This window comes from Rhodococcus aetherivorans (genome assembly GCF_011058165.1).
Taxonomy (GTDB): Bacteria; Actinomycetota; Actinomycetes; order Mycobacteriales; family Mycobacteriaceae; genus Rhodococcus; species Rhodococcus aetherivorans.
Genome location: NZ_JAALEG010000012.1, coordinates 1 through 57,671, shown reverse-complemented (window position 1 = coordinate 57,671; position 57,671 = coordinate 1). Strand labels below are relative to the sequence as shown.

The following is a 57,671-nucleotide window of genomic DNA, read 5'->3' as shown; positions in this document are numbered from 1 at the left end:
GTCGACTCGATCGTCGACAAGGTGCACCGCTTCTTCCCGGGTATGTCGATCACCTCGACGTACCGCGACACCAACGACCTGCACGGCCAGGGCAAGGCGGTCGACTTCTCGAACGGCACCGACACCACCCCGCAGATGCAGGCCGCGGCCCGGTTCTTCCACGACAACTACGGGCCGATGCTCGCCGAGCTGATCCACTACCCGCTCAACGGGTGGCAGAACATCGACGAGGGCCGGCCGTTCGACTTCGGGGCCGCCACCAACGCGCAGCACCGCAACCATGTGCACGTCGCCGCGCACGCGCCGCTCCCGGAGCCGGGCACCCCGATCACCCCGATCAGCTCCGGCGGTGGCGGGGGCCTGTTCGGGTGGCTGCGCAACCGCGTCGCCGACGCCTTCGAGGGCGTGATGAACCCGATCGGCAACGCCATCCCCGACTTCGGTGGTGGCGACATCGGCAAGCTGCCGAAGCTTGCGTTCGACAAGTTCAAGACCGGGGTCGGGGACTTCCTGCGCGGCAAGGCCGACGAGGTCGAACCCAGCACCGGGTACGCCGACCCGGGCGGCGGCGATGTGCAGCGGTGGCGTCCGCTGGTCGAGGAACTCCTGGGCCTGTACGGGCATCCGCTGACGTGGGCGGACCTGACGCTGCGGCGCATGAACCAGGAGTCCGGCGGCAACCCGCGGGCGATCAACAACTGGGATGTCAACGCCGCCAACGGCACTCCGTCGAAGGGCCTGATGCAGGTGATCGACCCGACGTTCCAGGCGTACCGGGACCCGGCGTTCGTCAACGACATCTGGGATCCGCGCGCGAACATCGCCGCCTCGATGCGGTACGCCACCGCCCGATACGGGTCGCTGCCCGCGGCGTACAACCGCGCCGGCGGCTACGACGACGGCGGTATCGCCAGCGGCCGCGGCATCATGCTCAAGGACATCATCCGCCCCGAGCGGGTCCTGGATCCGGAGATGACCCGCAGCTTCGACGAGAAGCTGATCCCGATCCTCGATCGGCTCACGAGCCTGTCGGTCGACGACGTGCTCACCGCGTCCGACCGCAACGCGCTGGTGAGCGTGGACCTGTCGGGCGCGCAGATCTATGGCCAGTACATCGAGCAGCAGCACGTCGTCGACGACAAGGCGACCGCCCGCTCTGTGCGCCGGGAGACGAAGCGGGCCATGGTCGAGGCAGGTCTGGGATGAGCGCCCTGCACAGCCGCGTCCAGGTGCGGTGGGCCTCGCACCTGGGCACCGAGTGGAACCTGATGTCCGGCACCGAGGGCGCGATCCTGCCGAAAGGACTGAAGTCGATCCTGCTGCCGAAGTTCACCCAGCTCACCCACAAGACCGCCCGCCGGCACGGAGTGCGGTTCGAGGGAATCGACTGGGACGCGGGGGACTGCACGATGACGGTGGTCGTCGGCGACACCTGGGTGTCCCGGCCGGCCGGGAACTTCCGCCGCGGCGACGAGTTCCTGTACCTGGACCGGTCGTTCCGGGACTCGTTCTCCCCGCTGTACCCGGGCACCCTGGAGGTGGAGGCGCTGGGGGAGTCCCGCAGCTTCTCCGGCCGCCTCGTCGAGCTCGACGACGGGGACGTCGACACGATGCCCGACGTCCGCGGCACGGCCGAGTACGAGATCACCCTCGCCGCCGAATCCCCGTTCTGGCGCGGAAAGGACGTGGTGTTCGACTTCCCGTTCACCGGCTCGGCGACGCCGGACAACTACTACGGACCCACCAACGCGGCCCCGGACTTCTACATCACCGGCGGCAACGCGATCGGCAACGCGGTCCTCACCAACCCCGGGCAGGTGGAGGTGTGGCCGACGTGGACAATCGACGGGCCCGGGCAGGCCGTCGTCGGCGTCGGCGAGCACATCACCTACGTCTCCGGCCTCGCCGCCGGTGAGCGCCTGGTGATCGTCACCGACCCCTCGCACTCCGAGGTGGTCGACGGCGGCGGCAACCGCGCGTGGGACCGAATCGGCGGCCTGTACGACTTCGCGCCGGTCAAACCGGGAGACGACGTCGTGGCCACCGCGCAGATCATCGGCGGCGGCCCGGGCGCGAACATCCGGCTCGAACTCCCCACGTTCTACCTGGCGGCCTACTGATGGCCGGCCGGGACGCGCGGTACCTGGTCTACAACCGGCACCGCGAGCTGCTCACGTCCATCACCGAGCACGAGTCGGCGACGGTGAGCTGGAAGTGGGAGGACATCGGCTCGGGCACCATCGCCATCCCCGGCACCCCGGACCCCGAGCTGCTCACCGCGGCCCTGAAGGTGCATGAGGAGCCGCTGTTCATCTCCGTCTACACCCCGGCGCCGGAGCCGTGGACGGGACGGATCTCCGGCGAGTACGTCGACGACGGGGACGGCCCGGTCCTCGAGCTCACCCTCGTCAACGACCGGATCTGGCTCGACTCGATGCTCGCGGTCGCCAACGCCGACGTCGGGCCCAGCCTGCAGGACCGCGAGTCCGATGTCCGCGAGGGACCGCTCGAGTCGGTGATCAAGGGCTACATCGCCGACGCCGCCGGGCGCCTGCAGGTCCCGGTGATGGTGGTGCCGTCCACGGTGGAGGACCAGTCCCCGATCATCAAACTGTCCGCGCGGATGGTCACCGTCAAGTCGCTTACCGACGACGTGCTGCGCAAGTACGGGTACACGATCACCGCCCGCACCTACCGCACCGGCGACCCGCTGCCCGCCGCGGTGCACGTCGCCCCGGAGCCCGGCACGGTGATGATCGACGTCGTCGCCAGCCGTGACACCGGCCGGCTGCTGTGGCAGCAGGAGCACCTCGAGCAGTTCTCGGTGGCCTCCACCGAACGCAAGGCGTACCGCGCGTACATCGGCGGCAAAGGCGAAGGAACCGCCCGCCCGTTCTACGAGGTGATCGACACCGACGCCCGCGCGGACTCGGCGAACTTCGGGCTGCCGGAGATCTTCGTCGAAGCCAACGACGAGAACGTCGATCCGCTCGAGGCTGGACGCGCCGAGCTCGCCGCGGCCGCCGGCGGACTGTCGGTGAACTTCACCGTCGTCGACGGCAACCCGTGGTGGATGGGGCAGGACTGGGTGCTCGGCGACTTCTCCTACGCCCGCATCGCCGGGCAGCTGTTCCGCGCACAGATCACCGAGGTGGAGATGCGCGACGAGGCCGGATCGCCGGTGACCTACACCCCGAAGTGCGGCGTCGCCGCCCCGGGCCGGCCCACCGCGGTCGTCGACGCCATCGCCCGCCTGGCCGCCGAGATCCGCAACCAGAACGCCAGGAGGTAACCGTTGTGGCCCAGACACTGACCGGGTTCAAGGGGATCGTGGACGAAGCGGGCGAGGCCCGCCGGTTCACGATGCTCGCCCCGCCGGTGGTCGCCGGCCCGTCGGACCTCGCACCGTCGTCGACCGGCACCCGCACCATCCGCCTCGCCGCCGGCGCCGCGATGGCCGCCGGGGTGCGCTACTCGGAGACCGTCACCCAGGACGTCGTGCTGCCGGCCAACACCTCCGGCCAGCCACGGTTCGACATCGTCGGGCTGCGCTTCACCTGGGGAACCACCCCGTCGGTGACGACATTCTCCAAGCAGGGCACCGCTGCGGCGTCCCCGTCGTCCCCGGCCCCGACCCGCACCCCGGGCGTGGTGTACGAGATGGTCCTCGCCCTGATCTACGTGCGCTCCGGCGTCACCACGATCGCGACCGGGGACGTGTACGACACCCGCGTATGGGGCGGCGTCGGCGGACCGTACCGGGCGAACCAGGCCACCAACCTCGCCCGCGTCGACATCCCGCTCGGCGCCGAGATCCTCGTCGGCACCTCGCTGTACCAGGTGGTCACGCAGAACACCGCCGCGGCCACCATCGGCTACACCGTCGTCGACCCGCAGACCACCGCGTGGAAGGCGTTCGTGCCGAACCTGCGCAACAGCAGCGGCCAGCTGATCACCGCGACGACGTTCTGGAAGGACGGCCGCTACCGCATCGCCAACGGGATGTGCCGATTCAAGGTGCGGCTCGGGCTGTACGGCACGATCGGCGGCTGGACCAACCCGGACGGCGTGCCCTACACCATGGACCTGCCCGTCAAGGTCGGCGCCCAACTGACAGACCAGTGGGCCGACGCCACCGTCATGTACCCGTCCTGGCCGTGGGTCCACGGAAAGATGCTGCTGCGCAGCGGATCCGACCGCGGGCAAATACACGTGGTCGCCAACACGAACGACGTGCGCATCCGGGTGATGAACGGCCGCCCGGAACTCGTCACCGTCGACGGCTCATATCTCATCTGAGGGAGACACACTCGTGGTAGCCAGCATCGCCGGGTTCAAGGGCACCGTCACCGAAGTGCAGGAAGCCACCCGCTTCGCGCTCGCCGGAGCGAAGGCACTGGTCGACACCGCCTCCGCATTCAAACCGACCTCCACGGGAGTGCGGTCGGTACAGCTCGCCGCCGGCACCGCCATGGTCTGCGGCGTCCTCGTCGTCGAATCCGCCGCGCAGATCGTGCAGGTCGCCGCGAACTCCGGGGCCTCGGCCCGACTCGACGTCGTCGGGCTGCGCTTCACCTGGGCCGGCGACAACTCCTCGGTGCAGGTGTTCGTCAAACAGGGCGTCGTCGGCTCGACCACCCCACCGGCACTGACCCGCGTGGCCGGCGGCACCTACGAGATGCCGATCGCGGTCGTACGGGTACGGCCCTCGGCGTCGACGATCGCCGCAGCCGACGTCCTCGACGTGCGGGTGTGGGGCGGCTTCGGCGGCCCGTTCCAGGCCGCGCAGACCGAACAGATCGGCATCGTCGACCTGCCCCTCGGTGCGGTGCTGCAGTCCGGAACCACCGAATACAACGTCACCGCCAACGACGGCCAGGGCAACGCCACCCTCTCGCTGACCTCGGCGGCCGCGCTGCCGTGGACCGCGTACGACCCGGTGCTCGCGACGTTCCTCGACGGGGTGTGCAACCTCGGCGCCGGCGGGGTGCGCCGCGGCTGGTACCAACTCGACCCCGCTACCCAGACCTGCCGCGTGAAGTTCGAGATCCGCACCGGCACCGGCACCCGGAACTTCGGCCGCGGCGGGATGCGCATCGATCTGCCGTCCGGGATCCGGCCGTCGGCGGTGTTCACCGACCAGTGGGGCGAAGGACTGATGTACACCAACGTCGGCGACGGCTGGATGAACTGGATCGTGAAGTACCTGATCCGCAACGACTACAACAACTTCATCGTCCCGTACGTCACCTCGGCCGGCCACGACACGCGCCTGCTGCCGATGAAGTCCGCCGCCGACGACGGGGGCATCGGCAATCTCGACCAGGTCGGAACGGGCGGCGTCCCGTACATCGAGCAGCAGAACCCCCGGGCGCGCGTGTACTCCGAGCCCGAAGTCATCACCGGAGATCTCAGCTTCATCGTCGCGTGAAAGGAACACCACATGTACGTCAACAGCAACCTCGTTTCCGTTCCTGCCGACGGGAAGTGGCACGCCGTCATGGCGGCCGGGCGGGGCTTCGGCTACATCCCCGACGCGAGCGACCTCACCGTCGCCAAGTTCCGCCAGGTCAACATGAGCGATTCCTCGGGCGGACAGAGCGTTCCCAACATCCGATTCGTCAAGATCGGCAGTTACTCGGGCACCACTGTCATGGACGACACCCCGTTCAATGTCGAGATCCTCGGCTACACCCCGGATTCCAAGGTCGTGATGGCGACCCCCGCGTACGCAATCCCGATCCTGTCCGGGATGGACCAGTACGGACAGTGGCGAGACCTGCCCCGGCTCATCGGATACCGCCAGGAAAACGAGCCCCCGCAGCAGTAAGGAGCGTGACCGTGGCGATCGCAGACCCGCACAACGCGGCCCCGATCTGGTCCCCGAACCGATACCCCGGCGCGGCAACGGACTGCCGCTACCTCGTCATCCACACCCAGCAGGGCAACGGCACCGCCCGCTCCCTCGCCGGCTACTGCGCACAGGCCTCCTCGCAGGTGTCCTACCACGACGCGGTCGACGAGCGGGAGCTCATCCAGATGGTGCGGTACGTCGACGCTCCCTGGGCTGCGGCGAACGCGAACACCGTGGCCGAGCACCTGTGCTTCGGCGGCAGCTTCGCCGAGTGGACCACAGCGCAGTGGCTCGATCCGGACAAAGATGCCGACGGCCGCAACCAGGACCTGATGCTCTGGCGCGGCGCCCTGTGGGTGGCGTGGCGCGCCGAGATCAACGAGCTGCCGATCCGCCGCGTCACCGACGGCACCCCGCCCCGCTCGCGGGGGGTGTGCGGGCACGGTGACCTCGGCATGTGGGGCGGCGGGCACACCGACCCCGGACCCGAGTTCCCGTGGCCGATCTTCCTCGACCGCGTCGTGCACCTGTCCCAGGGCGGCGCCGTCGGCGCCGCGGTCACCGGCGAGGACTGGGACACGGTCCTGGCCGAATTCGTCGGAAGGGGAATGTGATGCCCGCACGAGTCGTCCACCCGATCAAGACCACCCGCGGCACCGGCTACGGGGAGCGGATCAACCCGGTCACCGGACAGCGAGAGTTCCACCGCGGCAACGACTACAGCGTTCCGCGCAAGACCCCGATCTACGCGCCCACCGACGGCACCGTCGTCGAAGGCAAGGACCGCGCCCCGAATACCGTGCAGGGCTACGGAAATTGGCTCTGGATCGATGCCCAGCGCACCGTCGGCAAGGACTTCATCTTCGGGCATATGGAGCACGGCGACATCCTCGTCCGCCGCGGCGACCAGGTGAAGGCCGGCGACCTGATCGGCTACGTCGGATCCGCCGGCCAATCCACCGGACCGCACCTGCATTTCGAGGTGTGGGGCTCGCCCGGCTTCATCGGCGGCGAGCACATGGACCCCGCGGCCTGGCTGAACCGAGCCGGCGCCGTCGACCCCGGCGCCGCCCCGGCGCCGGGCACCACCAAGACCCCGGCGGCGTCGGTGCCGTCGGCAACGAAGGGAGCCACCGTGGCTACAGCAGCAGACGTCCAGAACGAGCTCGTCAACACGGCGGACGCGTTGACGCTGTACGAGAACATGCCGAACCAGTTCTCCGACCCGAAGATGCGGTACTGGCTGCGCTCGGTCGCCGCCGAGATGACCTACGGCGAGGTCGCCGACAAGACCAAGGACGGCGGCACCGGCCCGACGACCATGCGCGGGCACGTGCTGCGCACCGCGGCGCTCGCCCGGGAGAACAACCTGCTGCTGCGCGCCATCGCGACGCACCTGCAGCTCGACGTCAACCAGATCCTCGGCAGCTGACCATGGCCAAGGTCAAGGACCTCACCCCGACGATCGGGGACGTCGGCGGCACCGACCTCGGTATCCCGTTCGTGATGCCGAACGGCAAGGTCGGGTTCGTCCTCGGCGATACGTTCGGCGGCACCCAGCCGTGGGGACCGCCCATCACCGGACTGACGAACTGGCGCTCCCCGGTAATCCTGAAGTCCCCGACCCGGGACATGGCCCAGCCCATCGCATTCGACGGGGCGTGCAAGGGCGGCGCCCAGCTGTGGCCCTACCAGCACAACAACGGCACCTTCTCCACCGTGCTGCCGTGCGACGCCATCACCATCGGCAACCGCATCTACCTGTGGGTCATGATCACGCAGGGCCTGGTCAACGAGCTGTGGTGCGAGATCTGGTACTCCGACGACCTCGGCGAAACCTGGGTCAACGGCACCAACTCCACCACGAAGTGGTCCACCACGGCCTACCGCGGCCAGCGCGTGATGATGACCTGGGACCGCGGCCGCGACGGCTGGGTCTACGCCATCTCCACCGGCGGCCTCGCCCGCAACAAGAACGCTCTGCTCTGGCGCGTCCGCGAGGAGGACATCCTCGACCCAACGAAGTGGGAGGGCCGCTGCTGGATCAACAACGCGTGGGTGTGGAAGACCAACCCCGCCGACCACGAACCCGGCGACCTGCTCGCCTCCGGTGCCCGCCTCGGCGAGCTCGGGCTGCGCTGGATCCAGGGGCACTGGGTGTGGAGCGGATTCGACGACGGAGCGTACAGCAGCTTCATCCGCGTCGGCCACGGCCCGATCGAGAACATCAACTGGCGCACCGCGCCGATCACCCGCCCGGTGCGCGGCTCCGGCTTCCCGCTCGGCTTCGACGTCGTCGACCGCCTGTACGGCTGCTACGTCCACCCGGACAGCCGCTTCCAGAAGCCGGACGGCACCAAGGGCACGTTCGTGATGATCGTGTCCCAGTGGGCCGCCGACGGCGACCCGTACCGCGCGATGCAGTACCGCGTCGCCACCCCGAACCCCACCGGCCCGATCCTCACCGACCCGGCCCCGCCGGACGCGCAGCCGGTCTCCGAGTGGGACGCCATTCTCGCCGAGTTCGTCGGACACCCGTAGGAGGCAACCGTGCCCGGAGACCACAACCCCGACGCCGACAACGCCGTCCCGTTCTGGGACCTCGTCCGCCGCGAAGCCGCCGACGCGGCCCAGAAGGCGTGGGTGCAGAACGAGCAAGCACTTCGAGACCGCGCCGGCGCCTACGCCCGCCAGGTCGGCACCGGCGTGCTGACCGGGCGGGGGATGCCCGAACCGGTCCCCAACGTCACCGCAGTCACCAGCCGCGGCGAGGAGCTCACCATCGTCGACGCCCGCAGCCGATCATGGCGCACCTTCGTCCAGGGCCTGGCCATCGACATCGGGTTCGCGCTGCTGTCGGTCCTCGCCCTCGCGCTGGGAGACTTCGACTTCCTCGACGGCGCTGCCTGGGCCACCCTGGGCGTGCTCGTGCTCAAGACCATCATCCAGACCGCGATCTCGTATGTGGCACGGCTGAAGATCGCGCCCCGGTACGCCACCCCTGCCGCCCCACCCGGGGCTCCTGGGGCGCAGTCATGACCACACGAGCCTGCGGGCCGGGACTGAAAGAAGGTTCCCCACGTGTCACAACCGAACGGACCGTCGCCTCGGACACGCTCCCTCGTCGTCGGCATCGTCGTAGCCCTGTGGGGAACATCGGTCAGCGCCCAGATCATCTCTCAGTTCTTCCGATTCGAATGGGTCGCCCCGACCGGACTGAACGAAATCATGACTGCGGTGGTGATGTGGTTGCTCGCACGTAACCACCAGGCCGCCAAGGCCGACCAGCCACCGCCTCCACCGCCCGCGCAACAGCAACGGCCACAGGCCGACAGGGAGGCCGAGTCCAGTGACTGAAGTGTGGGAGACGATCATCCGGTACGTGCTGATCGCCGCGATCAGCTACGCCGCCGGCACGATCGTCCAATACCGGCAGTACCGGCTGCGGGGCATGTCGCTGCTGGTGCCATTTGTTCCGAAATCCTCACGCAACTTCACCATCGTCGTGATCACCCTCTCGATGCTCACGACCTTCTCCGTGGTGACCTCGCAGATCCAGCAGCAACACCAGGCCCAGTGCAACGCCGACTTCCAGCGATCGCTGAAGGCCAACGCGCAGATCAACACCGAAGACCGCGAGCTCGAACGCCGCGACGATGCGCTGCGAGAGCGACGCGACGACGCGATGGACGACCTGGTGAAGGGGCTCATGTCCGTACCAGGCGGGGCGCAAACGGTGCTGGACCTGCTCACCCGGTACGACGCGACCGTGTCCGCCATCGCGCTCGAACGGGCCGAGCTCGACTACGCGCGCAGTGATCTCGAGCAGCAGCGCCGCAACAACCCGTACCCCGAGCCCCGGTGCGACTGACGAGAGGAATGTGCGATGCCGTCGAGAGTCGCCCAGCTGGAGCTGGCCCGCCACCAGCGTGAGCTCATCCTCAAACCCTCCGAGGCGCACGTGTTCGGCGCGGGCCCGAACGCGCCGATGATGTCGTCGATCACCACCGGAGACGTCGCCACCCTCGCCGAACTGCCGCCCGGCTGGTTCGACTACGGCCTGATCGACAAGGAAGACGCGATCGTCTGGGCCCGCGAGATGGAGAAGTCCGACATCGGTGCGATCGGTTACTCCAACCCGGTGCGCTCGGACATCACCTCGGACGTGTTCTCCCTGGCCTTCAAGGGCCTCGAGACCAACCGGCACAACATCGAGACGGGCCTGCAGGTCGACCTGTCCGGCGTCCAGCCGGAGCAGGGCACCGGCGAGGTCTCGTTCGACCAGCCTGCCGTCGCGCAGGTCCGCCGCGGCCGGTTCCTCACCCTCGCCCGCTCCGGGTACGGCGCCGACGCGATCTACATCGGCCGGCTGATCGCCGCCGGCGAGGTCGCCGAGACGGGGGAGCAGACCATCACCGACGGCGAGGGTGCCCTCGCGTGGCCGGCCACCGTCAACGCCATGATCGACACCGCCGCCGGGTTTTCAGTGCGGCACTTCTTCGGCGGCCCCGGCTGGAAGCGGCTCCTCGTCGAGCTCGGCTTCCCGCCGGTCGGCCCGGAGACCTACACCCTCACCGAGTCGCCGGCCGGATCCGGGCTGTACGGGTTCACCGGCATGACCGAAGACCCGCCCGGATCGGGGCTGTACGCGATCCCGGCCGGTATGACCGAATCCCCGGCCGGATCCGGCCTGTACACGATTGGAGCCTGACCGATGGCCAGAAAGCTCGTCTCGTTCGACGAGGCAACCGGGAAGCTCTCACCCGACGTCGAGACCGCGCTCGGCAACGGGTTCGCCACCAAGGGCGAGGTCGGGTCGAAGCTCGACCAGACCGCCGTCGACGCCCGGGTGCGTGCGGTCGGAGATGCCACTTACGTGCGGTCGGTCAACGGGTCCGCCCCCGACGCTGCGGGCAACGTCTCCGTAGCCGCCGGCGGTGCGCTCTCCATCTCGCCGCGCAGCCCGGCCCCGCCGGTGTCGAACTTCATCGCCCCAGCGAACCAGGCCGGCCACGGCTGGACCGCAACCGGAACAGGCGTCACCGCCGAACCGAACGACACCACAGACGCCGTGATCGGCTCCCAGTCCTTCCGCTACACCACCGACGGCACCGGATCGACCAGCTTCGGAATCGACAAGACCATCGCCGCCCCGGTTGACGTGACCGGCAAGTACCTACGCATGTGGCTGAAGATCGACAACTACGCCCGACTGGGGCAGGTCTCGATCTGGCTTGGCTCCGGTGGGCTGACCAACCGTCGCTCTGGGGAGCCGTTCGTGGGTTCCCTCGGGGAAAAGGCGTCGGCGCTCAAGGGCGGCGAGTGGGTGATCATCGACATGGCGATATCCGACTTCGCCGCGTCGGCCGGCACCCCCGACCTGACGCAGATCAACACGTTCCGGCTGCGCGCCTACGACAACGGCACCGGCCCGATCACCGTGCGATTCGGCGGCTTCGCCCTGGTCGACCCGCCCGCAGCAGCGACCGGCGGCGTCGTCACCCTGACGTTCGACGATTCGTCCGCGTCCGCGTACAGCATCGCTCGGCCGTACATGGACAAGTACGGCTACGCCGGGGTGCTGTTCCCCATCCTCGAGCAGGTCGGCAACCCAGACCGGATCACCGTCGACCAAATGCGGGCGTTGCAGAACTACAACGGCTGGGAGATCGGCGCCCACGCGCACACCAGCGCGCAGCACGCCCTCGGCATGGCCGGTCGCACAGAGGCTGACATGCGCGCCGAACTGACCACAATCAAGGATTGGTACACCGCCCGCGGATTCGCGCCGACGTCGTACGCCTACCCGATCGGTGAGTACGACGCCATCGGGGAGCGGATCGTCGCCGAGTACTTCCGGGCGGCCCGGGGCAACGCGACGAAGTTCGTCGAGACACTGCCGCCGTCGATGCCGTACCGCGTCCGGGCGGTGAGTGTCGGCCCAGCCACCCCTGTTGCGACCGTTTCGGCGCTGATCGACAAGGCAGTCGCCGGTAAGGGGTGGGTGGTCGTGGTGTTCCACGGAATCCAGGCGTCGGCGCCGTCGAGTCCGAACACACTCACGTCCACGTTCCAGGGGATCGTGGACTACATCGCTACGTCGGGCGCGAAGGTCCGCACCATGCAGCAAGTCCTGTCGATGGTCTGACCCCGCCCGTAACGGCTCAAACCGACTGTGCTGAGGCCGGCCCTCAGCACAGTCGGTACGTCAGGTTTGTCGGACTCCCCCGGTAGCCTCAGGCGGTCAAACGAAAGGACCCCGGCGGGTGCTGTAACACCCCCGGGGCATGGCCGAACTGCAAGGAGTTCGACGATGTCTGATGATAGCTGGCGCACCTGCCGGATCTGCGGCGAGACCAAGCACATCTCCCTCTTCTACCGGGACCAACGGCGTAACGGAGAAGCCCGCATGCGGCGCCGGTTCGACTGCCGAGACTGCGCCCGCCGCATCATGCGGCAGAAGTACCAGTCCAACCTCGACTTCATCCGCAACTACAAGCTCGAGCAAGGCTGCGTCGACTGCGGGTACCGCGAGCACGCCGAGGCGCTCGAGTTCGATCACCTCCCGGGCGTGAACAAACTCGCTCACGTCGGGGAGATGATGATGCACTCACGGACCGCGATCGAAGCCGAGATCGCCAAGTGCGAGGTCGTCTGCGCGAACTGCCACCGGGTCCGCACCAAGGGACGCGGCGCTGCGAATGCCTGGCACGACCTCCGACGCCGCGGCGAGCTGCCGCCCACGGACATCGCGCCGCCGTTCCAGCAGATGCAACTGGACCTCGGCGCATAACACTCACTACCGGCGCGCGAGTGCCAGATAGGGGCGGCACGCGGGCGTCGATGTCCGGTTGCGCCGATAGTCTGCCGCGGTGACCAACTCGCTGCCTTCGAAGACGAAGGTCAATGCCGCCGGCCGTCTTCTTCGCGGGGTGTTCGGACCCAACGCAGACCCGATCAGTGATTGGGGAGACATCAGTGATGCGCTGGACATCGTGGAGGCGTGGCGCGCCGCTCACGCGGGGCCACTGCAGGCGGCGTCGATGGGGCTGCGATCGAGGGTGAACACAGTTGGGTGCTGGGGGCAGGTCTCGCAACGGTTGAAGCGGGTGCGGACGATTCTGGACAAGCTGCAGCGCGAACCGAGAATGGAACTCGCCCGCATGTCGGACATCGGTGGTTGCCGCGCCGTCGTGACCACCATCGACGATGTGCGGCGGATCCAGGACCGCTACCAATCCCGGGCAAAGGTCCGCTATGTCCGTGATTACATCGCCGACCCGAAGCCGTCCGGGTATCGCGCGGTCCACCTCGTCGTCGAGCACCGCGACCGGCTGATTGAACTTCAGCTCCGAACCAAGGTCATGCACGAGTGGGCCGTCATGGTCGAAAGGATCACGGTCACCACGGGCACCGACGTGAAGTCCGGATACGGAGCAGAAGAAGTGAACGACTGGTTCCGGGCGGTATCCGAGGCGATGGCCATAGAAGAACAGGGCTTGACAGTAGATGCCATACTTGCGCAGAGAATCGACGCCCTCAGGACTCGGGCGTGGCCGCATCTACACGGAGGTCAGCATTGGAGGAAAGGATGAACCACTTCCTGCTGGTCTTCGACCATGCCCGCGCTGAGCTCCTGAAGGTGAACGAGTTCGGAACCGACGTATCTGAGGCCATGAGCGAGTACGCGCGGATGGAGCGCGAGCATCTCGACCGAATGGACTCAATCGAGATCGTGCTCATCGGTTCGGACTCCCTCGACACGATCCGGGTCACCCACGCCAACTACTTCGACGGGACCGTTGCTGTCTCGAAGTACTTCGCCGGACTCTGACCACTTCATCCTCGCGAACGGCTCTGATCTACTGCCGAGAGCGGGGCGCTTTGTCTATACCGGCAGACAGGTCACTTCATCCATACCGGACTCACGAGAAACCCCGCCGGAGAGAGCTTGGGGCAACTCCGGCGGGGCTTCGGCCGCCGGGCAGGGGGGTGCCGACGACTGTGCGAAAGCTTACGGTATCCATGATCGAGTTGTGAGGTATTGTCCGGCACCCTGCAACCAACTACAGGCCGGCGCTGCGGGGTGGGTGCCGCACCAGTCGGTCAGCGCCGATGCTGACTATGGCCTGGCAGGGCTGACTATCGCAATAAAGCGCCCCGCGACGATTTGGATCGTCGCGGGGCGCTTCTCGTTGTCTCAGGGGGAGACGGTGACGAACTCGTCAGGCCGATAATCCCGGTTCACCAGCAGCGCACCGTCCTCGGATACGTACGCCCGCACGTACGGGGACGGGGTGTTCTCGGTGATCAGCTCGGCTCGGTCGAACTTCAGCGCAATGAGCCTTCCGTCACGATCCTCGTGGAGCTCGTGGTCGAGTCCGGGCGGGAGGGCGAGAAGTTCCTCAGCGCGGATGGTGCGTGTATTGGTCGACATGCGCGAAACCGTAGCGTGATCTTGAGTTGCGCGCCGACCGCCGGTGGCGGAGCCGGTGCTTCCCAGGCTGGCGCCTCACCGGCCCCGCGCGGTGCACGCTACCAATCTTCGAACGCATGTGCGAGTCCCGCTGTGGCGGATGAGACGGAAGCGAGTCGTGATGGAGTCGATACCGTAACGGCCGGTTTGTACGTTTCGATCTTGAGGTACGGGACACGAGTCCGCACCCACGACCGGAGGTACGCAGTCCAATGATCAAACGTGCACTCGCCACAGCCGCCCTCGCGGCCACCGCCACGCTAGCGTTCGTCCCCACCGCCGCCGCCCAGGACGAGGTCGATCCCTCGGGCCCGTTCGTCGCCACCGCCTCGTTCGTCGCCCCCTGGGATCCGGGCGCCTTCGGCGAGCACTCGGAGAAGGGCCTGATCATCAGCCCGTACGGCAATACCGGCCTGCAGTGCCACGGCTTCCGCGACCGGATCTGGGACTGCACGCAGACCACCTCGGACGGCACCGTCCACGCGCTGATCCCGATCGTGAACGACGTCCGCGGAATGCGCGAGGTCTGGGCGTACAACCCGTTCGCCTCCGGCAGCGCCGAGTAGCGCACGCAGAACTGGGACGGCCCCCGACCACTGAGGTCGGGGGCCGTTCTGTCGTTCGCTGGTCAGTACCCGTACTGCTGGCACGTCGCGGGGTCGATGTAACCCTGCTGGCAGCCCCACTGCATCTGGGACTCGCCGCTGGACTGGCCGCCGCCGTAGTCGGGCGTCACGGGAACCTGCGGCTGTGTGTACGGCTGCCAGGTGGACCCGCACAGGCGATCGCCCTCGGCGCCCATCGACTCGCGCCACGCCGCGTCGCTGCAGTTGTACTCGAGCGACGACGTCGTCTCGGCCGGCGCCGGCGCGGTGTATGCCGGCTGCTCCGGGGTGTAGGTCGTCTCGGCCTCGTACGTCGGGGTCGCTGCCGGCGCCTCAGTGGCCGGCGGGGGAGCGGCGGGCTGTACCTGGGTGATGTCCCACTCGAAGGCCTGCCGGGTCTCCGGGTCGCGGTAGCCGAGCTGCTGCGCGCTGAGCGGCACGAGGAACGTCTCCGTGCGGACGAAGCGGGAGTTGGGCAGGGGCTGGTTCAGCGCGGGCCGGCCCTCTGCGCCGCCCTCGCACTGGTACTCGCCGCCGATGTTCGGTGTCGGCTTCACCGTGCCGTCGGTGACGCTGTAGAAGTCCATCGGCATCAGATACGAGCGTGTCAGCGGAACGTCGTGGGACTCGAAGGTGAAGGTGGCGAGGACCAGGCGCTCACCGGTGTCGGCCGGCGACTTGTCCTCCCCGTACGTGTCGCAGCCGGTCGGCTCGACGAAGCTGTCGGCGGTGATCGTGTAGGCGCCGTCCGCGCGCTGCACGGGCTGACCGACGGACGCCTGTGTGGCGCCGCGTTCGTTGCCGCCCTGCGTGGAGGTGATGGTCTCGGTGGTGCCGGGTGTGGTGTCCTCGCCCGAGGAGCATCCTGCGAGGAGCAGCAGGACGGCCGGGGCGGCAAACAGACCGCGGAGTCTCATGGTCGGATCCTCTCATCGCCCGATCGGCGGCGCAGGCAGTCCGGATCGGACAGTTTTCGGACAGTCGAGCCGTCCGATCGAGTCGGATGAGCTCGGATGAAGTCGGAAGAATTGGCAGCTCAGGGGCCACATTTGACGCGAGGGCTGCGCCTATGCCTGGCCTGAATTTGGGTTCAAATCCCTCCGCCACCGCCAAGAACGGCCCCGATCCGGTTGACCGGATCGGGGCCGTTTTCGTTCGTCGAATGCGCAGTTCCGGTCGCTTCACCCGGCGTGTCGTGACGACAACTGCGCACTCGCGACGGTGGTCGGTCGCTGCGGCGCCCAGCCGGGCGGGCCGAACGCGTAGCCGAGCTTGTCGCGCCACCTCGTGGCGGCCCGCCAGTCGCGGGCGATGGCCTGGTACTCGTGCGTCTGCAGCCGCCAGATGTTGTAGGTGCCGACGGGCTTGGTGAGTCCGTACGTGGGGCGGTGGGTCTCGCGGCGGAAGGTACCGAACAGGCGGTCCCACAGGATCAGGATGCCGCCGTAGTTGCGGTCGAGGTATTCGGGGTCGCACCCGTGGTGCACACGATGGTGTGACGGGGTGTTGAACACGAACTCGACGGGCCGGGGCAGCGTGCCCACCCGCTCGGTGTGCACGAAGAACTGGTACACGAGCGAGACGGAGAATCCGACGAACACCATCCACGGCGGGATGCCGAGGAAGGGCAGCGGCAGCCACATGAGGATCTCGCCGCTGTTGTTCCATTTCTGGCGCAGGGCCGTGGCGAAGTTGAAGTACTCGCTCGAGTGGTGTGCCTGGTGGGTGGCCCACACGAGCCGCACCCGGTGCGCTGTCCGGTGGTACCAGTAGTAGAGCAGGTCGATGCCGAGGATCAGGATCGCCCACGTGTACCAGGCGTCCGCCGGCAGGTGCCACGGTGCGAGGTACACCCAGATCGCCGAGTAGCCGACGAGGGCCAGCACCTTCCAGGCGGCGCTGGTGCCGATGGAGACCAATCCCATGGAGATGCTCGTGCGCGCGTCGATGGCCTCGTAGCCGCCGCGCGGCGGACGGGTGTGCCCGTCGTCGCCGGGTTCGACGTGCTCGAGCGTGCGGGCGGCGGCCCATTCGAGGGCGAGGAAGAGCAGGAACGCCGGGATGGCCAGCGCGACGGGGTCGTGCAGAGGCTCGAGCAGCGACGCCCAGGACGCCGTCAGGGTCTCCCACATTCGGTCCTCCGGGAGTGATGTGAACAGGCGTCCAATCTACCGGAATGTGGTGACGGTCACTACGGCGGGCGAGGGGCCGCCGGGCGGTCACTGCGGGAGCGGCCGCCCGTCCGGACGCAGGCCGGCGAGGTAGATCGCGATCATCCGGGGCACGAGGGCGGGCACGACGTCGTCGACGAACCGCACGTGGGGGCGGGTCAGCCGGGCCACCGCCATGATCACCTCGATCGGCTGGACGTCGTCGCGGACGAGGCCGGCCTGCTGTGCGGCGTGGACGAGCTCGGTGACGCGCGCCTTGGTGCCCTCCCGGATCTCGAGGACGTCGTCGGGCAGTTCCCGGTAGCTCTCGACGATGAGAGCCGGGATCAGGGCGCCGAGCCGCAGCCGGACGGCGGTGTCGACGAATTCGGCCCAGGCACGTTCGGGGTCCGACGTCATCGCGGCGAGGGCGCGATCCGCCGCCGCGCCCGCCTCGTCGAGGGTGCGACGGGCCACGGCGTGCGCGAGATCGTCGCGGGTGGGGAAGTTGCGGTAGAGGGTGGCGATGCCGACGCCGGCGCGCTCGGCGATGGCATCGAGGGGTGCGTCGTGCCCGCGTTCGGCGAGCACGTCGCGGGCCGCGAGGATCAGGGCCTCGCGGCGGCGGGCGGCATCGGCGCGCATGGGATCTCCTGTGTTCGGCGGGTTGACACCCCGCTCCTACCGGAGGAATATACTCCACATAAACGGAGAACAATCCTCCACTTCAAGGAGCCGTCATGGTTGCCCCGACCTCCTCCCCGGACACCTCCACGGCGCGGCACGCCCCGCCGGACGCGGTACGCGTCGCCGGCGTCGTGCTCGCGCTCACCGCCGTCATCGCCCTGATGCTGTTCGCATTCGCCGCGCCCGCCGTGAACAGCGGCCCGCACGCGCTGAAGATCGGCATCGCCGGGCCGGACCAGGCCGTCGCCCAGATCGAGGCCGGCCTCTCCGGTGCCCGGCCCGGTGCGTTCGCGCCGCAGCGGTACGCCGACGCGGAGGCGCTGCGCAGCGCCATCGAGCACCGCGAGGTCGTCGGTGGCCTCGCCGTCGGGCCGGACGGGCCCGCGATGTATGTCGCCGGGGCCGGCGGCGCCCCCGTCGCTCAGGTTCTCACCGCCACGGCCACCGGCCTGTCGGAGGCCGTCGGCCGACCCGTTCCCGTGCGCGACGTCGTGCCGCTGCCGGCCGACGACCCGGCGGGGGCCGGCCTGAACTCGCTGGCCCTGCCGCTGGTCCTGGGCGGTCTGGTGCCCGCGATCGCCCTCGTCCGGCTGTTCCCCCGGCGGGTCGGCCTGCGCGTGTTCGGCGCGGTCGGCTTCGCGGTGCTCGCGGGGCTGACCCTCACTGCCGTCCTGCAGTTCGGGTTCGGCAGCCTGACCGGGAACTACTGGGCCACCGCCGGAGCGCTCACGCTGGGCCTGGCCGCCGTCTCGCTGCCACTGCTCGGCCTCGAGTCGCTCTTCGGGCTGCCCGGTTTCGGTGCCGGGGCGGTCCTGATGATGTTCGTCGGCAACCCGTTGTCGGGCTTCGCGACCACCGCAGCGTGGCTGCCGCAGGGGTGGGGCACCTTCGGTCAGCTGCTGCCACCCGGCGCCGCCGGCACGCTGGTCCGTTCGGTGGCCTTCTTCGACGGGCACGGCGGCGGGACGGCGGTGCTGGTGCTGAGCGCATGGGTCGTCGCCGGGCTCGCACTGTGCGCGGCGTCGGCACGTCGTCGCACCGTCGTCGCATGACCGCAGTCGCACCGTCGTCGCATGACCGCAGTTGCACCGTCGTCGCATGACCGCAGTCGCACCGCCGCATGACCGCGGCCGCGTCGCGCGCTTTCCCTCCGGTTTGGTAGGAATCGTGTGTCCGCCGGCGCCCGGCGGCCAGGCGCGAACCGAGGAGTGCGACGTGCATATCACCGCCCGGGTGGACTATGCCGTGCGCACCCTGCTCGAACTCGCGGCGGCCGGCGAGGCGCCCGCCAAGGCGGAGGGCCTGGCCCGGGCGCAGCGCATCCCGCACAAGTTCCTCGAGGCGGTCCTCGGGGATCTGCGCCGCGGCGGACTGGTGCACAGCCGTCGCGGCCCCGAAGGGGGGTACTGGCTGGCCCGCCCGGCCGACGAGATCTCCATCGCGGACATCATTCGCACCGTGGAAGGCCCGCTCGCGTCGGTGCGCGGCGAGCGGCCCGAGGATGTGGTCTACACCGGCCCGGCCGAACGCCTGCGCGACGTATGGATCGCGGTGCGGGTGAATCTGCGGGCCGTCCTCGAGGAGGTCACCCTCGCCGACGTCGTCGCGGACGATCTTCCGCGGTTCGTGGCCGACCTGACCGCCGATCCGGGCGCCTGGGAACGCCGGCGCACGTGAGCGCTGCCACAACGCCCGGGGCGGTGTGGGCAACCGCATATTCTTGCAGTTCTCTGCAAATTTGCAGGGCTCTGCAAGATGCGTACCGTGGAAGACGTGACCAATCCGCCCGGACTGCGTGACCGCAAGAAGGCCGCCACGCGGGCAGCGCTCGTTGCCGCCGCGGCCGACCTTGCCCGCGCCAAGGGCATCGACGGCGTCACCGCCGACGCCATCGCCGCGAAGGCGGGCGTGTCCACCCGCACCTTCCACAACTACTTCGCGAGCAAGGAGGAGGCCGTCCTCGCGCATCTCGAGGGGTTGGTGCACTCCTGGGTCGGGCGCCTGCACTCACGGCCCGCCGGGGAACCCGTATGGGACTCCATGGAAGCCGTCGCCCGGCAGATCGTTTCGGAGCCGGACGGCGACTTCGTCGAGATGTGTTCGACCATGGAACTCGTCGATCAGAGCCCGGCACTGCTGGCGCGCCGCGTCGAGATGGAAGTGCGCGCCTCGCAACTGCTCGTCGAGGCCATCGCCGAGCGCACCGGCACCGATCCCCGGGTCGACCTGTACCCGAGCCTGGTCCGCTACGCCGCGGTCTCGGCCATGAAGTCGGCAGTCGAACTGTGGCTCGCCGGCACTTCGGGGGCGGCTTCCCCCGAGGAACTCGTCCGTGCCGCCTTCGGGCAGCTGCGGCAAGGCCTTTCCTAAAACACCTGCACGACACATCCGGAAGACGAGGTTCCCCGTGGCGACCTATCTCTATCGGATCGGCAAGTTCGCCTATCGGCGAAAAGGCACGGTCCTCTCCCTCTGGCTGGCGATCCTCGTCCTCTTCGGCGTGGGTGCGGCCACCCTGTCCGGGCCGACGACGGACTCGTTCTCCATCCCCGGCACTCCCGCGCAGCAGACGCAGGACCTGCTCGCCGAACGGTTCCCGAACGCCGCGGACCCGATGAACGCGCTCAGCGCGCGCTACGTGTTCGCCGCCCCCGACGGCGGGACCCTCGACGAACCACAGAACCTCGCGGCGATGAACGAGGTGCTGGCGGCGATCCGCGGGATCGACAAGGTGACCGCCGCCGCCAAGATCGATCCGGCCGTCGCCACCCCCGAGCAGCAGGCCGCCGTCCTCGTCGACCCCGTCACCGCGAACGCCGGTCTCGTCGAACAGATGAAGGCCGCCGCCGAGCAACAGGGCAAGCCGGAGGAGACCGCGCTCGCCGACGCGGCCGCGCTGTCGCCACTGAGCCCGGACCGCACCGTCGGATTCGTCACCGTCCCGTTCGAGGGCGGCTTCGGAGACGTCGACGACACGATGCGTGAGCAGATCGCCGCGGCCGCGGAGATCGGCCGGGACGCGGGCCTGAACGTCCAGGTCAGCGGCACCGCCGCCGCGGAGGCCGAGATGCCCGGCGGCGTCACCGAACTCATCGGCATCGGCATCGCCGCCGTCGTCCTCGCCATCACCTTCGGCTCGCTCGTCGCCGCGGGCCTGCCCCTGATCACCGCCATCATCGGCATCGCCATCGGCAGCCTCGGCATCACCATCGCCACCGGTTTCGCCGACCTGAGCTCGATGACCCCGACGCTGGCGATCATGATCGGTCTCGCCGTCGCGATCGACTACTCGCTGTTCATCGTCTCCCGGTTCCGGCACGAGATCACCGTCACCGCCGACCGTGCCGAGGCGGCCGGACGTGCCGTGGGCACCGCCGGCTCCGCCGTCGTGTTCGCCGGCCTGACCGTGATCATCGCCCTGATGGCCCTCAGCGTGGTGGGGATCCCGTTCCTGTCCGCCATGGGCTACGCGGCCGCATTCACGGTGTTCATCGCCGTGCTCATCGCGATCACCCTGCTGCCGGCGATCCTCGGCCTGTTCGGCCGCAAGGCGTTCGCCGGCCGCATCCCGGGCCTGAAGGACCACGACCCGGAGGCCGACACCGACAGGCCGAGCGCCGCCCAGCGCTACATCCGCTGGGCCACCGGCAAGCCGCTGATCCCGCTCGTCGCCGGCGTGCTGCTGCTCGGCATCCTCGCGCTGCCCGGCGCGAACCTGCAGCTCGCCCTGCCCACCGAGGCCACCGGCGACCCGAAGACCAGCGCCCGTCAGGCCTACGACCTCGTGAACGAGGCGTTCGGTCCCGGCCGCAACGGCCCGCTGCTCGTCGTCGCCGACGCCCGCGAGGCCACCGTCGCGCCGCAGCAGGCGTTCGGGGAGGTCGTGCAGCGCCTGTACGAGCAGGACGAGGTGGTCAACGCCCAGATCGTGGCCGTCAACCAGGCCGGTGACACCGCGCAGATCATGGTCACCCCCCGGTCGGGCCCCAGCGAGCCGGCGACGATGGACCTCGTGTCGAGCATCCGCGACCAGGAGGCCCAGCTGCACGACGAGATCGGCGTCTCCTACGGCATCACCGGACAGACCGCCCTCGAAGGCGACGTGTCCGAGACCCTGCAGAGCGCGCTCGTCCCGTACCTCGCGGTGGTCGTCGGACTCGCGTTCATCCTGCTGATGCTCGTGTTCCGGTCGATCCTGGTGCCGCTGACCGCGACCCTCGGATTCCTGCTCAGCGTCCTGGCGACGTTCGGCGCGACCGTCGCGGTCTTCCAGGAGGGCTGGGGCGGGCTGGTCTCCAACCCGCAGCCGATCGTCAGCTTCATGCCGATCTTCCTCATCGGCGTGGTGTTCGGCCTGGCGATGGACTACCAGGTCTTCCTGGTGACCCGCATGCGGGAGGAATTCGTCCACGGCGCGTCCGCGAAGGAGGCCGTGCGGATCGGATTCGCCCACGGTGCCCGGGTGGTCACCGCGGCGGCGGTCATCATGATCTCGGTGTTCGCCGCCTTCATCGCCGAGCCGAACTCGTTCATCAAGTCGATCGGCTTCGCGCTCGCCGCCGCCGTGTTCTTCGACGCGTTCGTCGTGCGCATGGTGATCATCCCCGCGGTGATGGCGCTGCTCGGCGACAAGGCCTGGTGGCTGCCGACGTGGCTGGACCGCATCCTGCCGAACGTGGACGTCGAGGGCGAGAAGCTCCGCCGTGAGCTGACCGTCCCCGAGCCCAGCCGCGAGCCGGCGCACACATGACCGGACCCGGGCGCCTTTTCCGTTCCCTCGCGGGCGGAAAAGGTGCCGGGAACCGGGCCGCTGCACCGGTAGCGTGGTGATCATGCTGGTCCGGTTGCTCCCGCGGTTCCTGCGCCCTCACCGGGGGGCGCTGATCGCGGTGGTGCTGCTGCAGATGGTGGCCACCGGCACCATGCTGATCCTGCCGGCGCTCAACGCCGACCTGATCGACTACGGCGTCGCCCGCGGCGACATCGGGTACATCCTCACCACCGGCGCGGTGATGCTGGCGATCAGCTCGGTGCAGATCGGCTGCTCGATCGGTTCGGTGTACTTCGCGGCGCGCACCGCCATGGCCGTCGGCCGCGACGTGCGGCTCGCCGTGCTCCGGCGCGTCGGCGGATTCTCCGCCCGCGAGTTCGGCCGGTTCGGCGCGCCGTCGCTCATCACCCGCAACACCAACGACGTGCAGCAGGTGCAGATGCTCGTGCTGATGAGCTGCACCATCGTGGTGATGGCCCCGATCATGGGTATCGGTGGCATCGTCATGGCGCTGCGCGAGGACGCCGGCACGTCGCTGGTGCTCGTCGCTGCCGTTCCCGTCCTCGCGGTCACCATGTTCGTCCTGATCGCGAGGATGGTGCCCGCCTTCCGGGTGATGCAGGTGCGCATCGACGCCGTCAACCGGGTACTGCGCGAACAGATCACCGGCATCCGCGTGGTGCGGGCGTTCGTGCGCGAGCGCACCGAACGGGACCGGTTCGAGGTCGCCAACGTGGAACTGACCGACACGGCCCTGCACGTCGGCCGCATCAACGCCCTGCTGTTCCCGCTCGTGATGCTCATCGCCAACGCCACGAGCGTGGCCGTGCTGTGGTTCGGCGGCCACCGGATCGACACCGGTGACATGCAGGTCGGATCCCTCACCGCGCTGCTGAGCTACATCATGCAGATCCTCATGGCGGTGATGATGACGTCGTTCGTGGCGATGATGGCGCCGCGCGCGGCGGTGTGTGCCGAGCGGATCCTCGACGTGCTCGACACCGAATCGTCGCTGCCGGCGCCGGCTCGGCCCGTCCGCACCCTCGCCACCCCCGTGACCCTCGAGCTGCGGGGTGCGGCCTTCGCGTATCCCGGCGCCGACGCGCCCGTCCTGCGCGACGTGACGTTCCGGGCCGAGCCCGGCAGCACGACCGCCGTGATCGGCGGTACCGGCTCCGGCAAGACGACCCTGCTGCGGCTGATCCCGCGGCTGATCGACGTCACCGCCGGCTCGGTCCTGGTGGGCGGCACCGATGTGCGTGACCTGGACCCGCAGGTGCTGCGCGCCGCGATCGGTCTCGTGCCGCAGCGGGCCTACCTGTTCTCCGGCACCGTCGCCGACAATCTGCGGTACGGCCGCGCCGACGCGACCGACGACGAGCTCTGGCACGCCCTCGAGGTCGCACAGGCCGCGGACTTCGTCCGGGCGATGCCGGAGGGGCTGAACACCCTCGTCGCCCAGGGCGGCACCACGGTCTCGGGCGGGCAGCGCCAGCGCCTGGCCATCGCCCGGGCTCTGGTCCGCCGGCCGTCGATCTACCTGTTCGACGATGCGTTCTCGGCCCTGGACCAGGCCACCGACGCGCGGCTGCGGGAGGCACTGTTCCCGGAGACCCGCGATGCGTGCGTCGTGGTCGTCGCGCAACGGGTGTCCACGGTGCTCGACGCCGACCGCATCGTCGTCCTCGACGGCGGGGCCGTCGTCGGCTCGGGCACGCATCTGGAACTGCTCGCGAGCTGCCCGACCTACGCCGAGATCGTCGAGTCGCAGCGCATGGTGACCGCATGACCGAGCGCAAGGAGGCGGGGCCGCGGCTCGGGGGTGTGGACCCGGGCGCGCCGGAGAACCGGGCACGGCAGAAGTGGCCGGCCACCAAACGGCTCGTCGGCCTGTTGCGGCCGCACCGGTGGGCCGCGGCCGTGGTGCTCGTCCTGGCCGTGCTCGGGGTGGTGGCGTCCTCGGTGGCGCCCCGCATTCTCGGCCACGCCACCGACCTGATCTTCAGCGGGGTGATCGGCCGTCAGCTGCCCGCCGGGCTGTCGAAGGAACAGGCGGTCGAGGCGCTGCGGGCGCAGGGACGCGACCAGTTCGCGGAGATGGTGTCGGCCATGTCGCTCGTGCCGGGCGCGGGCATCGACTTCGCCGCCCTCGGCCGCACCCTCGTGTTCGTGCTCGCGCTGTACCTGCTGTCGTCGGGCCTGATCTGGCTGGCGGCGTACGGGCTCAACGAGATCGTGCAGCGCGTCATCCGCGATCTGCGATCCCGGGTGGAACGCAAGGTGCACGCGCTGCCGTTGCGCTATTTCGACTCCCATTCCCGCGGTGATCTGCTCAGCCGCGTCACCAACGACATCGACAACATCTCGCAGGGCTTGCAGCAGTCGATCAGCCAGCTGGTGCTGTCGGTGCTCACCCTGCTCGGGCTCGTCGTGATGATGGTGTGGATCTCGCCGCTGCTCGCGCTCGTCGCGATCCTCATGGTGCCGGCGTCGGTGGTGGTGACCGCGGTGGTGGCGAAGCGGTCCAAACGGCACTTCGTGACCCAGTGGAAGGCCACCGGCAACCTCAACGGCCAGATCGAGGAGGCCTTCACCGGCCACGAACTCGTCACCGCCTTCGGCCGGACCGCCGAGGTCGAGCGTCGCTTCACCGAGACCAACGACGAATTGTTCCGGGCCGGGTTCCGCGCCCAGTTCGTCTCCGGTCTGGTGATGCCGCTGGTGATGTTCATGAGCAACCTCAGCTACGTCGCGATCGCCGTGCTCGGCGGGCTGCGGGTCGCGTCGGGCACCGTCAGCCTCGGCGAGGTGCAGGCCCTGATCCAGTACTCGCGGCAGCTCGGTCAGCCGCTCGGCCAGATCGGCGCGATGGTCAACCTGCTGCAGTCCGCGGCGGCGTCCGCCGAGCGGGTGTTCGAGATCCTCGACGAACCCGAACAGGAGCCCGACTCGCCTGCCCCCGTCACCCCGTGGGGGCGGCACGGCCTGGTCGAGTTCGAGGACGTCTCGTTCTCGTACCTGCCGGAGCGACCGCTGATCGAGCATCTCGACCTGCGCGTCGAGCCGGGGCAGATGGTCGCGATCGTCGGGCCCACCGGCGCGGGCAAGACCACCCTGGTGAACCTGATCCTGCGCTTCTACGAACTGGATTCGGGACGAATCCTCGTCGACGGCGTGGACATCACGACCATGAGCCGCGACGAGCTGCGCTCGCGTATCGGGATGGTGCTGCAGGACACCTGGCTCTTCGGGGGCACCATCCGCGACAACATCGCCTACGGCAGGCCGGACGCCACCGAGGACCAGATCCTCGAGGCCGCCCGCATCAGCTACGTCGACCGGTTCGTGCGTTCCCTGCCCGACGGCTACGACACCGTGATCGACGAGGACGCCGGCAACATCAGCGCGGGGGAGCGGCAGCTGATCACCACGGCCCGCGCCTTCCTCGCGCAGCCGTCCATCCTGATCCTCGACGAGGCCACCAGCTCGGTCGACACCCGCACCGAGCTGCTCGTGCAGCACGCGACGGCGGTGCTGCGCCGGGACCGCACCAGTTTCGTGATCGCGCACCGGCTGTCGACCATCCGTGACGCGGACCGGATCGTGGTGATGGAGCACGGGCGCATCGTGGAACAGGGCACGCACGACGAGCTCCTCGAGGCCGGCGGCGCCTACTTCCGGTTGTACGACGCGCAGTTCCGCGCCCTCGTGGAATGACCGGGCGAGTACGGGCCGTCCGCGCTGCGACACCGTCCGCGCTGCGACACAGTATCGACCCGTCACCGGGGAGATCAGTGGCGCTCATCGATTCGACCGAGATGGTCCGCCAGAATCGGGCCGATGACCGAGGTCGCTTCGGGATTCATCATATGCAGGTGATCACCCGCGACGACGTGCTCGACGATCGAGCCCGTCACGGTCTTCCGCCACAGCCCCGGTGATGTCTCGCCCGAGTCGTCCAACGAGTTCGCGGCAGCGAAGAACAGCATGTCGCCGTCGAATACCTCCAGCCCGAGTTCCGGTCCGGTGCGGTGCACCTCGGCGTACGCCCCCAGTATGCGCTCGAGATCGCTTGGTGTGAGACCTGTTTCGTGCCCGAGCATACGGTTCACCTGAGTGAGCGCGGTGTCGAACGAAATGTCCGTAGGCTCGGCGCTGTCGGCGTCGATACCCAAGCTGACGAGAACCTCCGCGAGAGTCAGCTCTTTTCGAGCGCGCTCGATCGGGTAGTAGTCGAGCATCACGAGATCGACGGCCTCTCCCGCGCTTCGCAGTTGGACCGCCATGTGGTGCGCGATCAGGCCGCCCTGCGACCAGCCGAGCAGGTGGTAGGGGCCGTGCGGTCGCACCGCCCGCAGCTCCTCGACGTAGCGATGGGCGAGGGCGTGGTGGGACGCATAGGCCGGCCCGCCGGAGAGGAGGGGGAGCTGAAGGCCGTACACGGCACGGTCGGGAAGGTACCGCAACAGTCCGGCGTACACCCAGGAGATGCCGATCGCGGGGTGCACGCAGAACAGTGGAGTACGGCTGCCCCCCGCCCGGAGCGGGATCAGCACTTCGAGCGCCTCGATCGTCGACGGCGTGCCCCCACCGGGACGGGTATCCAGGCGATGTGCCAGGCCTGCCGGTGTGGGTGCGAGGAAGATCAGCGGTAACGGGACGTCCCCGGAGAGTGTCGATTTCAGGATGGCGGCGACACGAACGGCGCTGAGAGAGTTTCCTCCGAGGTCGAAGAAGTTGTCGTCGATCCCGACGCGTTCCAGGTCGAGCCCAGACGCGAAGGCCTCCGCAACGATGCGCTCGGTGTCGGTGCGCGGGGACCGATACTCCGACCGGCTGAACTCCGGGGCCGGTAGCGCCGCCCGATCCACTTTCCCGGTGGGTGTCACCGGCATCGCCGGGAGCACTGTCAATGCCACCGGCACCATGTACGACGGCAGCACGGCTGCCAGGGAACGGAGGATCTCCGCCGGGTCGGCCGGTGCGTGTGCGGGCACGATGTAGGCGACCAATTGCCCGCCCCGCCCACCGTCGCGGACCACGGCCACGGCCTGGGCAACCGCGGGGTGCCGCACCAGCGCCGCCTCTACCTCTTCCAGTTCGATGCGCAATCCCCGCACCTTCACCTGGAAGTCGGAACGCCCCACATATTCCGGTTCGAGTCGCCCGGTCGTGTCCGTCTACCGCACCAGGTCACCGGTGCGGTACATCCGTCGTCCCGGCGCTCCGAACGGGTCGGCCACGAATCGGGTTGCCGTCGTTCCCGGTTGCCGGTGGTATCCGCGGGCCAGTCCCGGACCCGCCACGTACAGTTCCCCGCTCACCCCGACCGGCACCGGCTGTATCCGCCGATCCGTCACCACCTCGGCGAATCCGGGCATCGGTACGCCGAGCGTGATCGGTTCGTCCGCCGCCAATGGGTCGCGGACATTCGACATCACCGTCGTCTCGGTGGGTCCGTACCCGTTGACCATGCGTCTGCCGGTCGCCCATCGCTCGACGAGCCACGGTGGACACGTCTCACCGCCGACGCACACGAATGCGAGTTCGTCCAGCCCCGACGGATCGATGGTGGCCAGCACGGTGGGGGTGATGTACAGATGCGTGATCCGCGCGGTACGCAGAAGTGCCTTCATCTCGGCGCCTCCGTACACCGTGGGTGGCGCCACCACCAGCTGTCCGCCGGCCGCGACGGCCGTGAGGTACTCCAGCAGCGATGCGTCGAAACTGGGTGAGATTGCGTGCAGAACCCGGGATTCGGAGTCGGCGACACCCGCACACCACTGCGCCGGAGTTGTCAGCCCCCGGTGGGTCACCGTCACTCCCTTGGGTGTGCCCGTCGAGCCCGACGTGAAGATCACGTACGCGGTGTTGTCCGGCCGTACCGGCGCGAGCCGGTCGGTATCGGTGACGGGAGACGCAGGAAATCCGGACAGATCGAGGGCGTCCGTGCGTATCACAGGCACTGTTCCCGGCAGCTCGATCCCTTCCGAGGCCAGCACGCACATCGGCTGTGCAGTTTCGAGGACGTGTGCGATACGTTCAGCTGGGTGATCAGGGTCGATCGGCACGTACACGCCTCCGGCTTCGAGGATCGCGAGCGTCGCCACCAGCTGGTCGACGGATCGACGCATCGCCACGATCACGGGCGCCTCGGGACGGACGCCCCGGGAGATCAACCATCGCGCCAGCCGGCTGATCCGGGCTCCGAGGTCTGCATAGGTCAGTTGTTCTCCGTTCCCGACGACTGCGATCGCGTCCCGATGGCGGGCTACCTGTCCTGCGAGCATCTCGGTCCACGTCGCCTCGGATGCCGGGACCGCCGGGGAACTCCCGACCGGAGCCAGACGCCGACGTTCGGCTTCGTCGAGCAGGTTCAACCGACCGAGCGTCGTCTCGGGTTCGTCGACGACGGCGTCGAGCACTCGGACGACCCGCCTCAGGGTCTGCTCGGCACTTCCGCGGTCGTACAGGTCGGGTCGGTAGCTGATACGCAGGTGCAGCAGGGGGTCGGTGTGTGCGATCAGTGCAACGGGGTAGTGACCGGAGTCGCGGGCGGTCACATGAGTCACTCGCATGCCGGCGACATCGGTGGCCCGACTCAACGCGGCCCGGTCGACGGGATACGACTCGAACACCGTCAGCGTGTCGAAGACGGCGGCCGGCCCGGCTGCCCGTTGGATGTCCGCCAGCCCGACGTGGTGACTGTCGAGCAACTCGGTCTGTTCGGCGCGGACCCGTTCGAGCAACTCCGTGAGGGTCCTGTTCGGATCGACGCTGATGCGTACCGGCACGGTATTGATGAACAGCCCGACCATCTCCTCGATGCCGGGCACCGTCGCCTGTCGGCCGGAGACGGTGCTGCCGAACACGACGTCGCGAAGCGAGGTGAGCGTGGCCAGCACAATCCCCCACGCGACCTGCACGAGGGTGTTGAGCGTCAGGGAATGCGTGCGTGCGAATGCCTCGAGCTGTCGTGTCCGGTCCTCGCCGAGCGTCCGGGACGTTTCCTCGGAGACGGCACCCACCGGCTCACCTCGCCGGCCCGGGACGAGCAGAGTCGGGCCGTCGACTCCCCTCAGATAGCGGGACCATGCCGAGCATGCGGCGTCGGAATCCTGGCGGCCGAGCCAGATCAGATAGTCCCGGTAGGCGTGGGGTGGGGGCAGGACCGATGTGTCACCCGCACCGGCGTAGAGGACGAGCAGTTCCTTCAGTAGCAGCGGCGCAGACCACCCGTCGAGCAGGAGGTGGTGATTGGTGAACAGCAGCCGGAAGTCGTCGGGTCCCATCCGGATCAGGGTCAGTCGCAGCAGTGGCGCGACGGCGGTGTCGAAGCGCGCGAGCCGGTCCTCGGTCAGGATCCGGTCCAGCTCGGTGTCGCGGACGGCGACGTCGACGGCCGTCAGATCGATCTCGCGGAGCGGGAGTTCGATCCCACGCTGGACGACCTGGACCGGGTTGCCCTCGTCGAGTACGAAGGCGACCCGCAGGTTCGGGTGTCGGACCACGACGGCCGCAGCCGCATCCCGCAGGCGCCGCGGGTCGATCCGCCCCTGCAGATGCAGGGTGAGTTGCACCGTGTAGGCGTCGACGGAGTCCGCCTGGATGGCGTGGAACAGCAGGCCGCTCTGCAGGGGAGTCAACGGCCAGACGTCCTCGAGCCCCGGACAGCGGTGCTCGAGATCGTCGATCGCGCGCTGGGACAGCGGCACCAAGGACAGATCCGACGGTGTGTGGCCGCCGGCGCCGGGCACCGTGGTGTCGAGGGCCAGCGCGATCAGGGCCTGCCGCCACCGTTGTGCCAGATCGGTTACCTCGTCCGTCGCCAGCACGCCGGTCGGGAACGTGAACGATGTGCGCAGCATCGGCCCGGTGTCCGTGTCGACGACGACGGCGTTGACCGCCACCGCGGCGGCCGCCGGCTGAGCCGGATCTGTGCCGGGCCCGAGATCGATGTCGGCGATCGGTATCCATCCGGCCTCTCGGGCGCTTCCCGACGAGGTGGTCGCGACCCGGCCGAGATAGTTGAAGACGATCTGCGGTTCGGGACGGGACTCGAGCGTCGTGCGGTACTCGTCGTCGATCCAGCGCAGCATGCCGTACCCGATGCCGTGGTCGGGAACGGCGAGGAGTTGTTCCTTGACCGCTTTGACCGCATCGATACCTCTTCCGGTGCCCGTCGCGAACACCTCGGACGAATCGATTCCGGACAGATCGAGCCGCACCGGGAACATGGTGGTGAACCACCCGACCGTCCGGGACAGGTCGGCGCCGGGTACCACCTGTTCTTCCCGACCGTGGCCTTCGAGCCCGACCAGGACCCGATCGGTGTCCTGTCCGCGAGCGCGGCACCACGTGATCACCGCTGCGCCGAGGGCTGTGAGGAGGCCGTCGTTCACGCCGCCGTGGACGGCGGCCGGCAGTGCGGTGAGGAGGATCTCGGTGGTGACGGTCGGCACGTCGACGGTGATCGTGTCGAGGGTGGCACCGACATCCTTCGCAGTGTCGAGGAACCGCGAGCCCAGGGGAGGCTCCTCGACCGAGAGCATGTCCTGCCACAGATCCAGTTCTGCGCGCCGGTTTTCGCTGCGGGATTCCTCGCGCAGCCCGTGGGCCCATCGGCGCATCGAGGTGTGCTCGGCTTCGAGTTCGGGCTCGAGTCCTGCGACGGTCCTTCCCCACGCGGTGGCGAGGTCCGGCACCAGGATGCGCCACGACACGCCGTCGATCACCAGGTGATGGGCCACCAGCAGCAACCTGCCGATCGGTCCCGCATCGAACCACACCGCTTGCAGCACGATCCCGGACGTGGGGTCGAGCCGCCCGGTCGCGGCATCGAGTGCCGCCCCGACGGTGGAGGTGAAGTCCGGGCCGGTGACCGAGTCGACCGGTATCCGAAGGAACAGCTTGTCCGCGTGTACCGTTCCGGCCGGCCGTGTTTCGAGGCCCCATCCGGATGCGGACTCCGAGGGGAGGTGCAGTCGTGCGCGGAGCATGTCGTGCGCATCCACGACCGCCTGCAGAGCGGCCGTCAGATTCGCCTCGTCCGCCTCGGCGGGGAGGGTGAGCAACACGGATTGGGAGAATCGGTCGAAGCCACCGCCGCGTTCGAACAGCCATCGGTGGATCGGGAGCGGGGTGATGTCGCCGATTCCTCCTCCGGGCAGTTCCGGAAGCGCCTCGTGGCCCTGTGCGAGGGAGGTGGCCACGGCGGCCAACGCCGAAACGGTCTTGTGTTCGAACACGTCTCGTGGCGAGATGAGCACACCCGCCGCCTTCGCCCGTGCGACGAGCTGGATCGACATGATCGAGTCCCCGCCGAGCGCGAAGAAGGAATCGTGCGCTCCGACCCGCCCGAGTCCCAGCACTTCGGCGAAGACGGCGGCCAGTGTCTCCTCGGTGGGTGTCGACGGCGCCTGGACGTCAGCGCCCGGGATCGCGAACTCCGGTGCCGGCAGGGCCCGATGGTCGAGCTTTCCGTGCGCGGTCAAGGGGAGAGCGGCCATGTGCACGAGTGCGGACGGAACCATGAAGTCCGGAAGTCGCTCGGAGACGAAGCGGCGGATCTCGTCGATGCGGGTACTCGCGGCGGGGTCGTTGACGTATCGAGCGAGTGGACCGATCGGTCCCGCCGGGAGATACACATCCGTCACGGCGGCGGGATAGGTGTCGTTCGTCTCCCCGGCGATGAAGACGGCGTCCATCCCGCCCGGCGTGGGGGACCAGGTCACCGCGACCGAGTATCCGAGTTCCTTTCCGACGGAATCCAAGTCGTGCGGCATCCAGCCGTCTTGCGTCGGAGCTCCGTCGAGCAGGTTCTGCACCGGCACGTCATCGGGTGCCTCGTCGAGCCGGTCGGCCAGCGCGACGGCACGCACCAGCCCGGCGTGCGGTACCCCGTCGACACGCAACATGTCCGGCCGATGTGCGCGGAGGTGGTCGCACAGGGCCGCCATCGTTCCCCACCGGTGCCACGGTTGCCTCGGGGCGTCTCCGAGGGAGCGGACCGGCGCCGGACCGGTACGCAGGATCACCTGATAGCGGTGGCAGCTGAGTTCGTTGACCGCGCGCATCCGGCCGAGCTGGGTCTCTGTCCCCGTGATGCCGGTCAGGTGCTGCGGCAGTGAGGTGAAGAATTCGGGAGCGAGCAGCAATTCCCGCTCGGTGAGCATCGCTCGGCGGACCCGTTCGCGAACGACCGATGCGGTGTCTGTCACGCCGGCACGCGCGAGTTCCACTCCGGCCGCGAACTGTGGCAACGATGCCAGGTTCCGAACGTCGCCGAGGTACAGCGCCCCGCCGGGCGTGAGCAGTCGCAGTGCCTTTCCGAGTACCTCGAGCAGATACGCGGCGTCGGGGAAGTACTGGACCACCGAGTTGAGCACCACGGTGTCGAAGTGGCCTTCGGGAAGACCGTCGGTCACGTGAGCGGGCTGCGTCCGCAGCCGCACCCGCTGCGCCCACGGTTGTCCGGCCACCTTGACACGCAGCGACGCGATCGCCGATGCGGCGAAGTCCGTCGCCCAGTACTCGCCGCATTCGGGGGCGAGTTCGGCGAGCAGCAATCCCGAGCCCGCGCCGAGTTCGAGCAGCCGGTGCGGTCGCAGCGTCCGGATCGACTGCACGGCCGCGTCCCGCCACTGCCGCATCTCGTCGAGGGGCAGTGGTCGACCGGTGGCGCTGGCGTTCCAGCCGCCGAAGTCCTCGTCGAGCGACAGTGCCGGTGAGGCGGGGACGGCCGCCGCCGCGTCCGAGTACACGTCGTCGTACAGAGCCTGCCAGCGCTCGACCGCTTCCGACTCCCGGGCTGCCTCCGCCCGCAGGGTCAGGTCCCGGTCGAGGACGACATATCCGACCAGCTGCGTGCTCGCGATGTCACCCGGTACCGCGCGCGGGACCACCGCCGCCTGTGCGACTGCGGGATGGGAAGTCAGGACCGCCTCGACCTCACCGGGCTCGACCCGGAATCCACGGATCTCGAGCTGGTCGTCGACGCGGCCGACGAATTCGAGGTCTGCGGCTCTCACCCGCCCGGTTTCCGTGCGTTCGCGGGACCGCCATGTCACGAGATCCCCCGACCGGTACATCCGCTGCCCGGGCGCCCCGAACGGGCATGCGACGAACCGGCCCGCCGTCATCGCCGGCCGGCCGTGGTAGCCGCGTCCGACGCCCGCGCCGGCCAGGTACAGCTCCCCGGGCACCCCGACCGGTACCGGTTGCAGGCCGGCATCGAGCACGAACACCTGCACGCCCTCGATGGGTGTTCCGATCGGCACCGAGCTGCTGCCCGGTTCGTGGGTGGTCGGCACCGGATACAGGGTGGCGCAGACGGTGGTCTCCGTCGGTCCGTATGCGTTGACCTCGAGGGGGCCGGGATGCGCGGCGCGGAAGCGGTCGACGGCCGCCGGGAACAGCGCCGCACCAGCCGTGACCACCTGGTCCACGTGATCCCATACCCCGTCCGTGGCGATGCCGGGATCGGCAAGCAGATGGAACATCGGAGTCGAGACGAACACGGCTGTGACACCGTGGTCGAGCACCGTCTGCGCGATATCCATCGGATCTGCCGGCCCGGGCGGGGCGAGCACGAGCTCGGCGCCGGTGAGCAGGGCCGGCCAGATTTCGTACACGGACGCATCGAATCCCGGCGAGGACGTCATCGACATCCGCTCCCGCGGCCGGTTCGCGGGCCAGCCGTGCGAGACCAGGTGGACGAGATTGCGGTGGGTGATCGTCACGCCCTTCGGCACGCCGGTCGAGCCCGAGGTGTAGATGAGATATGCCGGATGCTCGGGACGCAGTGGCATTCGCCGATCGGAATCGGTGACGGGACCGACTCGCGTCGTCGGGTCGCCGACCGATGCTCCGCCGGGGTCGAGGAGCAGCACGGGGCATGCCGGGGACCGCAATCGACCGGCGACGACAGCGTCGCTCAGCACCAGGAGCGGGGCGGCGTCCTCGAGGATGAACCTGGTGCGTTCACCGGGATAGCCCGGGTCGATCGGCAGATACGCGCCGCCGGCCGTCGACACCGCCAGCAGGGCCACGATCGATGCCGCCGAACGATCCAGGGCGACCGCCACGACCGACTCCGGGCCCACCCCGAGGTCGATCAACCGGTGGGCCAATCGGGTCGCGCGAGCCGCCAACTCCCGGTACGTCCACTGTTCGGTACCGGACGTGAGCGCCACCGCATCCGGGTCGGCGGACACCTGCCGGGCGAACAGCATCGGTACCGTTGTGTCCGGGACGGTCACCGTCGTGCCGTTCCACTCCTGCAACACCTGCACGCGCTCGTGCGGTTCGAGCAGGTCCACCAGGACGAAGCGGCGTTGCGGACACGTCACCATCGACGTGAGAACCCGGACGAAGCGCGCCGCGATCTGCTGCACGGTGCTGCGATCGAACAGATCGCTCGCGTACTCGATCGTTCCCCGCATCCCTCCGGGCGAATGCGGTGTCGCCGGCACATCGGACAGGCTGAAGAACAGGTCGAATCGGGCCACGCCGGCCGTCACCGGCTCCATCGCGACCTGGAGCCCGGGATAGTCGAGCACAGGAAGCGGGTTGTTCTGCAACGCCATCGCGACCTGGAACAATGCGTGATGCGCGGTGGACCGGACCGGATTGAGCAGTTCGACGAGACGTTCGAACGGCGCGTCCTGATTCTCGTACGCGGCCAGCGCCTTTGCCCGCACCTGGTCGAGAACCGCTGTGAAATCGTCGAGTCCGGACAGATCCACGCGCAGCACCCAGGAGTTGACGAAGAACCCCACCAGGTCGGCCAGCAGCTCATCGGTACGGCCCGCTACCGGACCGCCGATGAGGATGTCGGTTCCGGCGCCGAGCTTGTGCAGTAGCACGGCCAGTGCCGACTGCATCACCATCGATGTGGTCGCTCCGCGTGAGCGGGCCAGCTCGTCGACTGCTTCCCGCAGCGACGCATCGACGGTGAACTCGACCGTTCCGCCCTCGAACGACTGCACCGGAGGCCGGATTCGATCCGTCGGCAAGCGGAACTGCTCCGGCGCATCCGCCAATTCTGCTCGCCAGTACTCGAACTGGCGATAGAGCATACTGTCCGGATCGGTCTCCGTACCGAGCATCTCCCGCTGCCACAGCGCGTAGTCCGCATACTGCACCGGCAGCGGATCCCAGTTCGGCGCCGATCCTGCGGCCCGGGCCGCGTATGCGGTCATGACGTCGCGCACCAGGGGGACCATGGAGGCGCCGTCGCCGGCGATGTGGTGGAGCACGAGCACCAGAACGTGCTCGTCGGGAGATTGCCGAAGCAGCGCCGCGCGTATGGGGATTTCGGTGGAGAGATCGAAGCGGTACGCGACCTCCGCCCCGACCGCGTCGGCCATGAGTTCGCCGGACACCGTTGTCACGGGGAGCGACAGCGTGACCTCGTCGACCGGCAGGATCTGTTGGAAGGGAATGCCCTCTTCCTCCCCGAACACCGTGCGCAGGCTCTCGTGGCGGGTGACCACATCGGTGAAGGCCGCCACCATGGCCGCGACGTCCACTTCCCCGCGGAGACGCGCCGCCATCGGAAGGTTGTACGTCGTCGACGGCCCCTCGTATCGGTGGATGAACCACAGTCGACTCTGGGCGTAGGACAACGGAATCCGCTTCGGCCGCCGCTGCGGGACGAGCGGCGGCCGCGCAACACCGCACTCCGCGAGCCGCGGTACCAGTCCGGCGACGGTCGGGGCCTCGAAGACGGTCCTGATCGGTACCTCGGCCCGTAGGGTCGCGCGGATCCGGGCGACGAGTCCCGTGGCCAGCAGCGAGTCCCCGCCGAGGTCGAAGAAGCCGTCGTCGAGGCCTACCCGGTCGGGAGCGACGCCGAGTACCTGGGCGAAGGCCCCAACCAGGGTCCGTTCCAGCGCCGTGCGCGGCGGCCGGTACGCCGATCCTCCGAACGTCGGGACCGGCAGTGCATTCCGGTCGATCTTGCCGTTGGCGGTGACGGGCATCGCGGCCAGCACCACCACTACCGCGGGCATCAGGAAGTCGGGCAGCGCGGTCGCCACCGACTTCTGTACCTCTGCCCCGTCGACGACCTCGCCCGGGCGGGGCACCACGTAGCCCACGAGATGCTCGATTCCACCGTCGACCCGGAGCACCGCCACTGCCTGACCCACCCGGTCGTGGCGGAGCAACGCCGCCTCCACCTCGCCGAGCTCGATTCGCCGGCCTCGCAGCTTCACCTGAAGATCCGCGCGTCCGACGTACTCGAGCCGCAGCAGCGAGGTTCCGCCGACCGGTGCGCTCGTCCCGGTCGACCAGCGCATCAGGTCTCCGGTGCGGTACATCCGCCGCCCCGGTGCCCCGAACGGATCCGCCACGAACCGCGTCGCGGTGGTCCCGGACCGGCGGTGGTACCCCCGCGCCAGAGCCGGTCCCGACAGGTAGAGTTCCCCGACGACGCCGACGGGTACGGGATGCAGGCGTGCGTCGAGCACGATCGCTTCGAATCCCGGCCCCGGATTCCCGAGTCCGACGCCGTCGCCGGGCAGAAGATCGTCGGTCGTCGCCTGCACCGTGGCCTCGCTGGGACCGTACCCGTTGACCATGCGCCGGCCCGGTGCCCACCGCTCCACGAGGCCCGGGGGACACGATTCGCCGCCGACGATCACGAAGACCAGGTCGTCCAGACTTCTCGGGTCGAGGGTGGACAGGACCGCCGGGGTGGTACACCAGTGCGTGACGTGCTCGGCGGCGAGCAGTCGTGCGAGTTCGGTGCCGCCGTACACCCCGGAGGGTGCTACGACCAGCTGAGCCCCGACACCGAACGCGAGGAGCATCTCGAGCACTGCCAGGTCGAAACTGGGCGACGCGCCGTGCCATACGCGCGCCCCCGGCTCGGCCGATGCCGCCGCAAAGGCCACGAGGTTCGCCAGTCCGCGATGCGTGATCACGACACCTTTCGGCGTCCCCGTCGACCCCGAGGTGTAGATCAGGTACGCCGGATGATCCGCCCTCAGCGGCATCACGCGGTCCGTATCGGCCACCGTCGTCCCGCGCCGGGCCGGCGGGTCGGCCATCCGGGGATCGTCGAGCACCACCCACCGCACGCGTTCCGGCATCCGAGCACGCTGGGAGAGCGTCGTCAGTCCCAGGACCGCGCCGCAGTCGTCCAGCATGAACTCGATCCGCTCGGCCGGGTAGGTCGGATCCACCGGCACGAACGCCGCGCCCGTCTTGGTTACCGCCCATACCGCCACCACCGAGTCGGCCGACCGCTCGATCCCGATCGCGACGAAGCGTTCCGGACCCGCACCGAGGTCGATCAGGCGCCGTGCCAGTCGGTTCGTCTGCTCGTCGAGTGTTCGGTAGGAGATCTGGACCGTCCCACACGACACCGCAACGGCCTCCGGGTCCGCGGACGCCGCAGCCGCGAGGATGTCCGGCAGACGTCGCACCGGGACTCCGGCCGGACCGCGCGCCGGTACCAGAGTCTCCCGTTCCTCCGGGCCGAGCAGATCGATGTCGCCGATCCGCACGGACGCATCCGCCGCGATCGCCGTCAGAATCCGCGTGAACCGGCTCGCGAACCCGCAGACGGTCCCCTCGGCGATCGGCTCGGTCGCATACCGCATGCTCACGCTCATGCCGGTGGTGATGCGGTTCCGCCGCTCGGTCACGGAGATCTGCAGGTCCGCCGTGCCGAAGCACATGCTGGCGTAGGTCGTTGCCGTGCCCGTAACCGGCTCGCCGGCGGAAGACTGTGCCTCGACGTGATGTTCGAGCGTCACCCGATACAACGGTGACCGAGTCCCGTCCTGACTCGGACCCAGTGCCTCGGCCAGGCGTCGCGGGGACACGTCGGCATGTTCGAAGGCCTCCCGGTCGGTTCGGCCGAGCTGCGCAACCAGGTCGTCGAATCTCGTCGCGGAACCGGCACGAGCACGCAGGACGAGGATGCCGATGGCATCGTCCACCTCGGCGTCGGATACTCCGGTGCGCGGAACCGGAGTGCCGATCGCGACGTCGTCGACACCGCCGAGGCGTGCCAACAGTACCGACACCGCGGCATGCAGCACGACGAACGAATCGACGTGCTGCTCGGCGGCCAGCGCGACCACGGCGCGGCACGAGTCGTCGTCGATCGGGAACCGAACTGTCGCAGAATCTTTCGTGCGGCGGATCGGCGAGGGGCCGATCGGCAGCTCCGGCGGCGTGGGCAGCCCCGCCAGCGTCGATGCCCAGAAGTCCACGAGCGATGCGTCCCGGAAGCGGCGTTCCGCCTCACGCGCGCTCGTGCGATGGATGGAGCCGAGGGGGGTTCCCGGATCCGCAGCGACGAATTCTTCGAGAAGTTCCGCGATCTGGGTGCACTGCCGGCGTATCTCGTCTTCTCGATACCGATTCGGATTCGCGCGGAATTCGATCGTGGTCGCCGCCGGTGAACCGGCGGGACAGACACTGATCATTCGATCGCCGACCGGTCCCCGGGACAGGACATGGACGGTACCGGGGACCGCGCCCAGTCCCAGCTCCTGCTCGAAGAGCATCACATTGACGAGGGGCACCGAGAAGCGGGACACCGCGTTCCCCGTGGAGCGCCGGATGTCCTCGATCCCGCAGCCCTGATGGCGTAACGCTCCCAGCAGTTCGAGCTGCATCCGCCCGACCAGCTCACCGAGCGTGTCCTCGGCGTGAACCGCGATCCGCAGCGGGACGACGTTGACCAACATGCCGGCCGAATGTCGTAGCTGTGCGGTTGTGCGAGCGGAGACAGGGATGTTGACGAGTACGTCGCCGCTGCCGGACAGCCGCGAGAAGAAGCATGCGAAAGCCGCGAGAACGACCGCCGTCGGCGTTGCGTTCATCGTCTTGGCGGACCCCTGCAGGTGATCGGAGGCGGCTGGGGACAACTCCGCAGTCTCGACGAGGGACGTGACGGCCGGAGGCACTGCGGTGTCTCCGGTTCCGTTGGGCGCGGCCAGCATCCGCTGCGACCAGTAGTCACGATCGGCGGCGAACCTGCGCGATGCTCGATACTTCCGGTCCCGTTCGTACAGGGTGCGGAGGTCTGTCGACGGTCCGGCGTCCGCCGCGCGGCCCTCGAGTGCGGCGGCGTACAACTCCGCGCCCCGATTCATAAGGATCATTGCCCCGTAACCGTCCAGCACGATGTGATGGGCTTTGACGTAGACCAGGAAGTCGGAGTCGTCGATGCACAGGACCGCGATCTTGCACATCCGGTCGGCGAGCAGGTCGACGGGGCGTTCGACGTCTCGCCGGAGCCACTCCTCGGCGGCGGCCCTCGGCTCACGCCGGTCGCGGAAGTCCAGAATCTCCGTCCGGAAGTCGAGTTCCCGATCGACGATCTGGAACGGGCGCCCGTCGATCTCGATCAGGCGCAGGAAGACGGTCTCGAACTCGCGACCGGCGGTTTCGGACACGGCACGCAACAGATCGAGATCCAACGGCCCGGGAAATTCCACGTACTGGGCGATGACGAAGGGGACCTGGGGGGCGAGCTGCTGCGCCAACCAGATCCCGTACTGAGCCGGTGACAAGGGGAACGCTTCGGGGGGGATCCGACTATCGGGGAATGGATGTGCGTGGTGGCGTAGGGATGGGGCGGCCATATCGGTCCCTTGTGTCCTGGAAAAGACGGTGGCGCATCCGATGCGGGACGCTGTGCGCGACGAACGAACGGGCGCACTGTCTCGGCCGGCGCTCGTGGGAGGTTTCAGGAACGGGCACAGCCCTTCACGGAATTGCCACCGACAATCGGTGGCAATTCAGGCGGGCGGGCTGATATCGGTGCAAGAGAAGATGCCGATGCGCAACCTTCTTTCCGCGTGCGCCCCGGTCCGGGCCGTCGCACCGGAAGCGGGGTGGCCCGTTCCCTGCGACGGCCGGGGTGATTCCCGCGGCTGTGTGAGCCGGCGTGCTTGCACAGCATAGGCTCCCGCCTGCTCGCGTCGCAATATTCGGGATTCCATATCGGCAAGGTGGGAAGAGTCCGGACCGTTCTGTCGTGATCGGTGCGCAGCCCGCCCTGCCTCTTTTGATACTCAGGGCACAACGTTGAGGAACGTATGGGAATTGTCGGACCCGGAGTGTGTGATTCCGGAAGTTACGCCAATTCGACTCCGTGATTCCGGGCGTACAACCGTCTTCCGGTCTGCTCTGCGTCAGTGCTCGGGTGCACGGGCGCGGAAAGGATTTTCGACCGAGTGGGGGCACGCGATTTCCTCACCGAATTCGATTCCGGAAGGTGAATGCAGAATTTCGCGAATCGGCGGAACAACTTCGATCGTCTCTTCGATTCGGGTCACACGGTTTCTCGCATTCGATTCCCCGGAAATCGGGGCCGTGAGAAATCGGCGATTCGAGGAATCGGCGCGCACCCCTCGGAATTCGGAGAAAAACGACGAACGACGATCGGCGGGCGGTGACGTCTCACGGTCCGCCCGGCTGCCCGGGCGGCGTCGGAGCCGGGTGGTCCCGGTTGCCCGCGGCCGCGTCGGTGGCCGAGTTCGCGACCGTGCCACCGAGCGCGAGGAGTTCGTCGAGTTTCTCCTGAGGGACCGGGATCGGTAGGAACGTCAGGAACTGGGCCATGCGCATCGATTCGACCATGCGCAGCAGCCCGGCGTGTTCCTGCGGATCCGGGGTGGGAGCGGAACCCGTCGCCCCGGCGAGGACCTCGAGGAACGCCGGTCCCACCGTCGGATGCGAGAACCATTCACCCACCGTCGATTCCATCGAGAGAGGGCGCGAGACCACATCGCCCGCGAGCGTGACGGTGCGCGCCTCGAGCACCGTGGCGGCGTCGGCGCACACCTGGATCGCGTATTCACCGAGCGCCACGACCCAGTCGTCGAGCTCGACGTCCCAGTACGCGAAAGCCCTTCGTTCCAAGGTCAACTCGACGTCGCGCGCCTCGCCGGGCGCCAGCTCGATCTTCTCGAACGCCCGCAGTTCGCGCACCGGGCGTCGCACCGGACCGGCGTCGGTGGCGACGTACACCTGCACCACGTGCTTGCCGGCACGGTCGCCGGCGTTGCGCACGCGCACGCGCACCGCGACGGTGCCGTCGCCCCCCAGCGCGACGTCGAGGGACTCGGTGACGAACGTCGTGTAGCTCAGGCCGTGTCCGAACGGGTAGCGGACGGCGCGGCGCAGGGTTTCGTAGCCGCGGTAACCCACCATGACGCCCTCGCCGTAGCGGACGTGCCCCTGCTCGCCGGGGAAGTTGAGGTACGAGGGGGTGTCCTCGAGTCGCAGCGGGACGGTCTCGGCGAGGTGTCCGGACGGGTTGGCGACACCGAGCAGCAGATCCGCGATCGCCGACCCGCCGGCCTGCCCGAGCAGCCAGCCGTCGAGGATCGCATCGACCTCGTCGTGCCAGCCCTCGAGCGAGACCACGCCGCCGTGGGCGAGGACGACGACCGTGCGCGGTGCCGCCTGCGCGACGGCCCGCACGAGGGCGACCTGCACCGGCGGCAGGTCGAGCGTGTCGCGGTCGAAGCCCTCGGATTCCTCACGTTCGGTGAGGCCGGCGAACACGACGGCCACGTCGGCGGCGGCCGCCACGCGCACCGCCTCGTCGAGCAGGGCCCGGGCATCGCCGTCCGCTCCGAGCGGGAAGCCGTCGGCCGCGGACACCGTCAGGCCGTGGGCCGCGGCGAGCGCGCGGACGGCGTCGAGCGCCGGATCGACCCGGGTCGGCGCGATGTGCGAGCTTCCGCCGCCCTGGAATCGGGGGGTGGCGGCGAACGATCCCAGCACCGCGACGTGCTGCCCGCGGCGCAGCGGGAGGACGCCGTCGTCGTTCTTCAGCAACACCGCGCAGTCGGCGGCGAGCCGGCGCGCAAGCGCGTGCTGGCCGTCGAGGTCGAGGTCGCCGGCGGCGGGCCGCACGAGGTCCGACAGGGCCAGGACCCGGTGGGCGCTCGCCTCGACGAGACGCGGGTCGAGGCGGCCGTCGCGCACGGCGTCGACCACCTGCCGGTCGGTGCCGCCGCCGCTGCCCGGCATCTCGAGGTCGAGCCCGGCCGTGACCCCGGCCACCCGGTCGGCGACGGCGCCCCAGTCGGAGACGACGACCCCGGTGAATCCCCACTGCTCGCGGAGCACCTCGGTGAGCAGCCATCGGTTCTCGGCCGCAGATACGCCGTTGACCTTGTTGTAGGAGCACATGACCGCCGCGGGCCGGGCCTCGGCGACGACTCGTTCGAAGGCGGGCAGGTAGATCTCGCGCAGGGTCCGGTCGTCGACGTCCGCGCTGACCCGCATCCGGTCCGTTTCCTGGTTGTTGGCGGCGAAGTGCTTGACGCACGCCCCGACCCCCACGGACTGGAGACCCCGCACGTGCGCCGCACCGAGGACGCCGGAGAGCAGCGGGTCCTCCGAGTAGTACTCGAAGTTGCGTCCGCACAGCGGTGAGCGCTTGATGTTGACGCCCGGCCCGAGGACCACGTGCACGCCGAGGGCGCGCGCCTCCCGTCCCACGGCGCGGCCCACCTCCTCGGCGACGCTCCGGTCCCAGCTCGAGCCGACGGCGACGGCGAGCGGGAAGCACGTCGCGGGCAGGCTGGCGTGCAGGCCGAGGTGGTCGCTGTCGCCGGACTGACAGCGCACGCCGTGCGGGCCGTCGGTCAGGACGACACTCGGAATCCCGGCCTCCTCGATGGCCTCGGTGCTCCAGAAGTCGTGGCCGGACAGCAGGGCGGCCTGCTGTTCGTGGGTCAGGTCGGGGCGCGTGGTCATCGCCGGTGTCCTTCCGTCCGCGACGATTCGCCGGGGCTGCGCGGCGCGTCGACGGCGCGGGGGTGCTCGGCGACGGCCAGCCGGCGGGCCCGTACCAGCGCGACCGCGAACGCCGGGACGGCGAGCACGAACAGCGGCAGGCTCGCGCCGGTGGTGGGCTCGAACAGCACGAGCAGCAGCGGCAGCGCGAAGCCCAGGTAGGTGCCGACGTAGAAGACGCCGGTCAGCGTCCCGCGCGAGGTCTTCGGCGCGAGTGACTCCAGGTCGAGCAGGCCCTCGCGCAGGCACAGCCCGTAGGCCACCCCGAGCACGGGTGCCGCGACGGGCAGCAGCCACAGCGGCGGGTGCGCCCCGCCGGCGCCGACGAGGAGGAACCCGAGTCCGGCGAGGACGGCGCCGGCCGTCCCGGCCTGCGGGCCCCACTCCCGCCGACGGGCCACGGCCTGCGCGACGATCCCGGAGCCCAGGGCGAGCAGCGCCGCGGCCCCGGTCAGCGCCGGTCCCGCGTACGCGCTCGCGACCCGGGCCGGAAACGTCACGAAAGCGACTGTGACGCAGGCGAACACCCAGGGTGCCAGCGGCAGCGACCAGGACAGCGCACCGGCCACCGACCGGCCGTGTCCCGGCACGACCGGCTGCAGGTCCGCCGCCGCGTAGTGGGCCGGCCGGCTCCACACCGTCGCGGCGGTGACGGCCGCGGCCGACAACGCGGCCGAGAGCACGAACGGCAGGGACAGCGGCCGGGGGCCGAACTCGGCGAGCAGACCGGACACGAAAGGCCCCAGGGCGAATCCGGAGCTGAGCGCGACGCCGGCGAGCACCGTGCCGACCTTCCCGCGCAGGTCGGTGGCCCAGGCCGTGCCCGCACCGATGGCCAGGCCCGCGCCGATGCCCACGACGAGGCGGCCCGCGACGAGTCCGGCGGCGTCGTGCCGGACGAGCAGCAGCACGGTGCCGACGAGGGCGATCGTCGCACCGGGGAGGACGACCGCCGCACGGCCGGTCCGGTCCGAGAGTGCGCCGCCGCCGACGAGACCGGGCAGCAGCCCGAGCGCATAGATGCCGAACACCCCGTCGAGCAGCGCGCGCGAGAGGCCTTCGTGCTCGCGCAGGACGGGGATCATCGCGGCGAAGTGGTTCGCCGCCCACCCGGTGGTGACGAGGACGGCCAGCACGCCGGCCAGGGCCCGGCTCAGCTGTCGTGCCGGTGCAGGTGCTGCTGTGGTCATCGTTCGTCCTCTCGCCGGGGCCGGACCCGTCACGCTAACCGACCGGCCGCTCGGGACGCACCGGCGGATGCTCCGAGGGATGTCGAGCGGCTGCGGTCGGGGCCCGATGCTCGAACGTGTGAACGTGTGCACTGCACAGGACGTGGTAGATCTCGACTCTCCGCCGAGCGAGTCGCGCACCATCGGAATGTCATGGGCGTCGAGCGCGAGCAGCTCGGTGGAACGGTGACGATCAGCAGGGCCGCGCCGGATCGAGGGCGCGGATCAGGAAGCTGAGCTGGTCACGCAGCATCCGTTGTTGCCAAGGACCGTCGTAGACGTCGAAGTGATCGACGGGGTACTCGCACAACAGTGCAGTGGCCCCTGCCCTCTTCGCGGTCCTGCGCGCGGCGACGGGCGGTGCGACACGGTCGTGTGTGCCCACCTGCACAAGGATTGGGCAGCCAAGGCGGCCGGCAGCGATGATGGGCCGGTTCACGGCCACCTCCAGTGCTGTGCGCGCGCAGATTTCGTTGCGCCACGTCGGTCCGGCGATCGAGGTGTAGGCCTCCTCGGCGCCGGAGGCGCTGATGATCGCCACCTTTCCCGGCCGCGCCACCACCGGGATGTGGTGCGGCCGGCGTCCGGTAATCCGGCGAGCGAGGTCGCGCAACCCGTGGCCGGTGGTGCGCACCAGTTGACCGGCTCCGGCGTAGCGGGCGATCTGCATCGCGGCTGCCAGTCCGTCGGTCGCGGGGGTCATCGATACGATTGCCGCGACGCGCCTGTCCTGCGCGGCGACTGCGACGACATGACCACCGGAGTACGACGTTCCCCACAACGCGATTCGATCGGCGTCCACGCCGGGCAGGTGACGGGCGGCGGCGATCGCCGCGTGATAGTCCTGGCGCTGACGCCGGAAGGAAACATCCTGGCGCGGTGTTCCTTCCGAGTCGCCGAAGCCGCGGTAGTCGAAGACCAATACGTCGATGCCGCTGTCGGCGAACCCGTCGGCATAGCCGATCAGGCCGGTGTCTCGGGTGCCGCCGAAGCCGTGTGCCATCACCACACACGGCCGGCCGGCCGTGCCGGCCAGCACGTCGGAGGTAGCCGGAACATGCCAGGCGGCGCAGGCGACGCCGTGGCTGGGGAAGGTCAGGTCCTTCTTCATCTCGGTCGCTCCGTTCCTACGACGCGACGGCAGCCGTGCGGCTGGGCGCGAACTCGAGCGCCGGATCCTCGACCGGCCCGCGACGCAGCCGCTCGACGTCCTTCTCGTAGGCCATCTGTACCGTCCACGGGCCGCTGGTGCCGCCGCGCGGGAACTTCGCGACGGCCCGCTGGACATATCCCGAGCTCATCTCGACCACGGGGACACGGTCCATGTGCGGATCGTCGAGCACTGGTTCGACGGTGCCGTAGCCGTGGCTGTCCATGTAGTCGAGCAGTCGGCAGAAGTGCTCGCACACCAAGTCCACCTTGAGGGTCCAGGAGATGTTCGTGTAGCCCAGCGCGAACACGAGATTCGGCACACCGGACAACATCATCGCCTTGTAGACCGTCGTGTCGGGCAGGTTCACGCGCCGCCCGTCCACGCTCAGCGCGATCTTGCCGAACGGTGTCATGTTGAGTCCGGTCGCCGTGACGACGATGTCGGCGGCCAACTCCTGACCCGATTCCAGCAGAATCCCCTCCTCGGTGAACCGCTTGATCCGGTCGGTCACCACCGAGGCATGCCCGGCGGATATCGCCTTGAACAGATCCCCGTCGGGGACCATGCACAGGCGCTGGTCCCATGGGTTGTAACGCGGGGTGAAGTGGGTGTCTACGTCGAAGCTCTTGGGCAGCTGCCGGCGCACATCGGCGATCAACAGCTTGCGCATGAGCTTGGGCGCGCGCTGGCAGGCCTTGTAGATCCCGCGGTTGAGCATGATGTTCTTGCGCCGGACGATCCGGTGCGCTCGGGTGGGACCGACCACCTTGTTCAGGGTGTTCGCGATCGCGTCCTCGGCCGGTATCGAGAACACGTAGCTCGGCGAGCGCTGCAGCATCGTGACATGACCGGCCTTGCCGGCCATCGACGGGATCAGCGTCACGGCGGTCGCGCCGGAGCCGATGACCACCACGCGCTTGCCGGCGTAGTCGAGGTCCTCGGGCCAGTGCTGCGGGTGGATCAGCCGGCCCGCGAACTCCTCCACACCCTCGATGTCGGGCGTGAAGCCTTCCTCGTAGTCGTAGTAGCCGGTGCCCAGGAACAGGAATCGCGCGGTGAAGTGCACGTGCTCGGCGCTGCCGGACGATTGCGCGGTGACGGTCCAGTATCCGTCCGCCGAGGAGAACTCTGCGCCGATAACCCGGTAGCCGAAACGAATGTGCTGGTCGAGACGGTTCTCGGTGACGGTCTGCCTCAGGTAATCCATGATGATGTGCCCGTCTGCGATCGACTTCCGATGCGTCCACGGCTTGAACCCGTAGCCGAAACTCGGCATGTCCGAGTCCGAGCGAATGCCCGGGTAGCGGAACAGGCTCCACGTGCCGCCGATCGAATCCCGGCCCTCCAGGACTGCGAACGTCGTACCGGGACGGCGTGTCTGGAGGTGATACGCCGCGCCGATGCCGGAAATGCCGGCGCCGACGATCAAGACGTCGAAATGCGTGCTTGCCGTATGGCGACCGGTCGGCTCGGTGGTCGTCGGGATGCTCATGGTCGGTCTCCTCGAGCGGTGCGCTGGGGCGTGACGGCGTTCACAGTAGGACCGCAACGGCACCCGTTGACATGTATGCCGGCACACTATTCGCACCCATATGTGTGCTGTGGCACACTTGGTACGTGCTCCGTGAGCCAGTGGCACCCGAAGTTGTTTCCCTCGTCGGTGACGTCGCCGAATTGATGCTGCGTGAACTCGATCAGCTCGTCGCCGAGATGGACGCCGCCGAGGTGGCGGTGGCCCCGATGCTGGGCGCGGACGCGGCGATCGTCGCGGAGATGTCGGCGAGCAACCGCGCCAATGCCGCGCGCCTGCTGACCACCCTCGCTCGGCGTGACGTCGGAGGCGCGCCGATCGACGTGCCGCCCGAAGCCCTCGACGTCGTCCGCACCGTCGTGCGCCGCGGCATCGACCTCGAGGTGATCTACCAGGCCTACCGCCGGGGCCAGAACGTCGCCTGGCAGCGGTTTCTGGCTCATGCCGGACGGATCGTCCCGCCGGGGCCACAATTCGTGGAGTTGTTGGAGGTCACCTCGCAGCTGATGTTCGATTACGTCGACCATGTCGTGAGCCGTGTCATCGCCGACGCCCAGCGGGAACGCGAGGAGGTGCTCGGCGGCGCGCTGGCCCGCCGCGCCGAGACCGTGCACCTGATCCTCGACGGCGCCCCGATCGACCCCCGCCGAGCCGGCGAACGCCTCGGATACCAGCTCGCTCGCCACCACACCGCACTCGTCCTGTGGGCCGAACCGGCGGGCGGGACGCAGGGGGCACTGGAGTCTGCCGCGACGCTGCTGGCCCAGGCCGCCGGCGCCCGCACACCCCTCACACTGCCCGCGGGCACCTCGACGCTGTGGGCGTGGTTGGGCACCGAATCCGAACCCGCGCTCGGCACACTGCGCGGAGAAATCACCAAGGCGCAGTCGAACATTCGGGTCGCCGTCGGCCCCACCCGAGCGGGCATCACCGGCTTCCGCCGATCACACGACGCCGCGCTGGCCATTCAGCGCCTGGTCAGCGGGCAACGCGACGGCGACCGCGTCGCGCTCTACCGCGAGCTCGAGGTCGCCACGTTGGCCGCTCGCGACCTGGACCGGGCGGCCGAATTCGTCGCCACAACACTGGGCCCGCTCGCTGCGGACACACCCAGCGCGGCTCGTCTCCGCCAGACATTGCGGGTGTTCCTCGAGGAAGCCGAGAACGCCCCTCGCGCCGCCGCACGCCTGCACACCCACCGCAACACCATCCTGCAGCGTGTCGGCCGCGCAACCGAACTGCTCGGCCACCGCCCCGGCGAGCGCAGGCTTCCCGTCGAGCTCGCGCTGGAGTTGGCTCACCACATCGGGCCGCGAGTCCTGGCCCGTGACTGAGGGACAACGCCCGCGGTCGGTGGGCAGGGACCGGTCTCGACGCCCGGCGGGTTCCCGCCTCCGTCCGCAGTGCTCGCGTCGGGCCGGTAGGGGCGCAGCGTCACGTCGCACTCGCCCGTATCGGGTGCTGGCAGCCAGTTGGATCACTCGCCCATCCTCACTGTCAGCGCAGCACCTCCCGGGCGGTCCGCCGGACGGCGTCGGTGAGCGCGTCGAGCACCGGCGACTCGAGCCGCCATCGCTGCCAGTACAGCGGCACGTCGAACGGGTCGTCCGCGGCGAGGAACACGAGCCCGCCGGTGTCGGTGAGCATCGGTTCCGGCAGCATGCCCCAGCCGAGGCCGAGCCGCGCCGCCTCGACGAACTCGGCGGCGCCGGGCACGTAGTGCCGGGGCGGGTCGAGCCGACGCCGGGTGCGGCGCCGCAGGAACCGGTCCTGCAGGTCGTCCTTGCGGTCGAAGCTCAGCATCGGGGCCTGCCGCAGCGACTCGGCGCCCGCGCCGCCGGGAAACCAGCGGTCCGCGAAGTCGACGCTCGCCATCGCGTGATACCGCATGGCGCCGAGCCTTTCGGAGACGCACCCCTGCACCGGCTCGGGCACCGACGTCACGGCGGCCATCGCGGTGCCGTCCCGCAGGCGCGCGGGGGCGTGGTACTCGTCCTCGCGGTGCAGTTCGAACAGCGCGCGATGACGCTCGGGCATGCGGGCCAGGGCGCGCAGCATCCACGTCGACATCGAGTCGGCGTTGACGACGAGGGGAACCGACACGTACTCGTCCCGGCCGGCGGTCAGCCCGAGCGCCTCGGCGGTGTCCTGCTCGAGCCGCGCCACCTGCCGTGCCAGCCGCATCACCGCCTCGCCCGCGGCGGTCGCGGACACCGGACGGGTGCGCCGCACCAGGACCCGGCCGGCCTGCTGCTCGAGGGCCTTGATCCGCTGGCTCACCGCGGAGGGGGTGACGCGCAGGACGGCGGCCGCGCCGTCGAAGGTGCCCTCGTCCAGCACCGCGGCGAATGTCCGCAGCTGCGCGAAGTCCAGATCCATATGAAGCAACTCTAACGGTACTGAAGAAAAATCAACTGTTCTTCATCGAGGGCGGTTCCTAGCGTGGGTGGCATGCACCTCGTCGCCGTCGGATTCCTCACCGGACTGTCGCTCATCGTCGCGATCGGCGCGCAGAACGCCTTCGTGCTGCGCCTGGCGATCGCGCGACGCCACGTGCTGCCGGTGATCGCGGTGTGCGCGCTCTCCGACGCGGTTCTCATCGCCGCCGGCATCGCCGGCATCGCCACCGTGCTCGACCGGGTGCCCGGCGCGCTCGGGGTGATCCGCTGGGCGGGGGCGGCGTTCCTCGTGGGCTACGGCGTGCTCGCGGCGAGGCGGGCGCTGCGCCCGTCGGCCCTGACCGCCGCGGCGGGCGGCTCGCTCACCGTCGGCGCAGCCCTGGCCACCTGCCTGGCGTTGACCTGGCTCAACCCGCACGTCTACCTCGACACCGTGCTCATGCTCGGCTCCGTCGCCAACCACCACGGTGACCCGGGGCGCTGGTGGTTCGGCGCCGGCGCGGTCCTGGCCAGCGTCGTGTGGTTCCTCGGGCTCGGCTACGGGGCCCGCCTGCTGCGCGGAGTGTTCGCGAAACCCGCGTCGTGGCGCGTGCTCGACGGCGGCATCGCCGTGCTCATGGTCGGGCTCGGCGTCGGCATGGTGGCGGGCTGACGCCGGGCCCGCGTCAGCCCTTGACCAGGGCGAACCGGCGGCCGCTGATCTCGCTCGCGGTGACCTCGACGAAGTTGTACTTCGGGGTGGGCACCCAGGCCTGCAGCCCCAGCTCCTCGGCCTCCTGGATCTCGTTGTAGTGCACGAGATTCCGGGCCCGTCCGTGCAGCACCACGCTCCAGGCCCGGTCCTGCTCCACGTGGTCGGCCTCGAAGGCGACCTCCGCGTGCACCGTCAGCTCGACCAGCTTGCTGCCCTCGGCGGTACGGAAGTACAGCTTCCTGTCCCGCACGGCGTAGTTGATCGGGAAGACGTCCGGCCGCCCGCCCGAGACCACCACGAGCCGGCCGATCCGCTCGGTGCCGAGCAGCTCCCAGCTCTCGTCGTCGTTCAGGACGACGACGGGGTTGTCGACGTTCGGCTCACTCATGGTTCCTCCGATCCGGCGGCGTCCGCCTCGATATCACCGCCTCCAGCACATCACGAATCCGCGCCCGGCACAGGCGGATCGTCCATCGAATCGCGCGGTGTCCGTCACATCGATAGCGTGGGAGCCGCCCGACCTCACCCCACCGAGGAGCGTGCGAGATGACCCTGGCCACCACGTGGCACACCCGCGACGCCGACGACGTCGCGGCGGCACTCGACGTCGACCCCGCGGCCGGGCTGCCCTCCGACGTCGTCGAGGAGCGCCGGCGTGAGCACGGGCCCAACGCCCTCGCCGAAACGGCAGCCGTACCCGGCTGGCGCAAGGTGCTCGCCCTGCTCGCCGACCGGATGACCCTCGTCCTCGTCGTCGCCGCCGTGGTCAGCGCCGTGGTCTCGCGCGAATGGGAGACCCCCGTCGTCATCCTCGCCGTCATCACCCTCAACACGGTCCTGAACTACGTGCAGGAGCGACGGGCCGAGAACAGCCTGCAGGCGCTGCGACAGATGGCGGTCGACACCGCCCGCGTCCGCCGCGACGGCCGTGAACAGCACCTGCCGCGCACCGAACTCGTGCCCGGCGACGTCGTGCTGCTCGAGGCCGGCGACTCCGTGCCCGCCGACGGCCGGGTCGTCGGGGCCGCGCGGCTGCAGGTCGCCGAGTCCGCGCTCACCGGCGAGTCCCAGCCCGTCGACAAGACCGTCGAACCCGTCGTCGACGAGCAGGCCCCGCTGGGCGACCGTGCCGACATGCTGTTCATGAACACCGACGTCACCCGCGGGCGGGGCACGATGGTGGTCACGGCCACCGGGATGCAGACCGAGATCGGCGCGATCGCCACCCTGCTCGGTGCCGCCGGGGTGGAGAAGACCCCGCTGCAGCGCCGCATCGACCAGCTCGCCAAGACCCTCACCATCGTTGCGCTCACCGTCGTCGCCGTCGTGTTCGTCCTGGGTCTGCTGCGCGGGCAGTCGTGGTCCGACCTGCTGATCACCGCCGTCTCGCTCGCCGTCGCCACCATTCCCGAGGGGCTGACCGCGGTCGTCGCCTTCACCCTCGCGATGGGCGCGTCGCGGCTCGCCGCGCGCGGCGCCATCGTCAAACGGCTCGCCGCCGTCGAGACCCTCGGCAGCACCACCCACATCGCCACCGACAAGACCGGCACCCTCACCCTCAACCAGATGACGGTGCAGCGGCTGCTGGCCCGTGGCCGCAGCTTCCGCGTCACCGGCACCGGGTACGAAACGGCCGGCAAGATCCTCGTCGGCGACGGGCTGCCGGCCCCGGACCTGACCGCGCCGCTGCTCGGGATGGCCCTGTGCAACGATGCCGTCGTCCGCGACGGGGTGCTCGTCGGCGATCCCACCGAGGGCGCACTGGTGGTGCTCGCCGAGAAGGGCGGCATCGACGTCGAGGGGGCGCGTCTCGCGGTGCCGCGGCTGGCGGAGGTGCCGTTCGACTCCGCCTACAAGTACATGGCGACCTTCCACGCCCTGCCCGACGGCGGCTACCGGTGCTTCGCCAAGGGCGCGCCCGGTGCGCTGCTCGACCGCGCCACGGCGATGCTCGACGGGGACGGCCCCGTCCCGCTCGACGACCGCCGCCGCGAGCGCCTCCGCTCGGCGGTGCAGTCGCTCGCCGCCGAGGGGCTGCGCACCCTGATGATCGCCGGCCGGGACCTGCACGCGGTGCCGCGGGGCGACGGGGAGGCGCTGCAGCGCGTGGTGTCCGACCTGACCCTCTACGCCGTGGTCGGCATCGTCGATCCGCCGCGGGCGGAGGCCAAGCGGGCCATCGAGGTGGCCCACGCCGCCGGCATCGAGGTGCACATGATCACCGGCGACCACCTCGTGACCGCGTCGGCGATCGCCGCGGAACTGGGCATCGGCGGCGCCGCGGCCACCGGCGCCGACCTCGACGCCCTGGACGACGACGAGCTACGTTCCCGGGCAGCAGGTTTCGGTGTTCTGGCCCGCGTCGCGCCGGAGCACAAGATCCGGGTCGTCAAGGCGCTGCAGGCGAACGGCGAGGTGGTCGCCATGACCGGCGACGGCGTCAACGACGCGCCCGCCCTCGAACAGGCCGACATCGGTGTCGCCATGGGCATCACCGGCACCGACGTGTCCAAGAGCGCGGCCGACATGATCCTCACCGACGACAACTTCGCGACCATCGTCGCCGCGGTCGAGGAAGGCCGCGGCATCTACGCCAACATCGTCAAGTTCGTGAAGTTCCAGCTGACCACGGCGTGGGGGTTCGTGCTGATCTTCCTCGTCGCCGGGGCCCTCGGGCTCGCCGGCGGTGCGCCGTTCACGGCGCTGCAGATCCTGTGGGTCAACATCATCATGGACGGCCCGCCGGCCCTCGCCCTCGGCGTCGACCCCACCGAGCCGGGCACCATGTCCCGGCCGCCGCGGCCGGCCCACGAGCGCCTGCTCAGCCGCGATCGGCTCCGCCGCATCCTCGGCCTGGGCATCGTCATGACCGCCGGAACCGTCGCAGTGCTGCACTACGCGCCGCAGTGGTTCCCCGAGAGCGCCGGCGACCCGCTGTTCGCCACCACCCTCGCGTTCACCACGTTCGTCTTCTTCCAGGTGTTCAATCTGCTCAACGTCCGCTCCGAACTCGGCTCGGTGTTCTCGTTGCAGACCCTCACCAACCACAGCATCTGGATCGCGCTCGTCGTGGTGGTCGTCCTGCAGGTGTGCGTGGTGCAGACGACTTTCCTGCAGGGCTTCTTCGACACCACCGCGCTCACCTCGCAGCAGTGGGCGCTCGCCGTCGGCGTCGGATCCTCGGTGCTGTGGGTGGACGAACTCGTCAAGGCCACCGGACGGAGCGTGCGGCGTCGGCGTGGTGACACGCCTGCTCGGGCGGGCGCATAGTGGAGGTGGTGTCGCCCTCCGACGAACACCGCAGGACGCGGAGGTGGGAACGATGGACATGGGCTTGATGCACATGCTGCACATGTTGATGATGCAGATGCACCACATGCTGATGCCGGGTATGCCGATGCATCACATGATGCCGATGTGACTGCATCACATGATGCCGATGTGACCGTCGGTGCCCCGGATCAGCCGTGCGAGTGCCCGCCCTCGTGCGGGTCCCTGTGCATGCTCTTGTAGAGGTGGTGGCTGTACACCTGCAGGCCGAGCATCGCCTCGGTGTACTCCCGCCGTTCGGCGGTCGTCACGGCGTCGGTCAGAGCGACGATCAGATCCAGCCGGGACTGCAGCTGCCGGTGCAGCTCGGCGGACAGGAACGCGTGGAGCTTCTCGACCGAGCCCGTTTCGATCGCGTCCTCGGCGAGCGGGATCACGGGCCCGACGTCGCCGCCGGCCGGCTTCACACCGGTGAACGGGGCGCCCTCGCCCGCGCGGTGCAGCCGGACCACCGTGTCGAAGAAGTAGAGATCGGCCACCTCGTGGGCGATCGGGCCCTCCGCCCGCGCCGCCGTCGCCCGCTCGAACGCCGTGCGCACCTCGTCCTCGGCGTCGGCGGGCACGAACGGCAGGATCAGCTCGACGTTGTCGTCGCCCAGCGCCGCCTCGGCGGCCTTGACGACGGGACCGTCCATGGAATCGCAGTGGGGAGGCACGGGGTGCTCCTTCCGGCGGTCGGCGGACACGCTCGGTCCCAGGCTAGTGCCGGGGTGCGTCCGGCGTCGAGCGAGCGCAGGGCGGATCGGTCGCGCCGGGGCCGCGTCGCTCGACGGCCCGGTTCGTCGCCTGGATGCGAGGACGGTTGACACGGCGGGCCGCGGCGGCGAACGTGGACGCATGAGGCGACGTCCCCGCGTCGACGTGCATCAACATGTGTGGCCGGCGTCCTTCGTCGACGCCCTCCGGGCGCGCAGCGCCGCGCCCCGGCTCGACGGCTGGACGCTGCACCTGCCCGGGGAACCGCCGTACCGGGTGGACCCCGCCGACCATTCGATCCCCGCGCGGACGGCCCTGGCGGTCCGGGACGGAATCGATCTGGCGCTGGTGTCGCTGTCGAGCCCCCTCGGGATCGAGGAACTGCCCGCCGAGGAGGCCCGGCCGCTGCTCGACGCCTATCACGAGGGGGCGCTGGGCCTGCCCGACCGGTTCGGCGTGTGGGCCGCCGCCGGCGTCACCGAGCCCGATCCGGAGACGCTGCGCGATGTCCTCGCGGCCGGGTGCGTGGGCCTGCAGTTGCCGGCGACCGCCCTGGCCGACCCGGCGGGCTTCGACCGGTGTGCGCCGCTGCTGTCGGAACTCGAGCGGGCGCGCAAGCCGCTGTTCGTGCATCCCGGCCCGGCGTCGGCGCCCGGCGCTCCGGCATGGTGGCCGGCGATGGTGTCGTACGTGACCCAGATGCACACCGCCTGGTTCGCCTGGCACGAGTTCGGGGCGCGCCGGTTCCCGGCGTTGCGGGTGTTGTTCGCGATGCTCGCCGGCCTGGCTCCGCTGCACGCCGATCGGATGGCGGTGCGCGGCGGGCCCGGCGATGTTCCCGGGCCGGGGGTCTACGTGGAGACGTCGTCGTACGGGCGGGAGGTCGTCGCGGCGGTGACCGCATGCCTGGGCGAGGACCGGGTGCTGCTCGGCTCCGATCGTCCCTACGCGCGTCCGCTGGTGCTCGGCGGTTCCGCCGGCATGCGCCTGCGGACGGACAATCCGGCCCGCTTCTTCGCGAAAGTGCCTGCGCAGAACCCTTGACACGCGGACCCGGCCGGGGTGGCATGGTCGTCGTGACATTCTCGGTGAGCGCGCGGCAGCGCGGACTGTGCACGGCGTCGGCCCGTGCCGCCGAGTCGTGTCCCGGCTGTCGTCGCTGAATCCGTCTCCGCCCAGCCCGGCCCGGGCACGCCCGTGCCTCCTCATTCCAGGACTCTTCGATGCTCTCCACGTATGCCCTGCCGACGCGCGCCGACCTCACCTCCCTCGCCCTGCGGATCGCGAACGATCCCGGCCGCTGGATGCCGATCGTTCGATTCGACGAGCAGCAGCGCTGGTACACGCGACTGGCCGTTGCCGACAACCACGAAGTGTGGCTGCTTTCGTGGCTGCCCGGGCAGAGAACCGAAATCCACGATCACGGCGACAGCGCGGGCGCCTTCGCGGTGGCGCAGGGTGTGCTGACGGAGACCACCGTCTGCACCCCGGCGGGCGGGGGTCTCGATGGAGTCGAAGTAGCGTTGTCACGCAAGAGGATTCGTGCGGGTATGGCCCGCGGCTTCGACGCCGACCACGTCCACGAGGTGACGAACGACACGAATTCTCCGGCCGTCAGCATCCACGTGTACGCACCCGCCCTGACGACGATGAATCGGTACCGGATCGACGACGGGGTGCTCCGGCTGCGCGCATCCGAACGGGCCGGCGCGGACTGGTGAACTCCGCCGCGGCTGCGCCGGTCGTAGCGGTATCCGAAACCTTTGCCGCAGAACGATATTGGATAACGTCGCTGCAGGTGCGGTAGCCGGCCCGCGGCGCGCGATCTGCTCACGCCGTCTCGGGCGCGGCGGGTCGTGGACCGATCCTTCGCAAGGCGCGACTCGTGCCGGGGGTGGCCGAACTCACGTCCGCTCGATTCGAGGTCGGGTCGGCGTGTGCAAGACAATGGAGACTCGGCTGGTTCGCACGCCGACAAGATCCAGCGCATCCCGCACTATTCGAAGGTTCCCGCTCATGACGACGACGGCATCCGCATGCCCACCCGACTCCGCAGTACCGGCGGACGCCCCCGCGGCCGCGCCGGCAGCAGACGCCCGGCCGGGGCGCGCCCGGGCGATGTGGGCGCTCGCCCTCGGCGGGTTCGGCATCGGCACCACCGAGTTCGTGGCGATGGGCCTGCTGCCCGACATCGCGACCGGTCTCGGAGTCTCCGAGCCCACCGCCGGGCACGTGGTGTCGGCGTACGCCGCCGGGGTCGTGGTCGGTGCGCCGCTGATCGCGGCGCTGACGGCCCGGCTCCCGCGCAAGACGTTGCTGATCGCCCTGATGATCGCGTTCACCGTCGGCAACGCGGCGACGGTGCTCGCGCCGAACTACGGACTGCTCGTCGCGTCCCGGTTCGTCGCCGGTCTGCCGCACGGCGCCTACTTCGGGGTCGCCGCGCTGGTGGCCGCGCATCTGGCCGGTCGCGGGCAGCGCGCCCGGGCGGTGGCGCTGGTGATGATGGGCCTGTCCGTCGCGAACGTGGTGGGGGTGCCCGTCGCGTCGTGGCTCGGCATGGCGCTGGGCTGGCGCTCCGCGTTCGCGCTGGTGGCGGTGATCGGCACGGTCACCGTCGCCGCGATCGCCGCCTGGGTGCCCGCCCTGGCGATCCGCACCACCAGCGTGAGCACCGAACTCGGTGCCCTGCGGCGCAAGCAGGTGTGGATGACGCTCGCGGTCGCGATGATCGGCTTCGGCGGCGTGTTCGCCGTGTACACCTACATCAGCACCACCCTGACCGACGTCGCCGGCGTCTCGAAGGGGCTGGTTCCGGTCGCCCTGATGCTCTTCGGCATCGGCATGGTAGTCGGCAACGTGGTCGGCGGCCGCGTCGCCGACCGGGCCCTGGTACCGGGCATCTTCACGACCATGACGACGCTGGCGGTGCTGCTGGCCGTGTTCGTCGCGGCGGCGCACAACCCGTACACGGCCCTGGCGATGGTGTTCCTGCTGGGAGCCGGGTGCGCCGCGGTCGGCCCGGGACTGCAGATCCGGCTCATGGACGTCGCCGAGGACGCACAGACCCTGGCCGCGTCCCTCAACCACGCGGCGTTCAACCTCGCCAACGCGTTCGGCGCCTGGATCGGGGGCGCGGTGATCGCCGCCGGCTTCGGCTACACCGCGCCGGCCGCCGTCGGCACGGTGCTCGCGCTGGCAGGTGTCGCCGTCTTCGCGCTCGCCGTGCGGCTGCCGTCGGCGCCCTGATCGGACATCGTGATTGGATACCGACGTGACCGACCCCAGTGCCACCGCTTCCGCCGTGCCCACCCC

43 protein-coding genes (1 of these 43 running past the window's edge) are annotated in these 57,671 nt (G+C 69.5%); 30 read left to right on the top strand and 13 right to left on the bottom strand.

Features of this window, described 5'->3' with window-relative positions:
* The 17 genes from G6039_RS30485 to G6039_RS07425 form a co-directional block, all read left to right on the top strand.
* Nucleotides 1-1,206: the 3' portion of a transglycosylase SLT domain-containing protein gene (locus tag G6039_RS30485; protein ID WP_043801323.1), read on the top strand. Its footprint begins 2,853 nt before the window's first position; 1,206 of the gene's 4,059 nt are visible here — the last part of the coding sequence; its start codon lies off the left edge, out of view; the stop codon is at nt 1,204-1,206.
* Nucleotides 1,203-2,120: a phage tail family protein gene (locus G6039_RS07500; protein WP_040275465.1), complete on the top strand. Its 918-nt coding sequence runs from the start codon at nt 1,203-1,205 to the stop codon at nt 2,118-2,120. Before G6039_RS30485 ends, G6039_RS07500 begins: the two co-directional genes overlap by 4 nt.
* The gene (locus tag G6039_RS07495; RefSeq protein WP_043801327.1) at nt 2,120-3,292 is read left to right on the top strand and encodes a Gp37-like protein; all 1,173 of its coding nucleotides are present in this window, start codon (nt 2,120-2,122) and stop codon (nt 3,290-3,292) included. Before G6039_RS07500 ends, G6039_RS07495 begins: the two co-directional genes overlap by 1 nt.
* A gap of 5 nt (nt 3,293-3,297) precedes the next feature.
* A complete protein-coding gene (locus tag G6039_RS07490; RefSeq protein WP_043801329.1) occupies nt 3,298-4,299 on the top strand; it encodes a hypothetical protein in 1,002 nt (333 codons plus the stop codon).
* Between the two features lie 13 nt (nt 4,300-4,312).
* Nucleotides 4,313-5,431: a hypothetical protein gene (locus G6039_RS07485; protein ID WP_043801331.1), complete on the top strand. Its 1,119-nt coding sequence runs from the start codon at nt 4,313-4,315 to the stop codon at nt 5,429-5,431.
* Nucleotides 5,432-5,443: 12 nt separating this feature from the next.
* On the top strand, nt 5,444-5,830 hold the full coding sequence (locus tag G6039_RS07480; RefSeq protein ID WP_043801335.1) for a hypothetical protein: 387 nt from the start codon (nt 5,444-5,446) through the stop codon (nt 5,828-5,830).
* Nucleotides 5,831-5,841: 11 nt separating this feature from the next.
* The gene (locus tag G6039_RS07475) at nt 5,842-6,468 is read left to right on the top strand and encodes an N-acetylmuramoyl-L-alanine amidase (RefSeq protein ID WP_152103861.1); all 627 of its coding nucleotides are present in this window, start codon (nt 5,842-5,844) and stop codon (nt 6,466-6,468) included.
* Nucleotides 6,468-7,286 carry a M23 family metallopeptidase gene (locus G6039_RS31000; RefSeq protein WP_051446138.1) on the top strand — a complete coding sequence of 273 codons (819 nt, stop codon included), beginning with the start codon at nt 6,468-6,470 and terminating at the stop codon, nt 7,284-7,286. The genes G6039_RS07475 and G6039_RS31000 overlap by 1 nt, the downstream gene beginning before the upstream one ends.
* A 2-nt stretch (nt 7,287-7,288) precedes the next feature.
* Nucleotides 7,289-8,395, top strand: coding sequence for a DUF4185 domain-containing protein (locus G6039_RS07465; protein ID WP_051446139.1), 1,107 nt, complete (start codon nt 7,289-7,291; stop codon nt 8,393-8,395).
* A 9-nt stretch (nt 8,396-8,404) separates the two neighbouring features.
* Nucleotides 8,405-8,893, top strand: a complete 489-nt coding sequence (locus G6039_RS07460; protein WP_051446140.1) for a hypothetical protein — start codon at nt 8,405-8,407, stop codon at nt 8,891-8,893.
* A 42-nt stretch (nt 8,894-8,935) separates the two neighbouring features.
* Nucleotides 8,936-9,211, top strand: coding sequence for a hypothetical protein (locus tag G6039_RS07455; protein ID WP_043801338.1), 276 nt, complete (start codon nt 8,936-8,938; stop codon nt 9,209-9,211).
* Nucleotides 9,204-9,725, top strand: coding sequence for a hypothetical protein (locus G6039_RS07450; protein WP_152103860.1), 522 nt, complete (start codon nt 9,204-9,206; stop codon nt 9,723-9,725). The genes G6039_RS07455 and G6039_RS07450 overlap by 8 nt, the downstream gene beginning before the upstream one ends.
* Before the next feature lie 15 nt (nt 9,726-9,740).
* A complete protein-coding gene (locus G6039_RS07445; RefSeq protein WP_174824755.1) occupies nt 9,741-10,565 on the top strand; it encodes a hypothetical protein in 825 nt (274 codons plus the stop codon).
* 3 nt (nt 10,566-10,568) lie between these two features.
* Complete coding sequence (locus G6039_RS07440; protein ID WP_043801343.1) at nt 10,569-12,002, top strand: polysaccharide deacetylase family protein; 1,434 nt, start codon at nt 10,569-10,571, stop codon at nt 12,000-12,002.
* 165 nt (nt 12,003-12,167) lie between these two features.
* Nucleotides 12,168-12,647 (top strand): hypothetical protein, encoded by a 480-nt coding sequence (locus G6039_RS07435; RefSeq protein ID WP_152103859.1) that lies wholly within the window; start codon nt 12,168-12,170, stop codon nt 12,645-12,647.
* A gap of 79 nt (nt 12,648-12,726) precedes the next feature.
* A complete protein-coding gene (locus G6039_RS07430; protein WP_152103858.1) occupies nt 12,727-13,449 on the top strand; it encodes a RelA/SpoT domain-containing protein in 723 nt (240 codons plus the stop codon).
* The gene (locus tag G6039_RS07425) at nt 13,446-13,688 is read left to right on the top strand and encodes a hypothetical protein (protein WP_043801349.1); all 243 of its coding nucleotides are present in this window, start codon (nt 13,446-13,448) and stop codon (nt 13,686-13,688) included. Before G6039_RS07430 ends, G6039_RS07425 begins: the two co-directional genes overlap by 4 nt.
* A gap of 366 nt (nt 13,689-14,054) precedes the next feature.
* Here G6039_RS07425 and G6039_RS07420 read toward each other — a convergent pair whose 3' ends face one another.
* Nucleotides 14,055-14,291: a hypothetical protein gene (locus G6039_RS07420; RefSeq protein ID WP_043801350.1), complete on the bottom strand. Its 237-nt coding sequence runs from the start codon at nt 14,289-14,291 to the stop codon at nt 14,055-14,057.
* Between the two features lie 251 nt (nt 14,292-14,542).
* Here G6039_RS07420 and G6039_RS07415 point away from each other — a divergent pair, with 251 nt between their 5' ends.
* The gene (locus G6039_RS07415) at nt 14,543-14,896 is read left to right on the top strand and encodes a hypothetical protein (protein ID WP_043801353.1); all 354 of its coding nucleotides are present in this window, start codon (nt 14,543-14,545) and stop codon (nt 14,894-14,896) included.
* A gap of 62 nt (nt 14,897-14,958) precedes the next feature.
* Here the strand turns inward: G6039_RS07415 and G6039_RS07410 are convergent, their stop codons facing one another.
* The 3 genes from G6039_RS07410 to G6039_RS07400 form a co-directional block, all read right to left on the bottom strand.
* Entirely contained in the window at nt 14,959-15,852 is an 894-nt protein-coding gene (locus tag G6039_RS07410; protein ID WP_043801355.1) for a hypothetical protein, read from the bottom strand.
* A 264-nt stretch (nt 15,853-16,116) separates the two neighbouring features.
* Nucleotides 16,117-17,067, bottom strand: a complete 951-nt coding sequence (locus G6039_RS07405; RefSeq protein ID WP_029547063.1) for a sterol desaturase family protein — start codon at nt 17,065-17,067, stop codon at nt 16,117-16,119.
* 87 nt (nt 17,068-17,154) lie between these two features.
* Nucleotides 17,155-17,730 carry a TetR/AcrR family transcriptional regulator gene (locus tag G6039_RS07400; protein WP_006944476.1) on the bottom strand — a complete coding sequence of 192 codons (576 nt, stop codon included), beginning with the start codon at nt 17,728-17,730 and terminating at the stop codon, nt 17,155-17,157.
* 95 nt (nt 17,731-17,825) lie between these two features.
* Between G6039_RS07400 and G6039_RS07395 the strand changes: the two genes are divergently transcribed.
* From G6039_RS07395 to G6039_RS07370, 6 genes are all read left to right on the top strand, one after another.
* On the top strand, nt 17,826-18,824 hold the full coding sequence (locus tag G6039_RS07395; RefSeq protein ID WP_029547064.1) for a hypothetical protein: 999 nt from the start codon (nt 17,826-17,828) through the stop codon (nt 18,822-18,824).
* Nucleotides 18,825-18,987: 163 nt separating this feature from the next.
* Nucleotides 18,988-19,449, top strand: coding sequence for an RrF2 family transcriptional regulator (locus tag G6039_RS07390; RefSeq protein WP_029547065.1), 462 nt, complete (start codon nt 18,988-18,990; stop codon nt 19,447-19,449).
* 78 nt (nt 19,450-19,527) lie between these two features.
* A complete protein-coding gene (locus G6039_RS07385) occupies nt 19,528-20,142 on the top strand; it encodes a TetR/AcrR family transcriptional regulator (RefSeq protein ID WP_037201331.1) in 615 nt (204 codons plus the stop codon).
* A gap of 37 nt (nt 20,143-20,179) precedes the next feature.
* The gene (locus tag G6039_RS07380) at nt 20,180-22,522 is read left to right on the top strand and encodes an MMPL family transporter (RefSeq protein WP_029547067.1); all 2,343 of its coding nucleotides are present in this window, start codon (nt 20,180-20,182) and stop codon (nt 22,520-22,522) included.
* Between the two features lie 82 nt (nt 22,523-22,604).
* Complete coding sequence (locus tag G6039_RS07375; protein ID WP_029547068.1) at nt 22,605-24,332, top strand: ABC transporter ATP-binding protein; 1,728 nt, start codon at nt 22,605-22,607, stop codon at nt 24,330-24,332.
* Nucleotides 24,329-26,260, top strand: a complete 1,932-nt coding sequence (locus G6039_RS07370; protein ID WP_006944486.1) for an ABC transporter ATP-binding protein — start codon at nt 24,329-24,331, stop codon at nt 26,258-26,260. Before G6039_RS07375 ends, G6039_RS07370 begins: the two co-directional genes overlap by 4 nt.
* A 74-nt stretch (nt 26,261-26,334) precedes the next feature.
* Here the strand turns inward: G6039_RS07370 and G6039_RS30475 are convergent, their stop codons facing one another.
* The 6 genes from G6039_RS30475 to G6039_RS07345 all read right to left on the bottom strand — a co-directional run bounded on the left by G6039_RS30475 (nt 26,335) and on the right by G6039_RS07345 (nt 47,198).
* Nucleotides 26,335-27,654 carry a thioesterase domain-containing protein gene (locus G6039_RS30475; protein WP_235194055.1) on the bottom strand — a complete coding sequence of 440 codons (1,320 nt, stop codon included), beginning with the start codon at nt 27,652-27,654 and terminating at the stop codon, nt 26,335-26,337.
* A gap of 69 nt (nt 27,655-27,723) precedes the next feature.
* On the bottom strand, nt 27,724-40,152 hold the full coding sequence (locus G6039_RS07365; protein ID WP_255326754.1) for a non-ribosomal peptide synthetase: 12,429 nt from the start codon (nt 40,150-40,152) through the stop codon (nt 27,724-27,726).
* A gap of 820 nt (nt 40,153-40,972) precedes the next feature.
* Entirely contained in the window at nt 40,973-43,285 is a 2,313-nt protein-coding gene (locus G6039_RS07360; protein ID WP_043799059.1) for a glycoside hydrolase family 3 C-terminal domain-containing protein, read from the bottom strand.
* Nucleotides 43,282-44,514: an MFS transporter gene (locus G6039_RS07355; protein WP_051446036.1), complete on the bottom strand. Its 1,233-nt coding sequence runs from the start codon at nt 44,512-44,514 to the stop codon at nt 43,282-43,284. The genes G6039_RS07360 and G6039_RS07355 overlap by 4 nt, the downstream gene beginning before the upstream one ends.
* Nucleotides 44,515-44,746: 232 nt before the next feature.
* A complete protein-coding gene (locus G6039_RS07350; RefSeq protein ID WP_043799058.1) occupies nt 44,747-45,664 on the bottom strand; it encodes an alpha/beta hydrolase in 918 nt (305 codons plus the stop codon).
* 16 nt (nt 45,665-45,680) lie between these two features.
* Nucleotides 45,681-47,198 (bottom strand): flavin-containing monooxygenase, encoded by a 1,518-nt coding sequence (locus G6039_RS07345; RefSeq protein ID WP_043799056.1) that lies wholly within the window; start codon nt 47,196-47,198, stop codon nt 45,681-45,683.
* A gap of 185 nt (nt 47,199-47,383) precedes the next feature.
* On the opposite strand from G6039_RS07345, the gene G6039_RS07340 reads away from it, so the two are divergent.
* Entirely contained in the window at nt 47,384-48,571 is a 1,188-nt protein-coding gene (locus G6039_RS07340; RefSeq protein ID WP_051446035.1) for a PucR family transcriptional regulator, read from the top strand.
* Nucleotides 48,572-48,734: 163 nt separating this feature from the next.
* On the opposite strand, the gene G6039_RS07335 is transcribed toward G6039_RS07340, so the two are convergent.
* Nucleotides 48,735-49,616, bottom strand: coding sequence for a LysR family transcriptional regulator ArgP (locus tag G6039_RS07335; protein ID WP_043799052.1), 882 nt, complete (start codon nt 49,614-49,616; stop codon nt 48,735-48,737).
* Between the two features lie 72 nt (nt 49,617-49,688).
* Here G6039_RS07335 and G6039_RS07330 point away from each other — a divergent pair, with 72 nt between their 5' ends.
* On the top strand, nt 49,689-50,288 hold the full coding sequence (locus tag G6039_RS07330; RefSeq protein ID WP_029547076.1) for a LysE/ArgO family amino acid transporter: 600 nt from the start codon (nt 49,689-49,691) through the stop codon (nt 50,286-50,288).
* A gap of 13 nt (nt 50,289-50,301) precedes the next feature.
* Here the strand turns inward: G6039_RS07330 and G6039_RS07325 are convergent, their stop codons facing one another.
* A complete protein-coding gene (locus G6039_RS07325) occupies nt 50,302-50,718 on the bottom strand; it encodes a pyridoxamine 5'-phosphate oxidase family protein (RefSeq protein ID WP_006946406.1) in 417 nt (138 codons plus the stop codon).
* 158 nt (nt 50,719-50,876) lie between these two features.
* Between G6039_RS07325 and G6039_RS07320 the strand changes: the two genes are divergently transcribed.
* A complete protein-coding gene (locus tag G6039_RS07320; protein WP_043799050.1) occupies nt 50,877-53,600 on the top strand; it encodes a cation-translocating P-type ATPase in 2,724 nt (907 codons plus the stop codon).
* Between the two features lie 191 nt (nt 53,601-53,791).
* Here G6039_RS07320 and G6039_RS07315 read toward each other — a convergent pair whose 3' ends face one another.
* On the bottom strand, nt 53,792-54,316 hold the full coding sequence (locus G6039_RS07315) for a DUF6448 family protein (protein ID WP_235194053.1): 525 nt from the start codon (nt 54,314-54,316) through the stop codon (nt 53,792-53,794).
* Nucleotides 54,317-54,497: 181 nt separating this feature from the next.
* Between G6039_RS07315 and G6039_RS07310 the strand changes: the two genes are divergently transcribed.
* From G6039_RS07310 to G6039_RS07300, 3 genes are all read left to right on the top strand, one after another.
* Nucleotides 54,498-55,400, top strand: coding sequence for an amidohydrolase family protein (locus tag G6039_RS07310; RefSeq protein ID WP_080688518.1), 903 nt, complete (start codon nt 54,498-54,500; stop codon nt 55,398-55,400).
* Nucleotides 55,401-55,579: 179 nt separating this feature from the next.
* Nucleotides 55,580-56,077: a cysteine dioxygenase gene (locus G6039_RS07305; protein WP_029547080.1), complete on the top strand. Its 498-nt coding sequence runs from the start codon at nt 55,580-55,582 to the stop codon at nt 56,075-56,077.
* A 295-nt stretch (nt 56,078-56,372) separates the two neighbouring features.
* Nucleotides 56,373-57,605, top strand: a complete 1,233-nt coding sequence (locus G6039_RS07300) for an MFS transporter (RefSeq protein WP_044476513.1) — start codon at nt 56,373-56,375, stop codon at nt 57,603-57,605.
* Nucleotides 57,606-57,671: the final 66 nt, after the last annotated feature.

Bases quoted from the DNA above. Each gene is read 5' to 3' on its own strand.
- G6039_RS07500 (WP_040275465.1), top strand. From the start codon at position 1,203: ATGAGCGCCCTGCACAGCCGCGTCCAGGTGCGGTGGGCCTCGCACCTG.
- G6039_RS07495 (WP_043801327.1), top strand. From the start codon at position 2,120: ATGGCCGGCCGGGACGCGCGGTACCTGGTCTACAACCGGCACCGCGAG.
- G6039_RS07480 (WP_043801335.1), top strand. From the start codon at position 5,444: ATGTACGTCAACAGCAACCTCGTTTCCGTTCCTGCCGACGGGAAGTGG.
- G6039_RS31000 (WP_051446138.1), top strand. From the start codon at position 6,468: ATGCCCGCACGAGTCGTCCACCCGATCAAGACCACCCGCGGCACCGGC.
- G6039_RS07465 (WP_051446139.1), top strand. From the start codon at position 7,289: ATGGCCAAGGTCAAGGACCTCACCCCGACGATCGGGGACGTCGGCGGC.
- G6039_RS07445 (WP_174824755.1), top strand. From the start codon at position 9,741: ATGCCGTCGAGAGTCGCCCAGCTGGAGCTGGCCCGCCACCAGCGTGAG.
- G6039_RS07440 (WP_043801343.1), top strand. From the start codon at position 10,569: ATGGCCAGAAAGCTCGTCTCGTTCGACGAGGCAACCGGGAAGCTCTCA.
- G6039_RS07435 (WP_152103859.1), top strand. From the start codon at position 12,168: ATGTCTGATGATAGCTGGCGCACCTGCCGGATCTGCGGCGAGACCAAG.
- G6039_RS07425 (WP_043801349.1), top strand. From the start codon at position 13,446: ATGAACCACTTCCTGCTGGTCTTCGACCATGCCCGCGCTGAGCTCCTG.
- G6039_RS07420 (WP_043801350.1), bottom strand. From the start codon at position 14,291: ATGTCGACCAATACACGCACCATCCGCGCTGAGGAACTTCTCGCCCTC.
- G6039_RS07415 (WP_043801353.1), top strand. From the start codon at position 14,543: ATGATCAAACGTGCACTCGCCACAGCCGCCCTCGCGGCCACCGCCACG.
- G6039_RS07410 (WP_043801355.1), bottom strand. From the start codon at position 15,852: ATGAGACTCCGCGGTCTGTTTGCCGCCCCGGCCGTCCTGCTGCTCCTC.
- G6039_RS07405 (WP_029547063.1), bottom strand. From the start codon at position 17,067: ATGTGGGAGACCCTGACGGCGTCCTGGGCGTCGCTGCTCGAGCCTCTG.
- G6039_RS07400 (WP_006944476.1), bottom strand. From the start codon at position 17,730: ATGCGCGCCGATGCCGCCCGCCGCCGCGAGGCCCTGATCCTCGCGGCC.
- G6039_RS07395 (WP_029547064.1), top strand. From the start codon at position 17,826: ATGGTTGCCCCGACCTCCTCCCCGGACACCTCCACGGCGCGGCACGCC.
- G6039_RS07385 (WP_037201331.1), top strand. From the start codon at position 19,528: ATGCGTACCGTGGAAGACGTGACCAATCCGCCCGGACTGCGTGACCGC.
- G6039_RS07375 (WP_029547068.1), top strand. From the start codon at position 22,605: ATGCTGGTCCGGTTGCTCCCGCGGTTCCTGCGCCCTCACCGGGGGGCG.
- G6039_RS07370 (WP_006944486.1), top strand. From the start codon at position 24,329: ATGACCGAGCGCAAGGAGGCGGGGCCGCGGCTCGGGGGTGTGGACCCG.
- G6039_RS07365 (WP_255326754.1), bottom strand. From the start codon at position 40,152: ATGGCCGCCCCATCCCTACGCCACCACGCACATCCATTCCCCGATAGT.
- G6039_RS07360 (WP_043799059.1), bottom strand. From the start codon at position 43,285: ATGACCACGCGCCCCGACCTGACCCACGAACAGCAGGCCGCCCTGCTG.
- G6039_RS07355 (WP_051446036.1), bottom strand. From the start codon at position 44,514: ATGACCACAGCAGCACCTGCACCGGCACGACAGCTGAGCCGGGCCCTG.
- G6039_RS07350 (WP_043799058.1), bottom strand. From the start codon at position 45,664: ATGAAGAAGGACCTGACCTTCCCCAGCCACGGCGTCGCCTGCGCCGCC.
- G6039_RS07345 (WP_043799056.1), bottom strand. From the start codon at position 47,198: ATGAGCATCCCGACGACCACCGAGCCGACCGGTCGCCATACGGCAAGC.
- G6039_RS07340 (WP_051446035.1), top strand. From the start codon at position 47,384: ATGCTGCGTGAACTCGATCAGCTCGTCGCCGAGATGGACGCCGCCGAG.
- G6039_RS07335 (WP_043799052.1), bottom strand. From the start codon at position 49,616: ATGGATCTGGACTTCGCGCAGCTGCGGACATTCGCCGCGGTGCTGGAC.
- G6039_RS07330 (WP_029547076.1), top strand. From the start codon at position 49,689: ATGCACCTCGTCGCCGTCGGATTCCTCACCGGACTGTCGCTCATCGTC.
- G6039_RS07325 (WP_006946406.1), bottom strand. From the start codon at position 50,718: ATGAGTGAGCCGAACGTCGACAACCCCGTCGTCGTCCTGAACGACGAC.
- G6039_RS07320 (WP_043799050.1), top strand. From the start codon at position 50,877: ATGACCCTGGCCACCACGTGGCACACCCGCGACGCCGACGACGTCGCG.
- G6039_RS07310 (WP_080688518.1), top strand. From the start codon at position 54,498: ATGAGGCGACGTCCCCGCGTCGACGTGCATCAACATGTGTGGCCGGCG.
- G6039_RS07305 (WP_029547080.1), top strand. From the start codon at position 55,580: ATGCTCTCCACGTATGCCCTGCCGACGCGCGCCGACCTCACCTCCCTC.
- G6039_RS07300 (WP_044476513.1), top strand. From the start codon at position 56,373: ATGACGACGACGGCATCCGCATGCCCACCCGACTCCGCAGTACCGGCG.